Source organism: Bradyrhizobium sp. BRP19 (assembly GCF_020194195.1).
GTDB lineage: Bacteria > Pseudomonadota > Alphaproteobacteria > Rhizobiales > Xanthobacteraceae > Bradyrhizobium > Bradyrhizobium yuanmingense.
Window position 1 is genome coordinate 169262 of sequence record NZ_JADYVZ010000010.1, and the last position, 54975, is coordinate 224236.

Consider the following 54975-nt stretch of genomic DNA (forward strand, 5'->3'; position numbering starts at 1 on the left):
GGTGAACGGCCGCGATGAGTTTGCATTCCACACCCAGTTGCGACCGGCCGAGGACGAAACTGCGATCACGATCAACCAGGCCAAAGCCGCGTTCCAGCGCGCCTGCGGTGCGCCGATCGATTGCGAAGTTCTGTCCTTCCTGACCTGGACCGCCGGTCACGCATTGGTGGCAAGCGGGATGCAGCGGGGCAGGGTCTTCCTCGGCGGCGACGCGGCGCATCTGTTCACGCCGACCGGCGGGCTCGGCTACAACACCGCCATCGAGGATGCGGTCAATCTCGGCTGGAAGCTCGCAAGCGTCGTCAAGGGCGTGAGCCCGGCGGCACTGCTCAATAGTTACGAGGTCGAGCGGCGTCCGGTGGCGCTCCGCAACACCGATCATGCGCGCCGCTTCGCCGATTCGCTTGGCCTCTTCGCGCCGGCGCCGGAGATCGAGGATGCCACGGAGGCCGGCCACAAGGCGCGGCGAATCGCGGGTGCCTATCTCAATCAGCACGCCCGTGCCGAGTTCAACATCCCCGGCGTCACCTTCGGCGGACGCTACGACGGCTCCCCAATCATCGTCCCCGATGGTAGCGAGCCGCCGCCGGATGCTGCCAACGTCTACGTTCCCACCGCCTCTCCCGGTGGCCGCCCACCGCATGCGTGGCTGGAGGACGGCATGTCGCTATACGACCAGTTCGGATTCGAATGGACCTTGCTTCAGTTTGGGGACGTCATGTCGGCCCATGCGTCATTCGCTGACACCATTCGCGCGATCGGGGCCGACGTAAAGCTCGTCACGCTACCCAGATCGTTGCGCGATCTCTATGAGGCGGATCTCGCCCTGATACGTCCCGACCAGATCGTGGCTTGGCGCGGCAACGCATCGCAGGCCGGAACGATCGCACGCGTTCTTAGCCGCGTACTCGGGCGCGAAGACGCGCGGCTGCTAGCCGGCGGTGGAGGGATTGGTTCGCGCAGGTGACACGGCCGATGGAATTGCGCTCGTAAAGAGACTGGTCTTGGGCTGGACGCGCGATCCGTCGATCAGCTCGAGCCGCCCGCAGCGATTCAAGGTGTGCAGCTTCCTGCCCGGCCATGCCGGTCCGGGTTTCAGAGTGTGGCGGACGACCTGCTTGAATACCGTCGGCGACAGCTCGACCACTTCCGCCAGGGCAAGCGCTGCGCCGTATCCGTCGGTGCAATCCTGGACCGGTCGCCACAGTTTGTCATCGAGCGTGACGAAGTTTCCTGCCGGCCGCGTGCTGGCGCGGTCGATCAAGACGGGATTGCTGGCGTGGGGAAGCCAAGGCCCCAAGAGCCGATCGGCGTAATAGATCGCCAGCGAATCCGAATAGCCACCCGTTCCGTCGCGCCAGGCGCCAAACAGATAATACAGGCCGTTGTGGCGCGTGATCGTGACGTCGGCCAGCTCGAGGCCGGAAAGGAGCGTTGCGTATCGCTCCCATTTGTCCGGAAACCGAGTGCATTTGTAGAGGGCGACGTCCCCGCGGGTCGAGCTCTCCGGGATCATCCACAGCTCGCCATCGTCCTCGATCAGGAACGGATAGGAGAGGTGACAGGGCTCCTCCAGCACCGGCGTCACCTCGCCGATCGGCCCCGCGTCGTTGAACGCGATCGCGGAAATGATACCTTTTCCGACACGGTGATCGAGATCCTCGAAGAAGGCGAAGGTCCGTCCCTGCCACGTGACGGGAAAGGGATCGGCGTAGAAGTGGTTTCCAGGATCTCCCAGAACGTTCCAGCTTGGACCTGACAGGTCTCCGGTCTGCCAGACGCCCGGGCCGTCGTTGAAGCGCCATCCGATATGCCAATGCGGGGCATAGCAGCAGAGGCGATAGATCTCCTTGGCGATCGATACGGCAAGGCCGCGCGCCACGTAGCCAACGGGTCCGCGGTGCGGGACAGTTGAAGCGGGGCGCGGCAGGTGCGGCACGATGCGCGGCCTTCCCGACAGGATCGCCGCCAGCATGGTGAGGGTCCGCGCCATGATCGTTTCGAGCGCACCACTGAGGCCCGCAGCAATCTCACCGGACGGATGGCCGCGGTCGAGGACCGAACCGTCGATCTCGTTGACGATCTCGATCACGGGCAGGTCGCCGGCGAGGATGGCGGCGAGCGCGGCATTTTCGCCTGCGACGCCGTTGAACAGCGGCCGCAGATACAGCCGGGCCGGGCTCGCCGGATCGCACGGGGCATTCGTGAAATCGACGATTACGTCGGCGGTGCCGATGCTGACCCGTGCTGGTTCGGAGCTGATCGTCAGCCTGTCGGCGGCGCTGTGCTTGCCCTTGTGCAACACGATGCGTTCGAGCTCGAACAGCGCATCGAGACCCGCCGGCCGCGGCTCCGCCGTTGCCGTCCATGCAACTTGCACCGGCATGTCCCGGCCGTCGACCGACAGCGTCCTGCGGTCCATCCAGCGCCGCGCATAGTCACGTTCACAGCGAAACTCGATGATCATGTCGAGCCAATCTGTTCCGACGTATCAGGTCAAACGACCCGGTCGAGAATCCGGACGTATTCCTCGACCATGGCATCTACCGAATAGCGCAGCCGCAGGCCTTTGGCGTTTTGTCGCAGCTCGTCACGTAATTGCTTGTCGGTTACCAGCCTGGAGACCGCCGCGGAGAGCTTCGCATGATCGGAGGCATCGACGAAGAGCGCCGTCGGTCTGCCCTCGTAGGACAATACCTCGCGCAGGACGGGAAGATCGGTCACGACGGAGGGAACACCGGCGTTGGCAGCCTCGACCGCGGCCAGACCGAAGGTCTCGGCCTGGGTCGGAAAGACGAACACGTCGAGACAAGCAAGGAAGTCCGCCATCCGGCCAGGAGGAATCTCTCCCAGCAAATGCAGACGGTCCGCGACGTTCAAGTCGTTCGCGAGCTGCCTCAGCCGGGCCTCGTCGGCTCCCTGGCCGGCCAGCGCAAGATGCCAGGACGGTTGATCCGGCAGCAGACCGATCGCCAGATCGAGCCGCTTATGCGGATGCAGCCGTGCCGCGCAACCGAGCAGGACGCGGTCCGGTGGCAGGTTGAATTGACCTCGTGCCGCCTCCTTCGACAGGGTAAGGGCCTTGTCGTCGAAGCCGTGCGGCACATGCACCATGCGCGACCGGTAGGCCGCGGGGTAGCGCGAATATTCGCGCTCCATGTCCTGCGAATTGAGCGTGATGCAGTCGAAGAAGCCGAGGCTGCCCATGGCGATGTCGGCGGTGCGGACCGGCCAGCTCATCGCCAGCGCGGATGAAACCTGATTGGCGACGACGGGTGCACGGCTGACGAGGCGCGTGACGCCGGCGCCGATGACGTTGCCGAAATGCTGGAAGGTCAGGACGGCGTCGGGCCTGGTGGTTCTGATGTGGCGGCCGAGCGTCCACAGCATCCGCAGCAGCGCCAGCGGATTGCCCGGCCGGCTCGGCGCGCAGTAGAGCGTGGCGGGCGGTTCGTCAAAGGAGTCCGATTTGCGGAAGAAGAACAGATTGGTGACCCGGTGACCGCGCGCGGTCAGCCCGGCGCCGAGCAGCCGCGAGATCTCCTGTGCACCGGCGTTCTCGGCCTGGGTTTGCGCAAGAAGCACGTGGAGTTTTCGCCCACTGCCGTTCGGCCGCGCAGGTGCCGTCGCGCTCGTCTCGTCCAGGTCTTTGTTCGGCTGATAATGGAGCACGGATCCCGACCCGCTAAAGCAACGAAATCTTCACCTTCTTAACTCCGTACCTATCATGCGGGCATCCCGCGGACACCGGCTAGCAACAAACGGAGTTAATGCGGCGCGGATGGCGACGGTGTCGTTGGCGCAGCATTTCCGCTGGTTCCCGGCTGGCGCGTTAACCAATCGGTCCTGCGCGTTCACCCCGGCGGCGCGTGCTGACACCTAGTCACGCGAGTCAGCGCTGCGAACGGCATAATTGCCGCGCCTCGATGCTGGGAAGCGCAAGAGCACCAGAACGGAAGGATCCACCCCGCTGCGCCGGCGGCAGAGGACGTTCAGGGCGATGGTCGCGAGCGCGAGCGACACGGTCGTCGAAATCGCCGCGCCAAGCACGCCGAGGAAGGGGACCAGGACGAGAAATCCGACGAGCCGCAGCCCGACGTTGGCAGCGACCACCGGCACATAGATTCGTTCATGACCGGTCAGCTGCAGGATCGCAGCAGCCGGGCCGCCCGCCGCCTGGATGGCGGTTCCGATTGCAAGCACGATCAGGACCGAATGCTGCTCGGCGAAATGAGGTCCGAACAGGTTGAGGAGATAGGGGCCGCCGATCCAGATCGTGGCGAGACCGGCGACGACGCAGAGCCCAGTCACTTCCGCCATCAAGCGCGAGGTCCGCTCGAACTCCCCGTGGTTCTTGCTGAAATAGAGCGACGGGAGCCGGCGCGCACCGAACGTGTAAAGCGCCGCGGACACCATGGCGAAAATGTTGGCGAGGCGCGAGGCGGCAAAGTAGATTCCCGCGGTCGTCGGATCCAGCATCCAGTAGACCAGAATGACGTCGAGATACTGATTGGCGACTTCGAGGATCGATGCGAGCCAGAAGTGCAGGGCACTTGATCGCCAGCGTGACGTCTCCGAACGCGCCGGCGTACTGCGCAGATCCGGCAGCACGCGCGCGACGGATACGATCTGCGCAACAAGGCCAACCGACATGGCGACCGTCATCGCCGCGAACAGCTCGGCCGGATCGAGTTGGCGATGGGCGAGCAGCATGACGAGCAGGAACACGACGACGAGGGCCCGCCAAAGGAACTCGCGGTTTCCTTCGCCCATGAGAATGCTGACCAGCGAGCGCGCGATTTGGCTGCCGAGCATCAATCCGGCATTGACGGCCGTGTAGGCCGACACCGCAAGGATCAGCAGCCACCAGTCGCCTCTCATGCTCGCGACGATCGCGATCCCGCCGATCACGATCAGCATTGCGACCGAGGCGATCTTCAAGCTCGATTGCAGCACGCCTTTGGTAAGGTCCGGCCTTTCGCCGACCTGATATTCGTTCAGGAATCGCACCAGCAGGGATTCCTGGCCGACCAGTCCCACGACGGCTGCGATCTGCGCGACCGACAGCCAGGTCGCAAAGATGCCGAAGCCGTCAGGCGACATCGTCCGCGCAGCCAGCGAGAACAACGCGAACGCGAGCACGCCGCTGCCGACCTTGAGCAGGATGGTCCCGGCAACGCCGCGCGTGACGTCGCGCCGCATGAACTGGAGAATGGATGCGATCATGGAAGGGTTAAGGGAGCCGCGCTCCCCTGACGAGACATGTTCCGATACCGGCGAGAACCTAGCATGTCGAGCAATCGCGAGTGTTAATGGACGAGTTGGAGGATTTCGGCGATCGCGGTGATACGGGTTGCTTCGTTCTGGAACATCGCTGTCTCCATTGTCCAACATCTGCGAGTTTCAACTCGCGCGACGGACGGCATAACGCCGCATCGACGACTGAGAAGGCGAGATCCGGGGCTCGCGTGCAGAATGGTTTCGGGACAGCAAGACGCGTGCCGCGGCGAGTCGGCGAACTGGGCACCTGCGGTCATTAACCTCAATCTCAGGAAATGTTCGCACCCGGCCCTGCGATGCGACATCAGGCGAGAGAATTGCACTGCAGACGCTGTTAACCGTGGGAGCCGGAGCCATGACGAGAACCGTGACCGAGCCGGTCGACGGGGACGAGACCGCAACCATCGACTCGGACGTCGCCATCGTCGGTGGCGGTCTTGCGGGATCGCTTGCGGCGGCCGTGCTGGCGCGGGCAGGGCGTCGCGTCGCTCTGATCGACAAGCGGGCAGTCCATCCGGATGAGTTTCGGGTCGAGAAGATCGGCGGCCATCAGCTGGAGCTGTTCGGTAAGCTCGGCTTTCTCGATGCGCTCGAAGATGTCGCGCGCCGATATGATCAAGTGCTCAACATCCGTGAGGGCAAGGTGGTCGATGTCAGCGTCGGCAGGGCTTACGGATTTGCCTATGCCGATCTCGTCGCAATGGCGCGTCGCCAGCTTCCGGATCCTTCCAACCTGATCGTCGACGAGGTCACAGCGATTGGCAGCAGCGGCGATGTCCAGCATCTCGAGCTCGCCTCCGGACGGCGCGCGGCGGCGCGCCTCGTCGTTCTGGCCACCGGCATGGCGGGAGCCCTGGGCTACAAGCTCGGCATCAGGCGGCGCGTGCTTGCCGAGCGCCATTCGGTGTCGTTCGGTTTCACGATCGCGCGCAAGGATGGCACCCCGTTCGATTTCGAGGCGTTGACCTGTTACGGCGAACGCACCGCCGATGGCATCGACTATCTCAGCCTGTTTCCCGTCCACGCCGGAATGCGTGCCAATCTCTTCATGTTCCGCGATCCGACCGATCCTGTTATGCGCGAGTTGCGCCGCGAACCGGAGGCGACAGTTTTGCGCCTGCTGCCGGGATTGCGGAGCTACCTCGGCGATTTCCGTGTGACCGATCGCGTCCAGAACTGGGTGATGGATCTGACCGTCGTCGAGGGGCACCTCCGGCCCGGAATCGTGCTCATCGGCGATGCGTTCCAGACCAATTGTCCTGCGGCCGGAACGGGCGTCGCCCGCCTGCTCGTGGACGTCGACCGTCTCTGCACCGAATATGTGCCGCGATGGCTCACGACTGCAGGCATGGGCCTGGAGAAGATCTCGCAATTCTATGCCGATCGCGACAAGATCGCGGCGGATCAGCAATCGCTGAAGATGGCACGCTTCCGCCAGGCGCTGACCTCGCGCAACGATATCGGCTGGGACGTGCGGCGACGGTTGCACTTCCTGCGGCGCAGTCTTGCACACCGCGTCGATCAGATGCATCCGGGCTGGCTTGGCCGCGTCCGCGGCGTATTGCGCGCCTGATCTCTGCGACCCCCCGCCGGTCAGCGCGTGGGCCTCGCGGTGTGGGCGGGCTGAACCTTCAAATCGGAGAGCCGCTTGGCCGCCAGCTTGAGCCAGGGCGCCTGCTTCAGCGCGAAGAGGGCGATCGCGCCTACGGCGCTGCCGACCTGCGTGACCTCCCACATCGGTGAAGCCTGTGCGCCGAACGATTTCTTGTATGGCTCGTCGCCGATGGTGAAGTCGAGCATCTGATCTCCGCGCTCGATACAATCCCGCGCCACTTGTTCGAACATCAGCGCGCCGATGGACTGGCTCTTGTAGCCGGCGATGTCGAAGGCGCTCATGATGACGAGGAAGCTGTCGCGGTGGCACAATCCGAGCACGGCGGCGATCACTTCGCCGTCCATCTTCATGGCATAGAGGCGAACGAAGGACCCGAGGCCCCGAAGGGCGACGTCGGAATAGAAGCCGTAATATTCGGGCCGCTGCAGCAGGTCTCCGTCGCCTTGTGCGTGAAAGCGCGGGCCGCGAAACTTCCTCATCACCTCCATCGTCTCGAGCACGGCGGCGCTGTCGCTGCAGCATGAGAAGCTCAGCGCGCCCTTCTTCTGCAGCTGGCGATATTTCTTGGCGAGCTCCTTCTGGTAGGAGCGATCCATCGCACTGGCCCGCCATTGCTCGTACGGCGCGACCAGAACCGTGGCATAAGCATTGGTGTTCATCGAGACACGGCGGGACGTGGCGAGGAGGTCCTCGATCGGAAGCCGTCCGTCAGGCAGCTTGGCCATTCGCAGCAGATCGAAGGGGCGGACAAGGCGCCGAATCTGCGCGCATGCAGCCGCATCATGGAGCAATTGCGAGAACACGTCCGGGCTGCAAACCGGTGCCAGATAGTCGGAAACGCGCAAGTCGGCGAACTCGATGGTCCGTATCGGACCGCGCCGGATCCGGAGCAGCGGCAGCACCATGGCAAGGGCGCCGGTGTCGCGGTAGCGCACCACGACGACCAGAGCCGTTGCATCCGTTTCCGGCGCGAGCCTGGTGTAGAGGCTATGCAACCAGACCGGATGCTGGAAGGCAGTGGCAGCCGAACGATCGAACAGCTCTGCATATTCCGGAGACAGAAAGTCGAACGACGGCTCGATGGCGATGTCGAACGTGTTGCTGGGCTTATTCATGCGCACAAGGAAACCGGATCATCCGCGAACGTCGTTCGAACCGTAGCTGCGCTTATACCAAGGCCGTTACAGGTCAGACACTGCCGCCGCGCGATTTGCGCCAATGCGTTCAACCATGCTCGTATGGTTACCAAATTCTGAAGCCGGAGGCGGAAATGGCGCATGGAGCGCACCTTGCGCGGCGCCATCGTCTGCATGGCGCAGGCAATGATCTACGATCCTCGGCTGCAGGAAGCTATGGTTCGCAAGGTCGAGCTCGTTCCCTCCGCTCCGATCCTCGGGCCGATCGGGCTCAAGCGCGAGTGAGACTTCTTAGAGCCGCACCCCGGTGGTGGCAAACGCGTGCGCGGCGGGCTCCTGCACGCGATCGAGGATCACCATCCCACCAACCGCGATCACCACGGCCGCGACGCAGCCAAGCAAAAAAGCCTTCATCCTCCGCCTCCCTCGATTGGACCACGCCATCTATACGACAGGGCCTGCGGCGAGCAAGCTCGTCGATCGCATCAGCCATCCGCCCGCTATGGGCTTTTGAACACGGGATCGGCGGAAAGACGCATCGCCCATCGAGCTAAGGGACCGGAGCTCGGTGCTGCTGCGCTGCACGATCCGGAAGGGATGCGGGTCTTGCAAGTTTTCTGCAGGCCTGGTGAGCGCATCGGAGGCTTGGCGTGAAATTACCGAGAACGATCCTGTGCTTCGCAGCACTTTGCTTTGTCGAGGGCGCCCTGGCCCAGCCGGCGCAAACCAACTCGCCGGCGGGGCAAACGCCTCCCGAGGACAAGGGCCAGCTCCAGCCGCAAGGTTGGACGGGTCCGATCAATACCGGCTCGGGTGGTGCGCCGCCCGAAAGCCCCCAGGGCCAGAGTCCGCCCGGAATGCAGCCCGCGCCGGAGGGGTCGTCCAAGACCACGACGGCACCGGCCAAGTAGACTGTTTCAAGTAGACCGTTCCAGGATATTCATTTCCGTTGCCTCTTCTGGCAATCTCGAGCGGGTGAATGTCAGCAGGCGGCCAGGAATGAACAGATCGGCTCTGTGCACGAAGGTGGCCGCATTGCTGTGGACCATCTTTGCCGCATCGACGGTGCATGCCGACATGGTCGGACACGGCGGCCCGATACGGGCTCTCGCCATTTCGCCCGATGACGACAGCCTTCTCTCCGGCAGCTTCGACACCTCCGTCATCCGCTGGTCGCTCAGGACAGATACGGCAGAGCACGTGCTGCGGTATCATGCCGATGGCGTCAACGCCGTCGCCTTTCTCAAAGACGGCCGCATGATCACGGCCGGAGCCGATGCGCGCATTGCGGTGTGGACGGCGGGCCGGCCGGAGCCGGACCGGGTGCTGGAGGGACATGTCGCACCGATCGCGGCGCTTGCTGTGTCGTCCGATGGGACGCTTCTCGCATCGGCGTCATGGGACCAGACAGTGCGGCTCTGGTCGCTGTCGGACGGCACATCCCGCGTGCTCGAAGGGCATACGCAGAACGTCAATGGGGTCGCTTTCCTGCCGGACGGCAGGCTCGTCAGTGTCGGCTACGATCTTGCGCTGCGCATCTGGCGTTTGCCGGATGGCCAACCTGACATCGTGACTTTGCCGGCGCCGCTGAACGCGGTGGCTGTCGCGCCGGATGGTGAAATCGTCACGGGCGCGGTCGATGGCAGGCTGCGCATGCTGACAACGGACGGCAAGGTCAGCGGCGAGGTCGCGGCCAGTCCGACGCCGGTGGTGGCCTTGGCCATGTCGGCGGACGGTGCGCTGGTCGCTGCGGCCGGGATCGGCGGCACGGTGGCGATCATCGATCGCAAGTCGCGCAACCTGCTGCGCACCCTGGTTGGGCCCGGGCTGCCGGTGTGGGCGGTCGCCTTCCTTGCCGATCGCGAGACACTGATGACGGGTGGTGCGGACGGCAGGATCAGGCGCTGGAATGCCCGCACCGGCAATCCCATCGGTTCAAGCCTGGTCGGCACACCGGCCGACCCGCTTGCGGCCTATGCCGGCGATCACGGCGCCGATGTGTTTCGGGCCTGTGTTGCCTGCCACACGCTCTCGGACAAGGAGGTGCAGCGCGCGGGTCCCACACTTGCGGGACTCTACGGCCGCAAGATCGCTTCGGTGCCGGGATATCGCTTCTCTGATGCACTGAAGACGATGGACATCGTCTGGACGCCGGAAACCGTCGCACGATTGTTCGAAATCGGGCCGAATGCCTACACCCCCGGCACCAAGATGCCGGAGCAGCGCATCGGCTCGGCCGAGGACCGGCGTGCGCTGACCGAATTTCTGGCCCGCGCGACGTCGAGATGATTGCCTTGCGCCGATTCGACGGCGTCCGCTTTAGTCCTTGCCATTGCGTTCGCGGAGATAATCATCCGTTGTTCGCGGCGGCGTTCGTTCCGGAACGCCCTTGAACGGATCGAATTGCTGTTCGCTCATGACCACGACGCGGCAGTCCGCGCACATCCTGAGCGCCTCGATTCGCTTGTCGCCGGCCGGATACATCCAGTGCCGGCCTTCGAGCTTGGCGGCGATGCGGTCGATCGTGCTCTTGACGCCGAAGGGCGTGCCGCAGCGGACGCAGAGCGCGGGCTCCTCTTCCTTGATGACAACGGCGGGCGCGCGCGCCGCCCGGAAATCGATCTGCGGCTTGAGGCTGATGACCTTTTCCGGACAGGTGCTCTGGCACAGGCCGCACTGCACGCAGGCATCCTCGATGAATTTCAGCACCGGCCGCTCGGGATCGTCGCGCAATGCGCCGGTCGGGCAGGCCGAGACGCAGGACAGGCACAGCGTGCAGCCATCGGCCTCGACGCTGATTGCGCCGACCGGCGCACCTTGCGGCAGCGCGATGATGTCGACCGGCTGCGGCGCCAGCCGATGCAACTCGCTGAGGGCAAACCGCAAGAGGTCGCGCCGCTTGCCGACGGTCTTGAAAGTTGCCGGCGTCGGGACCGCGGCGAGCGTGCCGATATCAGTCAAATGCGCGCCGAGCGCGTCGGGATCGTCGGTTTCGATGGTGGCGAGGCGACGGCCCGCAAATCCAAGGCCGCCGAGGATCGCCTCAGCCATCGCGATCGTCTGCGTCAATCCGGTCACGTCGTGGCGCGGCTTGCCACGGAGCAGGAAGCGCACGGCAGAGACGCCATAGGCAAAGGCGCCGACGATCGCCTCCAGCCCAACCTGCGTGAGCTCGTTGACGGCAAAGGGAAGCACGTTCGCCGGCAGGCCGTCGCCATGCCGCGCGAGGGCGTCGATCAACGGCGTGCCGTGCGGGCTGTCGTGAAAGAGCAGCACCGCATTCGCGCCGCCGGCCTCGCGATAGGCGAGCAGCATGGCGCGAAGTTTATGGAGCTGCGTATCGGCGGGCGGCAGCGCGTAGGAGACCGCGCTGGTCGGGCAGGCCGCCGCGCATTGGCCGCAGCCCGCGCAGATATTCGGATCGATTGCGATATGATCGCCGACGGGCGTGATCGCCCCGGTCGGGCAAAGATCGAGACAGCGATGGCAGCCCGTACGCTTCGAGCGCGAATGGGCGCAAAGCGCCGGCGCAACCTCGACATATCTGGGCTTGTCGAAGCTGCCGACGAGATCGCGCGCGGTCAGCACCGCGCGCAGCACCGCGGCGGGATCTTTCGTGTCGGCGCGGAGATAGCCGTCGCGCAGGTCGTGGGCGGGAAACATTGGCAGACCGCCGGAAAGATCGAGCACGATATCGCAGCGCGAGGTGACCCCGCTTCGCGGCGAGTCGAGCACGAAGCGATCGCGCGAGGAGGGGCGGGGACGCGCATAGTCGTCGATGACAAGCTCGAACGCGCCGAAATGTCCCTTCGCGGAGCGGATCGTGCCCTTCACGATCGGGAACACCGTGGCAACCGGCGGCACCGTGTCATCGAGCTGCTTCAGCATCACGGTGACGTCGAGGTGATCGGCAAGCAGGCGGCCGGCCTCAATCGCGGCCTCATCGCGCCCGTAGATCAGGATGACGCCCTCGCTCGACAAGGTGACGAGCGGATAGTCCGGGGCGGGGATGGAGGCGGATGCGAGCAGGGCGGCCATTTTTGCGCCGGCGTGCGCGCCGTCGCGGGACCAGCCGGCCGTCTCGCGGATATTGACGAAGCCGATCGCGTCAGGCCGCTCGCCGGCCTCGTCCGAAAATTGCGCCGCCTGCTGCGTGCAGGCGACCGTCAACACGCCTTCTGTCGCGGCCATGTTGCGGAAATGATCGAGCTCCGCCCCGCAGAGGTGGCGGAAGCTCTTGACCTCGCTGTTCGGACATGCGCGCCGGATTGCAGCCACGTCGAGGCGCATCGTGTCTTCGCACGAGCAGATCAGGATGGTCTTCGACGGCTGCTCCAGGTTAACTCCTCCGCCTTTCGGACGACGACGACGGACTCGCGCCGGCCCTTCGCCTCGTATAGACATTATCCATCGGGAAGAAAAGGAAAGCGGAGGACGGTCTGCCGTCGATCCCAGTGAGCCATGTTTCCACGGCGGAACCGATCCACCTGCCGCCGCCGTTCACATTGGTGCGATTGCGCGAGAGCGGCGACGCTTTTGCCCATGCATGCCGCATCGCACCGGAGAGCGGCGCCGGAACGCTCGTCTATGTCGGCCGCTTCGACCTCGCCGAGTTCGCCGTGGTGCTCGAGCCGGCCGAGCCGTTGCGCAGCGCGCGGCGTGCGTTCTACGCAGGCATGGTCGCGCTCACCGACGCGCTTCGCGCCTATGCACCGCCGAGCAAGCCGATCACGATCGGCTGGCCGGATGCGGTCAGGATCGACGGGGGGCTGGTCGGCGGCGGACGGATGGGTTGGTGTTCCGGAGCTGACGAGGACGCGCCGCCGCCCTGGCTGGTCTTCGGCGCGATGATACGGACGGTTGCCATGAATGATGACGATCCAGGCGTCCACCCGCTGGCCTCGGCGCTTGACCAGGAAGGCTTTGGCGAGGCGGGCGCGGCGCAGATCACGGAAAGCTTCGCCCGGCATCTGATGCTGGCGCTGGACGGCTGGCGGGTCGACGGCTTCGACAGCGTCGCGCGCGACTATCTCACGCGGATGCCGCGTGAAAGGCAGACGATACAGCGCATAGATGATTGCGGCGACCTCCTGACGCGCCGCATCGGGACGGAGACGATCGAACGAAGCGACCTGGTCCGGGCGCTCGCGGTGCCGTCCTGGCTCGATCCGGCCCTCGGAGGACCGCGCCTGTGAAACTCCTGCGCACGATCGCGCTCGATCCCTCGGACACTTTCGTGTTCGACGTGGCGGCAGAGCCGGGCGAATGGGCCGTTTCCGGCGCCTTCCGCTTCTGGGATTGCGATGGCGCGAAGCTCGAGGGCAAGGCCCGCGCGGCGTTTCGCGGTGGGTTCCTCGGGGTGCAATCCTGGGGCTGGTCGACGCTGGCGCAGATCGTTCCGGCGACCGCGGACGATTACCACGGCCTGGTCGATCTGCTGGCGAGGCAATTGGTCGATCGTTTCGGCGCGCCGGATATGGCGGCGGCGAAAACGGCGGCCGAAGAGGAGGTCGCTTTTGCCCAGTCGCTCTGCAGCCATCCCATCAGCTCGCTTATTGCAGTGCACCGCACCTCGAGCGACGGGGAGGTCCGCGAGTCGTTCCGCCGGCTGCAGCTTCGGGAAGGCCAGGGGCATGGCAAGGCGTTCTCGTTCATCGAGATGGAGGACGACGTCGAGCCGGACGGCGATCTCAGGCTTGCAGATCTCGGCCGGGAGCCGACCGTCCGATGAACGATTTCTGGATCTCCTGTGGTCACCACCTGCTCGATCGCGACGAGGGCGGCGGCCTGCGTGTCACGGACGAATTTCTCAAAGCCTATTTTGCCCGTCCCGAGCTGATGCCGCCGGACGACGCGTGCCCGGTCGAACGCCGGCTGCATCGCGATCTGCTCGCCGACCCGCGCCAGGCCGTCGGCGCCGGCGAGATCGCCGCGATTGCCGATGCTGATGCCAGGGAGAATTGGCAGTTCGTGCTGGCGTTCCGCGATCTTCTGCTGCGGCATCCGACGCTCGAAGCGGCCTATCTTGCCTGGCTCCGCTCAGGGGCGAACGATCTGCCGCCGCTGTTCGTCAACCAGCTCGTGCACGTCATCCTGCGCAACGCGCTCGACGGCTGCGACGACCCGTTCGTGCTGCGCGCGGCCGAATTGTTCTTCCGGATCCAGCGCGTTCTCCCACATGAGCACGCTTTGTTGCTGGGAGACGAGGAGGTCGTCGGCGGCCGGAGCCCGACCCCGGTGCTCTCGCTGATGTCGATGCTCGGCGCCACCACCGATGCGGTGGTCGAGGTGTTGGGCGAGGAGAATGCCGAGGCCTATTGGCACCGGAGCGACCAGTTCGACATGGCCCTCGACCTGACCGCCGACGGCCGCGGACCTGTAGCGCTGGCGCAGGCGATGACGCGTTGGGTCTCCCATCTGCTCGGCATCGATGTCGTGATCGAGCCGCTACGGGCGCTGCACGAGGCGAAGCTGAGCTGGTATGTCGGGCTCGATGCCGATGCCACGAGGCTCGGCGACCGTCTGTGGCACGGCGAAGAGCTCGGCGAGCGCGACGCCGATCGCGTGCTGGCGCTGTTCCGGCTGACGTTTGCGGATTCCAGCCGTGCCCTCGACGATGTCGGGGATGAGCCGGTCTACCTGATCCTGTCGATGACGGCGGATCAGAAGCTGCGGATGAAGCCACAGAATCTGCTGACCGGATTGCCGGTGAAGCGGCTGGAGATGGCGACATGAGCCCCGCGGCATTGCCGTCCCTCTCGATTGCCGTCGGCGTCGTAGTCGAGCGGCGCAAGGCCGACTCGCCTTGGGTCGATTTCATCTGGCGCGGAATTGCTGTCCTGCCGGACGAGCCGTCGACCGAGCCATGGACCGTGCTTCGCGAGCAGGACGGCACGACCCTGTTCTATGCCGGAAGTGCGACCATCGATCTCTATCCGTCGGAGACGGCGCGCTATCGCGACAATCTCGCCTCCGGCGGTCCGAGCATCTGGGTCGTGTTGTCGCCTGCGGAAGGCGTCTGGCCCTATGCAGTCACCGCGGTGACCGCCGACCCCGCCGAGGGCGAAGGCTTTACCGAAGCCGCCGACAATCTCGTCGAGGCCGTGCCGATGCCGGAAGTGCTGCGCGAGGCGATTGAAAGCTTCGTGGCCGAGCACCATGTCGAGCGCGAATTCGTCAAACGCAAGCGGCGCCGTGCCGATCCGGAGGCGCTGGCGCGGCGCGAACATGAAGGCGGAAAGGAATGAGTGAGGAGGACTTCCTTGCGCGTTGGTCCCGCCGCAAACAGCAGTCGCGAGCGGAGCCGGCGAAACCTGCCCCGGCGCAGCCGACGCCGCCGTCCGAGGACAAAGAGGACGAGACGGAGTTCGATCTGTCGAGCCTGCCGTCGATCGACGAGATCAATGCTGCCACCGACATCACGGCCTTCCTCGGCAAGGGGATTCCTCGCGAGTTGAGCCTTGCGGCTCTTCGCCGCGCTTGGGCGACCGATCCCGCGATTCGCGACTTCGTCGGGCTCGCGGAGAATGCATGGGACTTCAACGACCCGACGGCGATGCCGGGATTTGGCCCGCTGGATTGTTCCTCGGAGGAGCTGGCCGCACTGGTCGATCGCATTGTCGGCGGCGTGCGCGAGGCGGCCAAGTCTGCGGCCCAGACTCTTGCCGAGGCGTCGATCGAAACGGCGGATTCTCCGGCGGAATCGCATCAAGCCGATGTGGCACTTGTTTCCAATGTCGTCGAGCCGCCCGATGAGACGCAGCACCTGGCAATCCCTGCTGCACTGCAACCGACAGTGGGTGAAAGACCTGCGGATTCTGCAGAGCCTGTGAGGTCCCGCACGCATGGTGGTGCACTGCCGCGCTGAACCACGACCAAAGACTATAGGTACAGGCTATGGCAGGCGATTGACCGTTGCTGGAACCCGGATTACGCTACCTACTGCTTTGTAACAAAAGCGATAATCAAGCAGACGGGACTGGGATGGGAGGTCCACGTGCGCGATGACGGACTTGATCGAGCGATCGATGCCGCAGGCGGCATCGCTCAGCTTGCACGCAAAATAGGCATCAGCCAGCCCTCCGTCTCGAATTGGACCCGTGTGCCCGCACAACGGGTGGTTGCAGTCGAAACGGCGACCGGCGTCTCCCGAAACGATCTGCGGCCCGATCTTTACGGTGAGCAAGCCGGCTCCGCCGAGCTCGTCGATCCCATCGATGCGGCGCGCGCGCAGGAATACGTCTTGCTCGCGGCGCTGCTGTCTGCGCCTCCGTCGAAGCGCCTGCTCGATCAGCTCGCCGCGCTCAGCGGAGACGCGACGCCGCTCGGTCGCGCGCATGCGGCGCTTGCCGAGGCCGCCTCGAACGCCGTCCCAGCGAAGGTCGAGCGGGAGTATTTCGATTTGTTTGTCGGGCTCGGCCGCGGTGAATTGCTGCCCTATGCTTCCTATTATCTCACGGGCTTTCTCAACGAACGGCCTTTGTCGCGCCTGCGCGGCGACCTGATGACGCTCGGCATCGAGCGTATCGCCAACGATTCCGAACCCGAAGATCACGCTGCCATCCTGTGCGAGATCATGTCGGGCCTTGCCGATGGCCGCTTCGATGCCTCACACGAGGCGCAGCGCGCCTTCTTCGAAAAGCACGTGTCGCCATGGATGGGGCGGTTGTTCGCCGACATCGAGCACGCGGGGACTGCCCGTTTCTATCGCGCAGTCGGCGCGCTCGGCCGCACTTTCATCGAAATCGAGACGGAAGCATTTACATTCGCCAGCTGACCGAGGCGCTTCGGTCCGGGAGAGATGCGATGAGTGACGAGACGAAAGCAAAGGTCGGACGCCGCGATTTCCTGCGCAAGGTCGGCTTGGGTACCGCCGGTGCCGGCGCGGCGCTTGCAACACCGTTGGTCGGGTCCGCCCAGGCCGACAGTGAAACCAACGATGAGAAGCGCAAGGCGCGCTACAAGGAATCCGATCACGTGAAGACGTTCTACCGCGTCAATCGTTATCCGGCCTGAGAGGGAGGCTGCCCGTGCTTATCAAGCGAACACACCAGCGTTCCGATCGCCGCGGTTCCGTCGCCGAATCCCTTGCGGGGCAGGGCGGGGGACTTGATCGCCGCACATTCCTGCGCAAATCCGGTCTGGCCGGCGGCGCGCTCGCCGCGCTCGGGGCCATGCCGGTCGGCAACGTGCGAAAGGCGGAGGCGGCCGCCGCCGGCCCGCTCGCGGCCGGCGCCACCGTCAAGAAGAGCATCTGCACGCATTGTGCCGTGGGCTGCACGGTGACGGCGGAAGTCCTCAACGGAGTCTGGATCGGGCAGGAACCGAGCTGGGATTCGCCGATCAACCGTGGCTCGCATTGCGCCAAGGGCGCCTCGGTGCGCGAGCTCGTGCACAGCGATCGCCGCCTGCGCTATCCGATGAAGCTGGTGAACGGGCAGTGGACGCGCGTGTCGTGGGACACGGCGGTGAACGAGATCGGCGACAAGCTGCTGCAGGTTCGCGAGAAGTCGGGCAGCGATTCGGTCTATTGGCTCGGCTCGGCCAAGATGACCAACGAAGGAGCCTACCTGTTCCGCAAGTTGGGCGCGTTCTGGGGCACCAACAACACCGATCACCAGGCGCGGATCTGCCACTCCACCACCGTCACCGGCGTCGCCAATACCTGGGGCTACGGCGCGATGACGAACAGCATCAACGACATGCGCAACTCCAAGACGATGCTGTTCATCGGCAGCAACGCGGCGGAAGCGCATCCGGTCAGCATGCAGCACCTGCTCGAATCCAAGGAGCTCAACAAGGCGAATTTCATCGTCTTCGATCCGCGCCTGACCCGCACCGCGGCACATGCCACCGAATATGTCCGCATCCGTCCCGGCACCGACATTCCCGTGCTCTACGGCATGATGTGGCACATCCTGAAGAACGGCTGGGAGGACAAGGAATTCATCGCCCAGCGCGTCTACGGCTTCGACGACCTGCGCAAGGAGGTCGAGAAATGGAATCCGCAGGAGGTCGAGCGCGTCACCGGTGTGCCCGCCGCGCAGCTCGAGCGCGTCGCCAAGACATTCGCGACGGTCAAGCCCGCGACCATCATCTGGTGCATGGGCCAGACCCAGCACACGGTCGGCACCGCCAACGTGCGGGCGAGCTGCATCGCGCTGCTGATGACGGGCAACGTCGGCAAGGCCGGGGCCGGCGCCAACATCCTGCGCGGCCATGACAACGTGCAGGGCGCGACCGATGTCGGCCTCGATATCGTGACGTTGCCGTTCTATTACGGCCTCGCGGAGGGCGCCTGGAAGCACTGGTCCCGGGTCTGGGAGGTCGACTACGACTATCTCGTCTCGCGCTTCGACGAGAAGAAGCAGATGGAGACGCCAGGCATCCCGCTGACGCGCTGGTTCGATGCGGCGCTGTTGCCGAAGGCCGACGTCGCACAGAAGGACAACGTCAAGGCCGTGTTCGTGCAAGGCCACGCCAGCAACAGCATCACGCGCATTCCCGAATCGCTGAAGGGCCTGAAGGCGCTGGAGCTGCTGGTGATCGCCGATCCGCACCCGACCACCTGGGCGTCTCTGGCGGTCGAGGCCGGACGCAAGGACGGCGTCTATATCCTGCCCGTGGCGACGCAGTTCGAATGCGCGGGATCGCGCGTCGCCTCCAACCGCTCGATGCAATGGGGCGAGCAGATCGTCAAGCCGATCTTCGAATCCAAGGACGACCTCGAGATCATCTATCTGCTGGCGAAGAAGTTCGGCTTCGCCGACAAGATGTTCAAGAACATCAAGGTCGAGAACAACCTTCCGGTCCCCGAGGACGTGCTGCGCGAGATCAACCGTGGAAGCTGGTCGACCGGTTATTGCGGCCAGTCGCCGGAGCGCATCAAGGCGCACATGAAGAACCAGCACAAGTTCGACCTGGTGACGATGCGCGCCCCCAAGGACGATCCGGAAGTCGGCGGCGATTATTATGGCCTGCCTTGGCCGTGCTGGGGCTCGCCCGAGGTGAAGCATCCCGGCTCGCCGCTGCTCTACAACAACAATCTGCACGTCATGGACGGCGGCGGCGCATTCCGTCCGCGCTTCGGCATCGAGCGCGAGGAGAAGCTGCCCGACGGCACGACGCGCAAGGTCAGCCTGCTCGCCGACAAGTCCTTCTCCAAGGGCTCGGAGATCGAGGACGGCTATCCCGAGTTCACGCTGGCGAGCCTGAAGAAGCTCGGTTGGGACAAGGATCTCACCGAGGCCGAGATGGCGACGATCCAGCGGGTCAACCCGGCCAATCCGGATGCGGTGTCCTGGGCGCTCGACCTCTCCGGCGGCATCCAGCGCGTCGCGCTGAAGCATGGCTGCGTGCCCTTCGGCAACGGCAAGGCGCGCATGAATGCGTTCGGTCTACCGGATCCAATCCCGGTGCACCGCGAGCCGATCTACACGCCGCGCGTCGACCTCGTCGAGAAGTATCCGACGTTGCCCGATGCCAAGCAGTTCCGTCTGCCCAACATCGGCTTCTCGGTGCAGAAGGCGGCGGTGGAGAAGGGGATCGCCAAGCAGTTCCCGCTGATCCTCTCCTCCGGACGTCTCGTCGAATACGAAGGCGGCGGCGAGGAAACCCGCACCAATCCGTGGCTCGCCGAATTGCAACAGGACATGTTCATCGAGATCAGCCCGGCTGATGCCGCCGATCGCGGCATCAAGGACGGCGGCTGGGTCTGGGTGAGCGGCGCTGAGAACAACTCGCGGGCCAAGATGAAGGCGATGGTGACCGAACGCGTCGGCAAGGGCGTCGCCTGGATGCCGTTCCATTTCGGCGGCTGGCTCGGCGGTAACGACCTGCGCAAGAACTATCCTGCCGGCACCGATCCGATCGTGCTGGGCGAGAGCGCCAACACGATCACGAGCTATGGCTACGATCCTGCAACCGGCATGCAGGAGCCGAAGGTCACGCTTTGTCAGATCGTCGCAGCCTGAGAGGAGCACGCACATGGCTCGGATGAAATTTCTCTGCGACGCTGATCGCTGCATCGAGTGCAACGCCTGCGTCACCGCCTGCAAGAACGAGCACGAGGTGCCCTGGGGCATCAACCGGCGGCGTGTCGTCACCATCAACGACGGCAAGCCGGGTGAGCGCTCGATCTCGATGGCCTGCATGCACTGCACGGACGCGCCCTGCGCGGCGGTCTGTCCGGTGAACTGCTTCTACACCACGGCCGATGCCGTGGTGCTGCACTCCAAGGACCTCTGCATCGGCTGCGGCTATTGCTTCTACGCCTGTCCGTTCGGCGCGCCGCAATATCCAAAGGTCGGAAACTTCGGCTCCCGGGGCAAGATGGACAAGTGCACCTATTGCGCCGGCGGCCCTGAGGCCGACGGCAGCAAGGAGGAATATGCGAAGTACGGTGCGAACCGGCTGGCCGAAGGCAAGCTGCCGCTGTGCGCTGAGATGTGCTCGACCAAGTCGTTGCTTGCGGGCGACGGTGAGATCATCGCACAGATCTACAAGGAGCGCGTCACGAAGCGCGGCTATGGCTCGGGTGCATGGGGCTGGAAGACCGCTTATCGCGAGGCGATCGAGTCCTGAGGTGGCAACAGAAGGGCGCGCAAATACCGGGGAGGACGTGATGGCGTCATTTGGAAGGTTCATTCGCCTGGCGTTCGGCGTTTGCACGCTGCTTCTCTTGGCGATGGCGGCGCCTGCGAGTGCTCAGCAGGTCAATCCGACTGCAAGCTCGGTCAAGGAGCAGCAGCTTCTGCAGGAGCTGAACCGGATTCAAGGGCGTGTCAGCATTCCGGATCAGCGGTCCGGCGTTCTCGAGCAGCCGCAGGGGCGGGAATGGCGGGAATTCCGCATGGTGACGCTGCCCTGGATCGGCGGCGTTGCCATCATCGGCATGATCGCCCTGATCATGATCTTCTATCTCACCCGCGGCATGGTTCGGCTGGAAAGCGGCCGCTCGGGCCGCACCATCGTGCGCTTCAACGGTTTCGAACGTTTCGTGCACTGGATGACGGCAACCTGTTTCATCATCCTGGCGATCTCCGGCCTCAACGTCACCTTTGGCCGGCAACTGCTTTTGCCGCTGATCGGTTTCGAGGCCTTTTCCGAATGGTCGCAATGGGCCAAATACGCCCACAATTATCTGAGCTTCCCGTTCACGCTGGGGGTCGTGCTGATCTTCCTGATGTGGATCGGCGGCAATATCCCCAATAAGGTGGATATCGAATGGGCCAAGCGGGGTGGCGGCCTGATCGGGCATGACCATCCACCGGCCAATCGCTTCAATGGCGGCCAGAAGATGATCTACTGGATAGTCGTGATCGGTGGTGGGCTCGTCGCGGCGAGCGGCTATGCGCTGATGTTCCCGTTCTACGGCACGGGTATCGAAAGCATGCAGATGGCCCAGATCGTCCACTCCATTGTGGCGGTCCTGTTCGTCGCGGCGATGATCGGGCACATCTATATCGGCACTATCGGCATGGAAGGTGCGTTCGCGGCCATGGGCTCGGGCGAAGTCGACGTCAACTGGGCGCGCGAGCACCACAGCCTCTGGCTCGACGAGCAGATGGCGCGAACGGGACCGAACGACGGGCAGCGGCAACCTGCGACCGCAGCGGCCGAATAAAGCGAGCCTGCCGGCCTACCGCAGCTCTTTCGCAAACAAGACGGAGCGGTCCTGCAGCTCCTGCTCGGGAAGCTTGTCGGCCCGTCCCGTCTGCATATCTTGAATGGACGCCATGCCGGGCTGACCGAAATGAGGCACTGGATGCGGCCTGAACACGCTATTGGCCGCACCGGCGAGAAGCATGGCTGCGATTAGCGAGAGCATGAGGAGTTTCATGCGCGTCTCCGTCTGCCATCTCCACCCGGCACGATGAATACATCGGGATCGTCGAATCGGATGTGAGCGGCTTCACAGCAACGGGTTCCAGTTGCGTGGGTCGAGCTCCCCCTGACGACCGTCAACTTCGGCGTCAAACTGGATATCTGCTTGCCAATGCGAGCGCCCATCCCGCATCGGCGCGGTGATCCCGCTGACGCGGAATTCCTCCATCAGGCCCGCCATTTGGCTCGCATTCCGTCGGCTCGTCAGGGGGCAGACCGAAACTGGTCCGGCTCTTGCTCTTGCCAGTATGAGAAATTTTGATAAACGTCATACTGTAAGGGCGAGCGAATGGAACGAGCAGCGATGCGGACTTTGCGGGCGGTCGAGCCCGGAACGGTGGCGCTGCTTGGCGGGCTCGTCGCCGCCAACATCGCCGCATGGGCCTGGGCCTTCACGCTGTTCGGCGACCGGCCGACGGTGATGGCGACGGCCTTGCTGGCCTGGGTGTTCGGCCTGCGTCATGCCGTCGATGCCGATCACATTGCCGCGATCGACAACGTCGTGCGCAAGCTGATGCACGGCGCCGAGACGCCGCGCAGCGTCGGCCTCTATTTCGCGCTCGGCCATTCCACCGTCGTCGTGGTGGCGACCATGCTGCTGGCACTGGGCGTCGTGAGCCTCGGCGGCGACAGCCTGCTCAAGGAGATCGGCGGTCTCATCGGCACCTCAGTCTCGGCCCTGTTCCTGCTTGCGGTTGCCGCGATCAACCTCGTCATTTTCGTCGGCCTGTGGCGGACGTTTCGCGCGGCGCGGGAGCAGGGCGTTCACGATGCTGCGCAACTCGATGCGCTGCTTGCCAGCCGCGGTATTCTGGCCCGGCTGCTCGGCCCGATGTTCCGCCTGGTGACGAAGCCCTGGCACATGTACCCGCTCGGCTTCCTGTTCGGCCTCGGCTTCGACACCGCGACGGAGATCAGCCTGCTCAGCATCTCCGCCAGCGAAGCCGCGCGCGGCGCCTCGCTCGCCGATGTGCTGGTTTTCCCCGCGCTGTTCGCCGCAGGCATGGCGCTGGTCGACACTGCCGATTCCGCGCTGATGGTGAGCGCCTATCGCTGGGCCTTCGTCGATCCCTTGCGCAAGCTCTGGTACAATCTCACGATCACCGGCGCCTCCGTCGCGGTTGCACTGTTCATCGGCGGGATCGAAGCGCTCGGCCTGATCGGCGAGCGGCTCGGTCTCTCCGGCGGCGCATGGGTGCTGGTCGAGGACCTCAACGAGTCGCTTGCCAATGTCGGCTTTGTCGTGATCGCGCTGTTTGCGGTCGCATGGCTCGTCTCGGTCGTGCTCTATCGCCGCATGTTCGGGAACGAGCCTCGCCGCGCCGGCACGAAAGTTTTGGAATGCACCGATGCGACCGAGGCGGCCTGAGCACGGTCGTCGCGGCGGCGCTTTGACGGCACTCTCGGTCCTGGCGCTGCTCGCGGATGACGGCCGCGCCCTCGCACAGAGCAATGACACCTCACGCGAACTGCCGCCGGTCGAGGTCAGTGGCGGCGCCACGCCCGGGCGCAAGATGACGGCCGCATCGCGCCGTGCCGCCAGATCGCCCGCGGCCGGCCGCCGGATCTTCGTGTCTTCCGCGACGGCGCAGGCGTCGGATCCGCGCAGTGCCGGCTCGGGTGCAAGGGCCGCAGCCGGCATGGCCAGCGAGATCACTGTCTCCGGCGACGAGATCAACGCGCGCCCTTTCACACGGCCGGGCGAGGCGCTCGAAGCCGTGCCCGGTCTGATCGTGACGCAGCATTCCGGCGAGGGCAAAGCCAACCAGTATTTCCTGCGCGGGTACAATCTCGACCACGGCACCGATCTGGCGATCATCGTCGACGGCGTCCCCGTCAACATGCGCACCCACGCGCATGGTCAGGGCTATGCCGATCTCAACTGGCTGATCCCGGAAACCATCGCCGCAATGGACGTGCGCAAGGGACCTTACTTCGCCGACGAAGGCGACTTCGCCTCGGTCGGAAGCGTTCACATCGGCCTGATCGACAGCACAAGGCGGCTGGCGCAGGTGAGCGCCGGCAGCTTCGGTTACCGCCGTCTGCTCGGCATGGATTCCGCGAAAGTTGGCGACGGTTCGCTGCTGGTGGCTGGCGAGATCGGTACCTACGACGGCCCGTGGGACAATCCGGACAAATTGCGAAAGCTCAATGGCCTCGTGCGCTACAGCCAGGGCACCGCGACCGACGGCATGTCGCTCACCGGCATGGCCTACGTCAACAAATGGAATGCGACCGACCAGGTGCCGCAGCGCGCCATCACCAGCGGCCTGCTCGGCCGTTATGGTTCGGAAGATCCGAGCGACGGTGGTCATGCCAACCGCTTTGCGCTGTCCGGGCGCATCGCGCAGACCGACGACATCGGTTCATGGAAGGCCAACGCCTATCTGGTGAAGAGCCAGCTCGACCTCTTCAATAATTTCACTTACTTCCTTGACGATCCCGTGCTCGGCGACCAGTTCCACCAGCACGACGACCGCTTGATGGCGGGCGCCAATGTCTCGCGCACGCTGGACGGCTCCTTTGCCGGCCTGCCGATGCAGACCACCTTCGGTCTGCAATCGCGCTATGATGCGATCGACCTCGCGCTCACCAATACGTTCCGGCGCGGCTTCATCGGCAATATCCGCAGCGACAAGGTCGGCGAGGGCAGCGTCGGGGTCTATGCCGAGAACACGGTGCGCTGGACCGACTGGCTCAGGACGACGTTGGGCTGGCGGGGCGATTATTACGCCGCCGACGTCACCTCTCTGTTCAACGCCGCAAATTCCGGTCGCGCCGATGCCGCGCTCGGCAGCCCGAAATTCAGGATGGTGCTTGGGCCGTTCAATCATACGGAATTCTTCCTCGGCGCCGGCTACGGCATGCACTCGAACGATGCCCGCGGTGCGACCACGACGGAGGATCCCACCGATCCCGCGACAAGGCTCACGCCGTCGCCGCTCCTGGTGCGCACCAGAGGCGCGGAGGTCGGGGTTCGTAGCAGGATCGTTCCCGGCCTCGAGAGCTCTCTCAGCCTCTTCATCCTGGACCAGGATTCCGAGATCCTGTTCTCCGGCGATGCCGGCGATACCTCGGCAACCCGCGCCAGCCGCCGCTACGGCTTCGAGTGGACCAACCATTACCGGCCGCGGTCCTGGATCGACATCGATGTGGATCTTGCAATGACGCATGCGCGCTTCCGCGGCCATGACGGCGAGCAGGCCGCGGTCTATGCCTCGCTCGCCGGCTATCCCGAGGCGCAAATCGGCAATGCGCCCGGCAACTACATTCCCAATGCCCCGGCGATGGTGGCATCGGCCGGAATAACGCTCGGCGAGAAGACCGGCTGGTTCGGCAGCGCGCGCTGGCGCTATATCGGCGCGAGCCCGTTGACCGAGAACAATGCGTTCCGCTCGCGGCCGACCGGCCTCGCCAACGCGCGGCTCGGCTACCGCAGCGAGAACGGCTGGCGCATCCAGTTCGACGTGCTCAACCTGTTCAACAGCAAGGCGAACCAGATCACCTATGCCTATGGCTCGCTGTTGAAGACCGATACGCTCTACAATCTCTGCGCCGCCAATGCCGCACCGGCCGCAGTCTGCGGGAACGGCGTGATGGACTATGTGCTGCACCCGGTCGAGCCGATGGCGTTTCGGGTCACTGTGGCCGGAATGTTTTAGGCCTGTTGCGCGAGCACACTGGGCTAGCCTGTCAAAGGATTTGCCTTCACGGTTGCTCGGACATCGTCAGGCGGCCGCGTGCTGGAGGGCGCGTCCTGCGCGCGGCGATGGCCGGCACGAGCGTGGGCGATTCCCCGGCGAGACGGAGCGCAAAATAGGCGATGGTCGCTTGAAGGCCGTCCTTCAATGCCACCCTCGGACGCCATCCCAGGATCTTCTCGGCGGCGTCGATCACAGGCTTGCGCCGCCTGGGATCGTCCTTCGGCAGGGGCTCGAAGCGCAGCGGGGACGCAGATTCGGTGCACGCCAGCACCTCACGGGCGATGGCCTCGATCGTGACCTCGTGCGGATTGCCGAGATTGCACGGACCGCTGACCGAGGCGGGGCTCTCCATCAGGAGCTGAAGCCCCCGCACGAGATCGTCGACGAAGCAGAAGCTGCGCGTCTGCGTACCCTTGCCGTAGATCGTGATCGGCTCTCCGCGCAGCGCCTGCACGATGAAATTTGAGACCACGCGGCCGTCGTTCTCGAGCATGCGCGGGCCGTAGGTGTTGAAGATGCGCGCGACCTTGATCTCCGTTCCGTGCATCCGCCGGTAGTCGAACATCAGCGTCTCCGCGGCGCGCTTGCCTTCGTCGTAGCAGGCCCGCGGCCCGACCGGATTGACGTTGCCGAGATAGGATTCCGGCTGCGGGTGCACCTCCGGGTCGCCGTAGACCTCGCTGGTGGAGGCCTGAAGAATCCGGGAGCCCTTCTGCCGCGCCAGTTCGAGCAGGTTGATCGAGCCCAGCACGCAGGTCTTCATCGTTCCGACCGGATCGACTTGATAATGGCGGGGCGAGGCCGGGCAGGCGAGGCTGTAGATCCGGTCGATCTCGCCCTCGATCTCGATGGCATCGCGTACGTCATGCTCGACGAAGCGGAAGTTCGGATGGTTGAGCAGGGGCCGGATGTTGTCGGTGGTTCCCGTGAACAAATTGTCCAGGCAGATCACCATGCTGCCGCGTTGCAGGAGCGCGTCGCACAGATGTGATCCGATGAAGCCGGCGCCGCCGGCGACCAGGACCGTCGGCGAGCGGCGGGACGCGTGGATGCGGGTCTGGAGCGTCATGACATGGCCTTTCAGAGTTGGGCGACCTGCATGGGGCGAACGACGGGGAGTGGCGCCGTCTTGCGGCGGCGCCGCGCGGCTGCCTCGGCGTAATAGGTCTCCAGCTGCCGTGCGCGATGGTCGGGCGTGTGATCGGCGAGAACCCGCCGCCGCGCGTTGTGGGCGATCGTGCGCCGTTGCTCTTCCGGCATGTCGCGCAGGATCTCGACGACCTCGCGCGGGCTGGCTGCCAGCAGGATTTCGTTCGAGGGCGCGAAGATCGTCTCGATCCCCTGCCAGCGGTCCGAGATCACGGGCGTGCCGCAGGCGGCGGCCTCGAACAGCCGGACGCTCGGGGAGAAGCCCAGCGCCTTCATGTCGGCGCGGGTGGCGTTCAGCGTGAAACGCTGCGCCGCGTAGAACTCCGGGTGCTGCTTCGGCGAGAGGTGCTCGATCCGCGTAACGTTGGCGGGCCAGGCGATATTGTCCGGATATTGCGCGCCGGCGACGACGAATTGATCCGACGGCAGCGTGCGCGCCGGTGCCAGCAGCAGCTCCTCGAGAACGGGCTGCCGGTCCTCGCTGTAGGTCCCGAGATAGCCGAGCGCCCATTTCGGCGGCGCCTGCTTCGGCGCGTAGATCTCCGCGTCTGCGCTGCAGTAAAGCACACGCGCGAGCGGACTGCCGTAGCTCTGCTCGATCATGCCGGGCACCGGTCCGCCGGTGAACGACAGATAGAGATCGAAGCGCGGGATCATTGCCGCCGAGAGATAGTCGAGGCCTTGCTCGAGCCGCGCCAGAGTGACTGGCGTGTCGATGTCGTAGAACGCGGTGATGCCCCTCGCGTGCGTCGTGGTCCATTCGGCGAGCGCGATCCCGTCAGGAACATAAGAGCCGATGATCACCAGATCGGCATCGCGGATCAGCTTGCCGAACTGGCGCGGAACATCTTTCGAAGAATGGTACAATTCGACAGTCCAGGCAGAGGGCTTGGTCAGGTCGCGGTGATCCCGATACCAGGGCACGTCCCGCTCCAGGAACGTGACGCGGTGACCTCGTCGCGCCAGCGCTTCGATCAGGGCGCGGTAGGTCGTGGCATGACCGTTGCCCCAGGACGAAGTGACCGAAAGACCGATGACGACGATGGAGAGGTTCATTCTGCTGCCTCGATTCGGGAGCTGTGGGCGACGAAGAGATCGTTGAACTGGCGGGCGCGCTGCCGGTAAGTGTGCTGGCTGAGGATGCGTGCGCGGGCGCGGCGGGCGATCGACCGGGCCCGCTCGGGATCGAGCGCGGTGAGGTGCTCGGCCACCTCGGCTCCGTCGGCGGCCACCAGCACCTCGCGGCCGGGTTCGAGGAAATGATCGATGCCGGCCCACTCGTCAGTGATCAGGCACGCGCCGGCGCCGATCGCTTCGAACACCCGCGTCGGCGGTGAGAAGCCATAGCGCGCCATGCTGTCGCGATTGACGTTGAGCGTGGCGAGCGCGGAGCCGAAGAACGCGTTGTGATCGGCGGTGCCGACATGGCCGACCTTGCGCAGATTGGCGGAGGCGTCCTTGTCGTCCCAGCCGGAGCCGCCGAGCACGAAGGACTTTTCGGGCAGATGGCGTGCAACGTCGAGGAAGAAATGCTCAACGCGCGTCTCGCGGTCGGGCAGGCGGTTCGCCAGCAAGCTGAGATCGCAGGCAAAGCGCGGATTGGGCGGTGACGGAAAATGCGTGGAGGGATCGAGTGCGTTGTAGATCGGCACGCAGTCCCGCGCGCCCACCGATCGATACGCGGAGACGACGGGTTCGCCGCCGCCATAGGTCAGGACCATGTCGTAGTATGGGATCGCGCGACGCAGATGATGCTGCGGATCGCTTTCCATCGCCTCGAGCGTGGCGGGAGCATCGACGTCCCAATAGATCCGCGTCAGCCGCGAGGGCAGCGCGGCGACGGCGTTCTCCAGCTCGAGATCAAAGACGCCGACGCCGCTGGCCTTGACCAGCATGTCGGCCGATTGTGCGGCGGTGTCGAGCGCGCGGCGCCAGCCGTCGGCGGTCGCGGGATAGACCACCACCCTGGCCCAATCCGGCTCGTCGATGTCGCGATGCGACTGGCGGTCGAAGGCGTCGGGTTCGTAGAAGGTGACCTCGTGGCCGAGCGCCGCGATCTCCTTCAGCATGCCACGGTAGTAGGTGGCAGCGCCGTTCCAGTAGGACGAGACGAGGCTGGATCCGAAGAAGCAGATCTTCATGCAACGGCTCCGATGTCGTGCTGAGGCCGTGCCGAACGGCTGGAATCCCTGAGGTTGGTGACGATGTCGATGAGCTGCTCGGCGCGGTGGCGGCAGGTATGACGATCCCTGATGACCTTCAGGCCGGTTGCCACCATCGCGGCAGAGAATTCCGGATCGTCGATGACGGCGCGAAGCGCCTGCTTCGTCTGCGCGCCGTCGGCAACGCTGAGATAGGCGCCTTCGGGGAATAATCCTTCCGCATCCGACCAGGGTGCAGAGACCAGGGGAATGCCGCAGGCCAGCGCCTCGAACACGCGGATGGTCGGGATGCCCGGAAGCAGGGCGACGTAAGGCCCGCGCGGCACGTGAATGGTTGCGCGCGCGCCCGCGAAGGCGACGGGGGCCCAGTGCGCCGGCAGCCAGCCGCCATAGCGGATGCCTGCGCTCCTGATGGTGCGGAGCGCATCATCCGAATAGCGCACGCCATGGACGCTGGCGCGGAGCTTCATCTCCGCCACGGGCTCGACCAGGAACTCGTTCAGCTCGGCGCTGCGCTCGCCGTCGCCCCAATTGCCGATCCAGACCAGATCGCCGGTCCGCTCGACCTGGGGCAACGGGTGATACAGCGCAACGTCCGCTGCCTCGTGCCATGTGAAGACCCGGTCTGCCCAGCCGAGCTTCAGATAGATCTGCCGAAGCACCTCGCCGAAGGCGAGCACGCCGTCGAATCCGTCGAGATCGAATTGCGCAAGCTCGTCGGGCGCGCTGACCGCACGGTGATGGGTATCGTGAAAGAGCAGGGTGAAGGACCCGCCTTGCACCCGCCTGCGCCCGATCTGCGCGATGAGATCGGGCGAATTCCATTCATGCACGATGACGAGATCCGCGCCATCAAGCGCCCGCTCGAGATCGAGGCTGGTGTCGTAGCGGCGGATGTCGATGCCGGGGAAGAGGGCGGGAATGTCCTCCATCGCATGACTCCCTCCTTCGCGGATGGCGTTCAGGCGGCTCCAGCCGTCGATGGGCTCGAACACGACGACCTCGTGCCCGAGCGCATGGAGCTCGCGCGCATAGCCCCGCAGGAAATGCGCGTTGCCGTTGTTCCAGCAGGAGGTGAAGGCATGATAGAACAGGACGCATTTCATGCGCGCACCTCGATTTGGCTGGCCGCGGCGCTCGTCCGGCGCGATGCGATCAGGTCCCGGTAGAGACCAAGATAGGCGCTCGTCATGCGCGTCAGCGAATAGGTCAGGGATTGCTCATAGGCGGCCCGCTGCAGCTTTGCGCGGCCCATCTCGTCAGCGCAAAGATCTGCCAGAGCCCGGTGCAGCGCCTCGCTGTCGGCGGGATCGACGAACAAGGCGGCGCCGCGCCACAATTCCCTGAAGGTCGGCATGTCAGAGAGGACCAGCGCGCAGCCGGCGGCGGCGGCTTCCAGCACCGAGAGACCGAACGGTTCATAGAGTGCGGGGCTGACGAAGATCGCTGCATGCTGCAAACGCGTCTCCAGCGCCGCGTGCGGCAGCTCTCCGAGCCAACTGACACCCGCGGGCTGACGTGCGTTGATAGGACCGGCCACCTCGACCGGCCAATCCAGCCCGGGCGCGGCGGCGGCGAGTGCTTCGATGTTCTTGGCACGGTCCCACAGCCGTCCTGCCGCGAAAATCACATCCTGCTTTCGCCCAGACGGGGCGCGCGGCGAAATTCCGTTCCAGATCACCGCGCCGCGCGATCGCGGCTGGTAGATCGCCGTGATGTCGTCGTGGAAGGCCCGGCTCGGACAGACCCAGGCCTGCGCCGTGTCGAGCGCTGCGGCCACCCGCTCGCTATAGTGGCGCCATTTGGGCTCACCAAGCCAGGCGGTATCGCGACAGGCGAGCGCCCAGGAGTTCACGCAGGAATGCGCGACCAGCACGGTCGGGGCCGCCCAGGCAAAGGACGCCTCGCGAAAGCTGTTCAGATGCACGACGTCGGGCGACAACCTGGCTTCGAGCTTCGCAAGCACGCGCCTTGCGTCGGAAACGTTTTGGCCCTCCGGGTCCTGCCATTCGAGTGCGAGGTCCGTCTCGATCAGGTGAACGCTGGTCTCGTGCAGCATCTGACGCTGATCGACGCGCGCCCGCGGGCCCAGCGTCACCAGCGTGACGTCGGCCCCGGACGCAGCGAGACTTGTGGCGAGGGCGCAGGAATAGGTCCACACGCCGCCAACCGTGTCAGTCGTCATCATGATCCTGATGTCGGCGCCACGGTTCATGAGGCCACCTGGAGTTCGAGGCTGTCGAGCGGCACCGGGCGATCGTTCTGCACGTCGCTGAACTGGTCGAACATCGCGAGATAGTGCCGGTGTGCGCGCTCCCAGGCGACGTCGTCGGGCTCGCCCCAGAGCCTGCGGTAGTCGGGAGAGCCGGGATAGGGATAGAGCGGCACCGGATCGTTGGCCCAGACGCCGGCATCCTGCATGGTGCGGCGCCAGCGCTGCACCACGGGATCGTCGTCCTCGGGCACCTCGATCAGGTTGGCCTGCACGAAGGGGACGTGGCGGCGGGCTTCGACCAGCCGGTCGGCGAGCTGATCCGTCGTCATCTTGCAATTCTTGGCGAGGGCCGCGCGCCCTTCCAAGGTGAGGCTCTCGATGCCGGCTTCGATCGAGACGCAGCCGGCGCGCCCGAGCAGGGCGAGCATGTCGGGCTTCCAGAGGTCGATCCGCGTCTGCACGCCGAACTTCAGCCCGCGCGTCGTCAAGCCTTCCAGCAGCTCGCGATTAGGAAGGAAGATCTCGTCGATGAAGTAAACGTACTCGATGCCATGACGGTGCAGACGATCGATCTCTCCGAGAATGACGGCGGGTGGCCGCTTGCGATAGGCGTTGCGGAAATTCTCCTTGGCGCAGAACGTGCAGTTGTAGGGGCAGCCGCGCGAGGCCTCCACCTCGGCGCCCGGTGCGGTCGGCGCGGCCTCGAAGCGGTGATGATGGTGATGGTGACGCCGGATCATATCCTCCGGCCAGTCGAGCGCGGGCTGATCGCTGAACGCGACCGCCTGGGGCCCGCCATTGACCCGGAGCGAAGCACCGTCGGCGAAACACAGGCCGGGGAAGTCCCGTTCGCCATTGGCGAGACGCAGCAGGGACGCCTCGCACTCGCCCATCACGACGATATCGACGCCGAGCTTCTTCAGCGCGGTCTTCGGCGTGGTCGAACCATGCGGGCCGACCGCGATCAGGGTCGGCGCAAGATCCCGCACCGCGATGGCGAGCTGCTGCGGTACGCGCAGCTCGGGCGGCGCGCAGCGCCAGAACAGATAGGTCGGTGCGGTGGTGAAGACGATCTGGCCGGGACGAAAGGCGCGCAGCTCGGCCTCGATGTCGCGGAGAGAGAGATCGAACATATGCGCATCGAGCAGCAACGTGTCGTGGCCGGCCGCCTTTAGATAGTGCTGGGAGATGCCGAGCTCGAGCGGCAGGTGAGGCGAGCGGCAGCCGAAATAGATGCTGCCCGAAAAATCCCAGTTCGGATTGATGAGGGCGACCCGCGTCATGCCAGGGCCTCGCTTCTGTCCTGTGATCCGAAGCGGCTGTCGAGCCAGGTGTGGAGCGAGCGCAGGCCATCGGCGAGAGGCATTTGCGGCGTCCAGCCGAGCGCGGTGGCGAGGGCCCGCGTGTCGGTCACGTACCAGGGCTGATCGCCCGGTCGCCAGTCCGCAAAGCGATAGCTGAGCTTGCGGCCCGTCAGCTCTGTGATGCGGTCGATCAACTCGAGCAGGCTGATCGCATTCGCAGGACCGCCGCCGAGATTGAAGACGCGCCCGCGCGCCAGCGCGATGTGGTCGAGCGCCGCGAGCCAGGCGCTCACAGCGTCCGACACGTGCAGCGCGTCGCGGACCTGCTTGCCATCGCCATAGATCGTCAGCGGATTGCCGCTTATGGCGCTGAGCAGGAAGTGTGCGATCCAGCCCTGGTCCTCGGTGCCGAACTGCCGCGGCCCGTAGATGCAGCTCATGCGCATCACCACGGTCTGCAGCCCGAACACCCGGGCATAGTCGTGGACGTATTGATCGGCGGTGCCCTTTGAGCATCCATAGGGACTGTAGAAGTCCAACGGCGCGTTCTCCGAAATGCCGCCGGCGAGCAGATCGTTGACCGGCGTGTAGCGACGGCCGGTGAGCGCGATCTCGCTGTCCTCGATCAGGCGCCCGTAGACCTTGTTGGTCGAGGCGAAGATCACCGGGGCCGAGGCGTTGTGCAGGCGGACGGCTTCGAGCACGTTCAGCGTGCCACGGGCGTTGATCTCGAAATCGGCCGAGGGATCGCTGACGCTGTCGGTGACGGCGACCTGGGCCGCGAGGTGCAGCACGGCGCGTGCCTCGCGCACGGCGTCGATCACCGGAATGGGGTCGCGGATATCGGCCACCGTGATCGCGACGCGGTCGCCATGCCGGGATTTCAGCCATTGCGCGTTCTCGCGCACGCCGGCGCGGGCGAGATTGTCCAGCACCAGCACACGGTCGCCGCGCTCGGCCAGACGGTCGGCGAGATTGCAGCCGATGAAGCCGCAGCCGCCGGTGACCAGGACAGGTCTGTTGTCTTGTTCACTCATCACGCGACCAACCCTCGTTGCAGCAGCTCACGGGTCGCCCGCTCCGCCTGATCATCGGCGATCTGGTCGGCGAGGTACCCGGCGAGCTCTTCGAGCCCGTCCTTGAACGCGACATGCGGCTCGAAGCCGAGCAGGTCGCGTGATTTGCCGATGTCGGCGAAGCAGTGCCGGATGTCGCCAGCACGGTATTTCCGTGTGATCTCGGCAGCGATCTCACACCGTCCCATCACCTGGGCAAGATCCTCGGCTACCGACAGAATGGTGCGGCTCTGGCCCGAGCCGACGTTGAAGACGTCCTGGGCGTGGTCGGATTCGAGCGCCATGCGGCAGGCGCGGGCGACATCGTGCACGTGGACGAAGTCGCGCCGCTGCAGGCCGTCTTCGAAGACGAGCGGCGGCCGGCCATTGAGCAGCCGCGCGGCGAAGATGGCCAGCACCCCGGTATAGGGATTCGACAGCGCTTGCCGCGGACCGAACACGTTGAAGAAGCGCAAGCCGACCGTCGGAATGCCGTAGGCCTTGCCCGTGATCAGGCACATCCGCTCCTGCGCATATTTGTTCAGCGCGTAGATCGAGCTCAAAGACGGCTGCTTGGTCTCAGGCGTAGGCACGGGATCGAGCGCATGGCCTGCATGATCCCGCAGTTCCCACTCTCCTTGGCGAAGCTGCCCGATCGGTCGTTCGTCGCAAGCCACGACGTTGCCGACGGCATCACGATACAGGCCCTCGCCGTAGATGCTCATCGAGGACGCCACCACCAGCCGTGCGACCGGTCGCTTCGCCAGCGCCTGCAGCAGCACGGCGGTGCCGAGCTCGTTCGTCCTGACATAGGGCTCGATGTCGTACATGCTCTGGCCGACGCCGACGGCGGAGGCGAGATGCAGGACCATGTCGGCGCCGCGCAAGGCCTGTTCGACGGCGACGCTGTCCGTGACGTCGCCGACCACGAGCTCGGCATCGTCCGCGAGATAAGCGGGCCGCTGACGGTTGCCGCCATGGACCTGCGGAGAGAGATTGTCGAGAAGGCGGACCTCATAGCCAGCCGCAAGCAGCACGTCGGCCGTATGCGAACCGATGAATCCCGCGCCTCCGGTAATCAATACTCGCGTCATTCACCGCTCCGTGCCGCATGGGACCGATCCGTTCGGGACCAGCCGATGATGAGAGTTGAAGCGCGCCTTTGCTTGGTCGGGCGACCTGCGCGCCAGTCACGTCTGGGAGTTAGAAGCGGTGCAAGGAATGTTCGTTCCTGCGAAACCTACAAACGAAAGTTTCTCTAACCTGGATCAATAACCCAAGTGAATCCCAGCTAGAATCCCGGCTAGAAATGCGCGCCATGAAGTGGCGCCGGCAGGTCGAGATGTCTTGCAACCGTCGCGCCGATGTCGGCAAAGCCGGCGCGTCGGCCGATCGGAGCCGTTGACTGCGCGGTCCACGCCAGGATCGGGACCTGCTCGCGCGTATGATCGGTGCCGCTCCAGGTCGGATCGCAGCCATGATCGGCGGTGATGATGAGGAGATCGTCGCTTCGCAGCCGGCTCAGCAGCTCGGGGAGGCGGGCGTCGAAAGCTTCGAGCGCCGCTGCGTAGCCGGCGACGTCGCGGCGGTGGCCGTAGAGCGTGTCGAAATCGATGAAGTTGGCGAACAAAAGCCCGCCTTCTGCAAGGCCTCCAAGCCCATCGAGCGTGGCATCGAACAGCGCTGCATTGCCGTCGCCGCGCAGGTTTCTCCCGGTGCCGCGATGAGCGAAGATGTCGTCGATCTTGCCGACCGTGACGATGTCGCGGCCGGCAGTTTCTGCAAGGTCGAGGATGGTTCGCTCGGGCGGCGGAACCGAGAAATCGCGCCGGTGCGAGCTGCGCTTGAAATTGCCTGCGTCCGTTCCGACGAACGGACGCGCGATGACGCGGCCGATGTTCAGGGGATCGACCAGCCGTCTCGCGATCGTGCAAACGTCGTAAAGCCGCTCAAGCCCGAACGTCTCCTCGTGCGCCGCGATCTGGAACACGCTGTCGGCCGAGGTGTAGCAGATCGGCTCGCCGCTGCGCATGTGGCGCTCGCCGAATTCGGCGATGATGTCGGTGCCGGAGGCGTGGCAGTTGCCGAGGATGCCGGGCAGTCCGGCTTGTTCGCACAGCTTTGTTACGAGATCGCGCGGGAAGCAGGGCTGGATCTTTGGAAAATAGCCCCAGTCGAACGCGACAGGCACGCCGGCGATCTCCCAATGGCCGGATGGCGTGTCCTTGCCCCTCGATATCTCGCTGGCGCATCCATGGCGCGCACCCTGAACCCGGCCGTCGAGCCCGGGCGGGACGCGCCCCGTCGCAAGGCGGCAGGCCTCGCCGAGGCCGAGCACCACGAGATTTGGCAGGCACAGCGGCCCCTCCCGCTGCGGACTATTGGCACGCCCGGCCATGCATGCATCCGCAATGTGGCCGATGGTGTCGGCACCTTCGTCGCCGTAATTGGCGGCGTCGGGCGCGGCGCCGATTCCGACGGAATCCATCACCAGGATCAGGGCACGCATGTCGGCTCCCTGATCGGCGGGGAGATGCCACTAGAGGAGGCGAGACCGGTCTTCGTGCAGTAGCGCTCGACCATCTGCGCGCAGAAATCGGCGAACTCGTTCACGTCGAGCGGCGGGCTGGTATGATGCGGTTCGAGACCGCGGTGTTCCGGCGTGAAGCAGAACGTCACGGTGACATCGAACTCGGCCAGTGCATCCATCTGGCGGTCGAACCAGTCCAGCGCGTTGGGACGGAAGCTGTCGGCCCATGACAGGCCGGTCCGCAAGTGCCTCACGCCGAAGCGGCGCATCCAGCGCACGGCGTCATCAAGACGATGGTCCTCGAAATGAAACCACTGGCAGAGGCCCATGTCGGCGGCGTATTGGCCGAACAGCTCCGCTGCGGCTTTCGGCGTTCCATCCTCGCGCAGCAGGCCCATGTGGAAATGCCGGTAATAGGAGGACCCCTCGGCCTCCTTGTGCCGCGTGGTCGCCTCCCAGGCCGAAGGGAGATCATAGAGGCTGTACCAGTGGATGCGCGGCGCGCGGCCGATCAGAAGGTCGGCGGTGCGCGACAGGCCCCAGGCTTGCACCTCCTCGGCGCCGAACGAGGAGACGCCGACCTCGGTCACCCAGACCGGGAGCGAGGTAACAGCCTTGATCTCCTCGATCTTGGCCGGCCATTCTCCGATCTGCCATAAATTCCAGTCGAGCGGAAAGCCGTGCACGGCGACGGCGTCGACGTGATCGAGCACGCCACGCGCCTGCATGCTGCGCATGAAGGACGGGTCGATCGGCGAAATGCCGCCGAGCACGCGCGGCAAGGTCGGATGCGCGCCGCGGATGGCCTTGCCGGCCGCGAGCGCCAGGTTGGCAAACATCGCCCAGTCCGGGTCGATCAGGAGGTCCCAATGCGACTTGTTGTTGGGCTCGTTCCAGATCTTGGCCGCCTCGATCATCGGCTCGCCTCCCGTGACGGATAAACCGGCCCGTCGACCTGCGGCCGCGTCGTGCGCTTGCACAGATAGACCTCCTCTTCCGGATGGGCCGCGATGGCAAAGCCGGCGCTGCGCAGCATGGCCTCGACGCAGGCGCGATTGGGCACCCACCAATTGGTGGGGTCGTCGGCATATTTGTGCTCGATGAAGTGCAGCTTCGGGTAGCCGGAGGAATCGAACTGATCGGTAGTCCAGAAGTCGTAATTCTTCTCGATCGCATCGACCCGGCTGTCGCCGCGCAGCATCGACTGAAACAGGAGGAGATCGCCGGCGACGTGCTCATGGATCAGGTCCAGCGCCAGCAGCGGGTGTCGCAGATGGTAGAGCACGCCCATGAAGATCACGAGGTCGAACTTTTCGCGCAGCTGCCCGACATCATAGGCCGACATCTTGCGGAATTCGATCCTGAGCCCGTTCACCTCGGCCGCGAAGCGGGCCTGGGCCAGATATTCTTCGTCGGTGTCGAGGCCGAGCACGCGTTCGGCGCCGCGCCGCTTCATCTCCATGGCGTAAAAGCCGGCATTGCAGCCGATATCGAGAACGGTCTTGCCTTCGAGCCGGTCCGGAATGATGCCGGAGAAGCGCTGCCACTTCACATTGGGGTAGTCGCCGAGAAAGTGCGACGGCGCTGTCGGCACGCCCTTGAGGTCGAGATTGTGAAACCATGGCCCCAGCGCATCGACGCGCTGGCGGATTTCCTCGCGGGAGAGGGCGCCTCTGGTCATGCAATCGCTCCGTTATTCATTGAGACCGGCCGGGCCCCGTCCGATGAGGCGCGGGTCCGCGACTTGGAACGGCCCTCGACGCCCTCGGCGAGCAGGGCCATTGCCGTGCGATAGCCGTCGATGGTGCCGACATCGACGTAGGATTCGCCGGCCTTGACCCCGATGCCGTTGCCGCCGGCCGAAAGGTAGGCATTGACCAGCGTCCCGAAATATTCGTCGCGGCGTTCGCGTGCGTGCCACAGCGCCTGGAGCTGGCGGAAGCCGTGGGCCGACATCTTGAAAGCACCCCAGATCCAGCGCGAGGCTGCATTCGGCTGCTTGACCTGGATCTCCGTCACCTGCTCGCCGTCCAGCACCACCGCATCGAAGAATTCGGGGTGCTCGACCGGGAACAGCAGGAACGAGAGGTCTGCCTCGGGCAGGGATTGCAGGGCCGCCTTGGGAAACCACACCGTGTCGGGCAAGCCGACCATGACGTCTTCGTGCCGCCCGACGACGGTGCTTGCCCTGAACACCGCGTCGCACAGGCCGGAGGCTTCGGGCTGCACCACATAGGCGAGCTCGGCGCTGCCGTAATGGTCGCCGAAATATTCGAGGATGTCGGACTTGCCGGGCGAGATCACGAAGCAGATCTTGTCGGCGCCGCCGAGGATGAGGCGCTCCAGCAGATATTCGGAGACGGCGCAGGGACGATCGGTACCGTCGTCGCGCCGGCTGCCGACCGGCAGCAATTCCTTCGAGAAGGCGAGCGGCTGAATACGGCTGCCGCGGCCCGCGGCCGGAACGATGCCCCACATGATCAGGCCTCCTCGATTTGTTGCCGGCTGACCCGGCTCGACGCAATCTGCTCGAGCATCGAGATCAGTTCACGCGCCCGCTTGTCGGATGTGTGCTGGTCCATGGTGCGCTCATAGGCGCGCAGGGCCATGCGCCTGAGCTCGGCATCCGGCATCGCGAGTGCGGCAAGCGCGTCGTGCTCGTCGCGTGCGATCAGGATCTCTTCTCCGGGCGCGAAGAAGTCCGCTATTCCGGGCCAGTCGTCGCTCAGCAGCGGGGCACCGCAGGCCGCGGCCTCGAACAGCCGGCCGGACGGGCACCAGCCCATCTCCGCCATGGCCCGGCGGGTGACGTTGAGGGTCAGCCGCGATGAGGCAAAGAACGGCGCGTGCTCGGACGGCGGCAGGTGCCGCACGAAATAAATGTTGGGCGACCATGGGAAATCGTCCGGGTACTGCGCGCCGCCGATCAGGAAGCGGAGATCCTGGCGCGCCCGCGCGGGCGCGACGAAAAGCGCCTCGAGCGTGCGCTGGCGGTCTTCGGAGTAGGTGCCGAGATAGGACAAATCGGCGCGATAATGCGGCTGCGGCGTAACCGGATGGTGGATGTCTGTGTCGACATGCCCATAAAGCGGCAGGGTGTCGCGCGCGCCGAGCCTGGTGCGGAATTCGTCCGCAACGTGAGGCCCTCCGGTGAAGCTGAGCACCAGCGCGAAGTCCCGCAGGCCGCGCGGGCCGATATAGGGGACAGCCTCGCCGGCGATGAGCCTTGCCAGCGTAACCGGAGTATCGAGGTCGTAGAACACGGGAACGGCACGATCCTCAGCGAGAATCAGCTCGGTCGCGGCGATCGCATCGGGGCAATAGGAGGTCACGATCGCGACGTCGGCATCACGGATTTCGGCGCTTGCCGCCTGCCGCACGTCGTCCCAGTTCGCGAACAGCCGGAGCGCGCCACCCGGCAGCTCGTAGAGATCCCGGGCACCGGCATAATAGGGCACGTCGCGCTCGAAGAAGACGACGCTGTGTCCCGAACGCGCGAGATGCTTGCAGAGGCCGCGCCACAGGGTGGCGTGACCGTTGCCCCAGGAAGACGAGATTGTCAGGCCGAAGACGATGATCTTCACGCCGTCACCCGTTGGTTGATCCTGGTGATCTTCATGCCGCTTCTGTCGGCGCGGAGCGTGCTGATGCTGGCCGGATCGATCTCGATCGAAAGAAACTGGTCGAGCGGCGTGCGCGAATAGTGCAGCAGCGCGGCGCGGATCGGCTCGGCGTGGCTGACGAGGACGACGGCGTCGAGATTGCGGTCGCCGCGCAGCTGCTCCAGATGAGCGACCATGCGGTTCTGAAGCGACCGCATGCTCTCGCCGCCGGGCGGGCGGCTGGTGCCGCGTCGCCCATTCCAGCGCGACCATCGGGGATCCGGCGCCAGCTCGTCGAACGATCGCCCGGTCCATTCGCCATAATCGAGTTCGTCGAGGGCAGGAACGATCTCGACCGGCAGCCTGAAATGCGCCGCGAGGATGCATGCCGACTGCATACAGCGCCGTTGCGGGCTGGACTGAATGAGCGATGGCCGCGGCGCGATGGTGCCGGCACAGCGCGCCATTTCCTCACAGCCGAGATCGTCGAGCGCGACGCCTTTCATCCGGCCGCACAGGATGCGGCCGAGCAGGGCGTGATGACCGTGCCGGACGAGATGGATGATCCCAGCCATCACGCAAACGCCTTGTCGTCGATGAAGGCGCGTGTCCGCCGTCCGGCCTCCTCGTCGGTGAACTGCTGCGGCGGCGATTTCATGAAATAGCTCGAAGGGCCGGTCAGCGCTCCGGCCTGGCCGCGGTCCATGGCGAGCTTGGCACAGCGCACCGCGTCGATCACGACGCCCGCCGAATTCGGGGAGTCCCAGACCTCGAGCTTGACCTCGGCGCTCAGGGGAACGCCGCCAAAGGTCGTTCCCTCCAGGCGGATGAAGGCGAGCTTGCGATCGGTGAGCCACGGCACGTGGTCGCTCGGTCCGACATGGATGTTGTCGGGGTCCATGGGGACGTCGAACTGGCTGGTCACGGCCTGGGTCTTGGAGATCTTCTTCGAGGCCAGCCGCTCCCGTTCGAGCATGTTCTTGAAATCGGTATTGCCGCCGACATTGAGCTGGTAGGTGCGGTCGAGCCGCACGCCGCGCTCGCGGAACAGGTTGGCGAGCACGCGATGCAGGATGGTGGCACCAACCTGGCTCTTGATGTCGTCGCCGACGATCGGCAGGCCCGCTTCCTCGAAGCGGCGCTGCCACTCCGGATTGGAGGCGATGAAGACCGGAATGCAATTGACGTAGCCGCAGCCGGCCTCGATGGCGCGCGCCGCATACCATTCGCTGGCGCGCTGCGAGCCGACCGGAAGATAGGAGACCAGAACGTCGGTGCGGGACATCGCCAGCACTTCGGACACGTCGGCCTCCGGCACGTTCGCAATTGGAACGTCGTCGGTGAGATAATGCCCGATGCCGTCCAGGACCGGTCCGCGTTGCACGATGACGCCTGTCGGCGCGACGTCGGAGAAACGGTGCGTGTTGTTGGGCGAGGCGAAGATCGCATCGGCGACGTCGCGGCCGACCTTGTTGGCGTTGACGTCGAACGCCGAAGCGATCTGGATATCGCTGATATGGTAACCGCCGAGGTCTGCATTCATCAGTCCCGGGACCGGCTCGTTCGACTTGGCGTTCCGGTAGTAGGTGAGGCCCTGGACGAAGGAGCTCGCGCAATTGCCGACGCCGACGAGTCCGACGCGCACGCGGCGCCTGTGTTGGAGACGAGAATGCATGGAATGAAGCCCTCCGGAAGCATGCGGCGTCGGTGCAAGAGTCGGTGTAAGTACGTCGGCGAACGTGTGGAAGGTATGTTCGTTCCTGGGAAGGAGATGCGAGCGGCACGCCGTGGGCCGATTCATCGCGACAAAATGCGACGCGCTTAACATGGGATAAAGTCCCGTACCGCCAGCTCGGAACGAACGACTTTCATGATGAAGATGAAGAAGATGATGCTCGCCTCACGCGGACCGTTTCGTATCTGCCGCGAAGAACCAATCACTGCGGCCCGCGTTTGTCGGCCAATGGTTCGATGCGGTGCGGGCGTTCATCGCCCGCCTAGTGAACGAGGTGTGACATGACATCCAAGGCACAGAACAGCGAAGCCCACGAGACCACCGATCACAACGTCATCCAGAAATGGGCCGAAGAACGCGGCGGGAAGCCGGCGACCGTGAAGGCGACGGAGGAGGGTGGCCACGCCGGAATCCTGCGTATTGATTTCGATCCGCCGGATGAAGCGTTGGATCGCATCAGCTGGGACGCGTTCTTCGAGAAGTTCGATGAAGCCGGCATCGCGTTCCTGCATCAGGATCGAACCAAGGACGGCAAGCTCAGTCGATTCCACAAGTTCGTGCGACATTAGCGACCGCGCGACATGGCGGGCGGCTGGGCGGAAGCGATCAGGGCGGGCGATTTTGGGCGCGCCTGGCGGATCAACGATCGAGATTTGCTGGAGATCGCGCATCCGCCGAAGCACACTGGCCCGCGTCACCTCCAGCGGATCTGGCGCGGCGAGGAGCTGAGGGATAAGCACGTGCTGGTGCGCTGCTATCACGGACTCGGCGACACCATCCAGTTCCTGCGCTTCATGAAGCCGCTTCGCGCGATTGCGCGCAGCGTCACCCTGTGGTGTCAACCCGAGCTGCTGCCGATGGTCGAGGGCGCAGCGGGCGTCGATCGCGCCATTCCGCTGCATGATGGTGCGCCCGAGAGCGCTTTCGAGGTCGACATCGAGATCATGGAGGTGCCGCACGCTATCAGAGCGCGCCGCGATCAGGTCGAGATGCGCGTTCCCTACCTGACGCTCCCTCCTGTTGCCGTACAACCGCTTCGGCTGCAAAGTCTGGCCGTCGGCCTGGTCTGGAAAGTCGGTGAGTGGGACAAGCGGCGGGAGGTTCCGGCCGTCTTGCTGCGCAATCTCGCTGGATCCGGCGTGACGCTCCATTCGCTTCAGCGCGGGACGAGCACCGAAGAGCTCGCGACGATCGGGGCACGGGACATCAGCACGTCTGATATCGTCGCTCTCGGCCATCGCCTGCGGCAGCTCGATCTCGTCGTATGTGTCGACACCATGGTGGCACACCTTGCGGGCGCGCTGGGATGCGAGGCCTGGGTCTTGCTGCATGCCGATTGCGACTGGCGCTGGCCCCAATCCGGTGCGCGTTCGTTCTGGTACCCGAGCCTGCGGCTGTTTCATCAAACACGGCCGGGCGATTGGGTCGATGTCATCGCCGACGCCCGCAACGCGCTACGGGTGCGGCTCGAAGGAGGTCGAACGACCGCGGCGATGTGATTTCCAGACGTTCTTTCCAAGACATTGATGAGGAACGAGCGCCGCCCACGCGCTTTGGTGCAACGCCCTCGCAATGGAAAGACGCTCATGCAAAGTTCCGACGCCGGTGTGTCGACTGCCAGCCTGTCGCAGGTGACCGACGATATCTGGATCGTGAACGACAAGCCGATCAACGCCGCCGGCCTGCAACTGCCCGTACGGATGACTGTCATCCGCCTGTCGAACGGCGACCTCGTGCTGCATTCGCCGGTGAGATATTCGCCGGCTTTGCGCCAAGAGCTGGAGCGGCTGGGCACGATCAGATACCTGCTGGCGCCGAATATTGCGCACTGGATGTTCCTGCCAGAATGGCAAAGGCAGCTGCCGCAGGCCGCGATCTTTGCTGCGCGCGGCCTTGCGGCGCGCAGGCAGGTGCGGGCGGCCGGCCTCCGCGTCGATCGCGAGCTTGGAGACACGACGCCGGAGGAATGGGCCGCCGACCTCGAAACGGTGTCGGTGAATGCTCCGATGTTCTCGGAGGTCGAGCTGTTCGACAGGCGGAGCCGGACGCTGGTTCTGACGGATATCGTGCAGAACCTCGATCCCCACCACCTCAGCGCCTCGAATACAGCCGCGGCGAGCCTGCTCGGCATTGCCAAGCCGGACGGGAAGGCCCCGGTCTATCTGCGGCTGCTGCTCCGCCTCGGCGGCCGTTCGGCGCGGGCTGCGGGCGAGCGGCTCGTGAAGCTGGCTCCGGAGCGGGTGATCTTTGCGCATGGCGACTGGTTCGAAACACAGGGAACGGCACGCCTGCGGCGATCCCTGCGCTGGCTGCTTCCCGCGGACGTCTCGGGACGCGAGCACGGGCAGATGGTCGGCACGCGCGTCGTCATCACCGGCGCCTCCAGTGGAATCGGCCGCGCCGCGGCGCTGGCCTTTGCCCGCGAGGGCGCAAGCGTGGTCCTCGCCGCACGCCGCGGCGAGGTCTTGATGCGGCTTGCTGCGGATTGTGAGGCGCTCGGAGGCCGGGCCCTGCCCGTGCCGACCGACGTCACTGACGCGGAGGCGGTGCAGCGTCTGGCCGGTGAGGCGGATGAGGCCTTCGGCGGCATCGACGTCTGGATCAACAACGCCGGCACGGGCGTGTTCGGGGCCTATCAGGATGCAGACATCGCGCTTCATCGCCGGACCATCGAGGTCAATCTGCTCGGCACCATGCATGGCGCGTTCGCGGTGCTTCCGATCTTCCTTCGCCAGAACCGCGGTGTCCTGATCAACAACATTTCGCTTGGCGGCTGGGCGCCGACGCCCTTTGCCGCAGCCTATACCGCCAGCAAGTTCGGCCTTCGCGGCTTCACCGCAAGCTTGCGTCAGGAGCTCCGGGCTCATCCCGGCATTCACGTCTGTGGCGTTTTTCCGTCCATGGTCGATACGCCGGGCTTCGTCCACGGCGCCAACGTCTCCGGACGAAGGCTCGATCCTGGTCCGCTGCTTTATCAATCCGAAGATGTAGCCCAGACCCTCCTGCGCCTCGTCCGCGCGCCGCGTGACGAGATGGCCGTGGGGTGGCCGGCGCGCGCCGGGCAACTGGCCTATGCGGTTGCTCCTGAGATCACCGAGAATGTCATCGGAGCCGCATTCCGCTGGCTGCTGTCGCGCGCGCGTCCAGCAGCAAGGAACGAAGGCACCTTGCTCGAAGCGGGTCCGCAGGGCACGTCCGTCGACGGCGGCTGGCTGGTGCGGAAGCAGGTTCCGCCGGCCGCTGTGCTCAGCAAGGGGCTCGTGGTGCTCGGGATCGCTGCCGGCCTGGCATTCGCGGCATCGAGGGCGGGCCGTTCCAGACCCCGCGCGAGGACGCGGCGGCGCCGCGCGTGATCTCGCGCCGAGGACCGACGGCGATGCCCGCCCGCCGGACCGCAGATGGCTCCGGCGCCGGAACGAAGCCCTGAGACCGCGCGTTCCTGCGGGAACACCCGAGGACCAGACGTTGCCGCGCTATCATTTTGATTTGGTGGATTCTGAAACCGTAGCCGACGAGGGAGGTGCCGATTTGCCGGACGACATCAAGGCTCTGGATGTCGCCGAAGAGATTGCGCGGCGCCTGCTCGAGGAGCGTCCCGAGCTTAAGGGCCGCCACCTCTCGATCCTCGTCACGAACGAGGATGGTGAGGAAATCGGCCGGATGCCGCTGGATGTAGTGCACTGAAGCGGTGATCTGACATGACGTTCATGATTGGGGTGATCGCCGACACGCATGGACTGCTGAGGCCCGAGGCGGAGCGCTGCCTCGCCGGCGTCTCGCACATCATCCACGCCGGCGACATCGGCGCCCAGGCGGTGATGGACGGGCTTTGCCGCATCGCACCCGTCACCGCGATCAGGGGAAATGTCGACCGGGGCACGTGGGCTGAACGCTTTCCCGAAACACAAACGCTGCGCCTCGGCGGCCGCAGCTTCCACGTCCTGCACGACCTCAACGAGCTGACGATCGATCCTGCCGAGCTCGGGATCGATGTCGTGGTCTCAGGGCATTCCCACCGCGCGCGGATCGACACCGTCAACGGCGTGCTTTATCTGAATCCAGGCAGCGCAGGGAAGCGACGCTTCAAGCTGCCGATTACGCTGGCAACGCTGGAGCTCGATTCCGGCAGGCCGCTGCGGCCCGTCATTCATGATCTCGACAGGGTCTGACGCTAGGCCGGCGACCGCCGCCTAGTGCGTCTTCGATTTCTGCCACCGCTCCAGATCCAGCGGCGGCCGTTCCGGATCGATCTGTTCCTTCTCGGGATTGCCTTGCCAAGGCTTATCCGTCTGCCGGTGCGTCGGCATATCGGTCTTCCGGCGCGGATCGTCGAGCGGTGTCTCTCGCGGATCGGTTTCAGGTTCAGTCGCCTTTGGCATGTGTTTCCCCGTCGAGAGTTTCCCTGTCGAGCTCGCAGGATGGGCTGCGGCAGCACCCTCTGATCAACCCGGCACGTGGCGCGGTGTTCCCTGTCTCGCGCTGCGGCGATCGGCGCAGGAACGACCCCTGCGACAACTCATTGTTCTATTTCGACATTGCGAACCATCGACACAGGAGCAGCACATGTCAAAGATGCCTCCAGTTCCCGAAGAACAGCGGAGCAACAAGGGACCTGGTTCCGATCCGGCCGTCGAGCCGACAGAACGGGAGCCGGGCCGCGAGAATTTCGATACCCAGGGCCGCCACGGCAACATCAAGCAGAACACGACCAACCAGGGTTACCAGCAGGATCGATGATGCTCGACCTCAACAGATGCACCAAGAGACAGTCGATGAGCAGGACAGGTCTGGTGCTGCTCGCCGTGCTGGCGACCGCCTCCGCCGGAGCGGCATTCGGGCAGGGAGGTGGTGGCGGCGGGGGAGGAAGCGCCGGTGGCGGGGCGGCCGGGAGCACGTCGTCGGCGCCCGGGACCAACTCGGCCGGGACAGCGCAATCGAGCGGCGGCTCCGGCCCACGGGGATCGACGACCGTCGGCCGACCCGGCAATCCTGCAGGCGGCACCAATATCGGACGCATCGATGGGACCGTCACGCCCGGACCCTCGCTGCAGGGCGACGACCAGATTCGTTCGGAGACCTCCCGCGATTCCGAGGCGGATCGAAAGATCAAAGGCATCTGCAGGGGATGCTGAGTCCATGATGCTGACCCCTTGATCAGCAGGGCTATCGCATTTGAGTTTTTCCCTGCGGCCATCCTTCGAGACGCCCGCTTGAGGCGGGCTCCTCAGGATGAGGTCGGAGTGCGCGGCAGCAGTTTCAACGGGCACTGACACCGATTAGCCTCATCCTGAGGAGGCGCGTCAGCGCCGTCTCGAAGGACGAGGCGTGCGCGCAGACCGCCGCCACAAGTCATATGCGATTGCGCTGCCCCTGATCAGGACGCCGGCTTGACCGGCGTCCAGTCCAGGTCCGCATCATCGCAAGGCTCGGGGTCGGCCGGGCAAGGCCTGATCTTCAACTCGTCCTCGAGCACCGCCTCGCCCTCGGCATGCTCGACCAACCCCGCCTCATCGGCTCTCTCCAGCGCTTCCTCCTTGGTCGGAAACGTGCGGCTCATCTTCTCTCCGTCCTTGAACAGGGCGTATGCCATGATCGCCTCTCTGGCTTCCGTCGCTACGCGCTATGCGATTTCCCTGAGGTTACTCAGGGTCGACAATCCGAGGCCACCCAAAGCAAGCAAGAACGATCTTCTCGGCATGTGCATCTCCAACATGTGAGCGACAGACGCAGCGTGATATCGAACGTTCCTATCGGGAATGAAGCCGATGACCAATCGCGCACGCGTGCCGACGAACGTCTCGCTCGCCTTAACGCATGTTAGTCTCGATCAATTGGCACGATTGATCGCAAGCTCGATCCCAGTGAGATGCTGATCGCCATAGGAACGTGTCCGTCTAGCATGGCTTAATTCCGCATCGGAAGTGCCGAGCCGCGCACGAGTTCACCACATGCAAGACAGACAAAGCAATTTCCCGACGTCCGCAGGCGTCCTTCTCGGACTTGGCCTCGGCGCATTCTTCGACGGCATCGTCTTTCATCAGCTGCTGCAATGGCATCATATGTTAAGCGGCTGGTATCCGCTCGATTCCATCGAGAACATCACCCTCAATACGACTTGGGACGGCATCTTTCACAGTACCGCCTATGTCCTCGTGCTCGCTGGGCTTTATCTGTTATGGCAGCGGGCACGCCGAGGCGCGCCGCGGTGGTCCCGCTCGCAGTGTCTCGGGACGATCCTGATCGGGTGGGGCATCTTCAATCTCGTCGAAGGCGTGATCGATCACCAGATCCTGAGATTGCATCATGTGAACGAGACCGTGCCCGACGGCCAGCGCATTTTCTGGGATATCGGCTTCCTGCTGTGGGGAGCTGCGATGATCGTCATGGGCGTTGCCATGGCACGCGCGGGCGCGCAGGAGGGAGTGCATGCGAAAGGCAGCTTACAGGCTCGTTAGAAACACGCCGCCGGCTCTGGTCTACGTGATGTTTCTGCTGCTGCTCGTGCTCGCGACGGCGCCGGCGTTTCGGCCAGTGCTGTTCGGCCTCTCCGTCGACGATCTCTTGCAGTTGCGCTGTTTTTCGCCGGTCTGAGCGCGGAGGTGACCATGGTGGAGTTCAGGCTTCCAAGAAACTCCCGCATCGAGCAGGGGGTGGTCTGGCCAAAGCCGGCCGGCAAGAGCTTGCGGGAATTTCAGGTCTATCGCTGGAATCCGGACGATGGCCGCAATCCCAGGCTCGACACCTATTTCGTCGATCAGACGGATTGCGGGCCGATGGTGCTGGACGGGCTGATCTGGATCAAGAACAACATCGACTCGACCCTGACCTTCAGGCGATCCTGCCGAGAGGGCGTTTGCGGCTCCTGCTCGATGAACATCGCCGGCCAGAACACGCTGGCATGCACGAGATCGATGAACGAGGATGTTGCGGAAGGCGAGCCGCTCCGCGTGCTTCCCCTGCCGCATCAGCCGGTGGTGAAGGACCTGGTGCCGGATCTGACCAACTTCTACGCGCAGCTCGCACTCATCGAGCCGTGGCTGCAGACCACGTCCCCCACGCCGCAGAAGGAATGGCGGCAAAGCCACGAGGATCGGGCGAAACTCGACGGATTGTACGAGTGTATTCTCTGCGCGTGCTGCTCGACCTCATGCCCGAGCTATTGGTGGAATTCCGAGCGTTTTCTCGGGCCGGCAGCCCTGATCCAGGCGGCGCGCTGGATCAATGACAGCCGGGACGAAGCCACCGGCGAACGCCTCGACATGCTCGAGGATCCCTTCAGGATTTATCGCTGCCACACCATTCTGAATTGCGCGAAAGCATGCCCAAAGGGCCTCAATCCCGGAGAAGCCATTTCGGCTCTGCGGCTCAAGATGGTCGAGCGGAAGTTCTGATCGCGAGCGAGACGCCACTGCGCAAAACAGGAACCATGGCTGCGGCGCTCGCTTATCAGACGCGAGTTGGAGGCGCCTGATGGGAAAGAAGCAATTTGCCGCTCTGCCGTTTCGGCTGGACAAGTCCGAGCTGCGGGTGATGCTGATCACGACCAGGCGCAAGCGCAGGTGGAGCGTCCCAAAGGGATCGCCGATGCGCAACAAGGAGCCGCACCTGACGGCTGCGCTCGAAGCCTATGAGGAGGCGGGCCTGGTCGGTGTCGTGGCCACGCGCGCACTGGGCAGCTTCAAGCATCGCAAGCGAAAAGGTGATCGCAAGCGGACCATGAACGTTGCCGTCTTCCCCATGAAGGTGCACGGGCGGGAGCGCTGGTGGCCCGAGAAGGGCGAGCGGGAGGCGATCTGGGTCTCGCCGAAGACGGCGGCGCGCCTGGTGCACAAGGCGCAGCTCCGGCGCCTGATCGCCCGGTTCGCGGCGCAGACGGCGCGCGAGACATCCTCGCCGCTCGGCCGCTGAGGGGTGGTCCGGGATTAGGAACGCGTCGCGCGCCCAATCATTCAAGGTTGATGGACCAACAAACCACGGGGCTCATATCGGAGGAGCGGCCGCCTCACGACATCCTGGCAGCGGCGATCGAGCGACGCCGCGCTGTCCTGTTTGTGGGCGCCGGGGTCTCGATGGCCGTCGGCCTACCGTCCTGGCAGTCCCTGATCGATCATCTCCTTGACGATCTCGGCCTCGATCGCAACCTCATCGATGGAATGCATGGCGGCTATCAGATGCTCGCGGAATATTATCGGATCAAGCGCGGCGGGATCGGCCCGCTGCGCAGCTGGCTCGACCGCAATTGGCGTGTCGACCCCGAGAAGATCGCCGCTTCAGAGCTGCACCGGATGATCGTCGAGCTGGATTTTCCGGTCATCTACACCACCAATTACGATCGCAACCTCGAAACCGCGTTCGACGTGCTGAACAAGCCCTTTGCGAAGATCAGCAACGCGAAGGAGATCGCGAGCGCTCGCGCCGGCGTCACCCACATCATCAAATTCCACGGCGACTTCGATGACGATGCTTCGCTGGTTCTGACCGAGACCGACTTTCTGAACCGGCTCGCCTTCAATTCCCCGCTCGATATCCGCTTTCGCGCGGATGCGCTGGGAAGCACGCTGCTCTTCGTCGGATACAGCATGTCCGATCCGAACATCCGGCTGCTGCTGCACCGGATCTGGCAGATCTGGGACGAGTCCGGGCACAGCCAGGACCGGCCGCGATCCTTCGTATTCGTCGCGCAGCGCAATCCGGTGCAGGAGGCGGTGCTCGCCAACTGGGGCATCACCACCATCGCCCCGCCCGAGGGTATGGCTGCCGATGACGGTCTCAGGCGGCTGCTGCGCGACATTCGCGAGCGGCTTGACGGCAGGACAGCGCCTAGCTCCGGTCCCGACACCGAGAGACATCGCTAGGGCCGCCGCACGCTGCAGATCTCGTTCGGGGCTAGAGTGAGGCTTGCGGCATATTGCATATCCAGAAAGCCGGCGCGCCAGCGCTGCGCCATGGCCGTCTCCGACAGATCAAAGGACTTTTCCGGCCCGGCCTCCTCGCGGCCCGGCCGGTAGCTCAGGAGATAGACCTCGTCCTTGTAGTGGAGGTCCTGAAGCTCGGCGCGGAGCTGACGGGCCTCCAGAGCGTAGCCGAGGCGCTGGAAGGTCTGGTTGCCGAAGGTCAGGTCGCTCTTGCGCTCGGAGGCGGCCTCGAGCCCATCGGGGACTTTGCCGTCGCGCGGAAACAGATCGATCACATAGAGGCGGAGCGGGCCTGCAGTCTCCAGGATCGGATCGAACGGCGCGTTCAGCGAGAACCCGCCGTCGACGAGCCAGCGGCCGGCGATCTGCACCGGAGCGAATTCGGGGAGAAAGCCGCAGCTGGCCAGGATATGGTCCATTTCGATCCGCTCCGACGCGGAGTCGAACAGCACGGCATCGCCGCTCTCGACGTCCGTGGCGCAGATCGTGATCCGCAGATCGCCGCCGTTCAGACGTCCGAAATCGATCAAGCGCTGCAGGCGTTGCCGGGTCGGGCCGAGATCGTAGAGGCCCCCGTAGTGAGAAGCCGGAATGGGGAGGCGGGGATGGAAGTAGCCCGAATGACCCAGCACGCGCGTACTGATCGAGCTCAGCCACGCAAACGCGTGGCGGCCCGCGTTCGGCACGTCGGCTGGACTGCTTAGTGCATGCCAATAGCTGCGCAGAGTCTGCAGCCGGTCGTCGCGCGCGCTCCCCGCGATCAGCGCGGCCGTGATGGCCCCGGCCGACGAACCCGTCACCCAGTCGATCGGCAGCCGAAGCGAACTGAGGGCTTCAAACACACCGCCATGATAGGCGCCGAGGCCGAGCCCGCCGGAGAACGTGATGGCGGTGAGAGGACGCTCGGCTGTGCCGCCAGGCTCAGCTGCACGGTCGGTCAAGACGGGCGCCAATTGCCGGTCGGGTGGTCGCGCCGATCACCGGTATCTCCCGCAATAGCGAAGATTGATCGCGAGAGCGGCGGCGAGCAATCGACATTCATCTCAAAGCTCCAATGTCGACAATTGAACGCTGCTCTTGATGCCGTGTTCCAAAGGCTCAAACGGCACGCATGGCCGCCCTTTGCGGCGAGCCGTTAACCTGTGTGAAGCCGGTCGCTGCAGATCGCGGCTAAGGTGACGGCTGCGACAGCTCCGACCGGAAGCGGGATGCCAGAACAATCTCCGAGCCTCAGAAACTTCACCATCAACTTCGGTCCTCAACATCCCGCCGCGCACGGGGTGTTGCGGCTGGTGCTCGAGCTGGACGGCGAAGTCGTCGAGCGCGTCGATCCGCATATCGGCCTTCTGCACCGCGGCACCGAAAAGCTGATCGAGGCCAAGACCTATCTCCAGGCCATTCCCTATTTCGACCGGCTCGACTACGTCGCTCCGCTGACCCAGGAACATGCCTTCTGCCTCGCCATCGAACGGCTGATCGGCATTGAGGTGCCGCGCCGCGGCCAGCTCATCAGGGTGCTCTATCACGAGATCAGCCGCATCCTCTCGCACCTTCTGAACGTCACCACCCAGGCCATGGACGTCGGCGCCTTGACCCCGCCGCTGTGGGGCTTCGAAGAGCGCGAGAAGCTCATGGTGTTCTACGAGCGCGCCTCCGGCAGCCGGATGCATGCCAATTATTTCCGGCCGGGCGGCGTGCACCAGGATCTGCCGCCCAAGCTGATCGACGACATCGAGGCCTGGTGTGATCCGTTTCTGAAAGTCGTGGATGATCTCGACCGCTTGCTAACGCTCAACCGGATCTTCAGGGCGCGCAACGTGGATATCGGCAGGGTGACGCTGGAGCAGGCCTGGGCGTGGGGATTTTCGGGCGTGATGGTGCGCGGCTCGGGCGCCGCCTGGGATTTGCGCAAGGCGCAGCCTTACGACTGCTATGCGGAGATGGATTTCGACGTCCCCATCGGCAAGAACGGCGACTGCTACGACCGTTATCTCATTCGCATGGAGGAGATGAGGCAGTCCGTCCGCATCATGAAGCAGTGCATCGAGAAGCTGAAGTCGCCGGACGGCGGCGGCCCGGTGATCGTGCAGGACAACAAGGTCGCGCCGCCCCGGCGCGGTGAGATGAAGCGGTCGATGGAGGCGCTGATCCATCACTTCAAGCTCTACACCGAGGGCTTCCATGTTCCCCCCGGCGAAATCTACGTCGCCGTCGAGGCGCCCAAGGGCGAATTCGGCGTGTTTCTCGTCGCGGATGGGACCAACACCGCCTACAAGTGCAAGATTAGGTCGCCCGGCTTCGCCCATCTGCAAGCGATGGATTTCCTCTGCAAAGGGCATTTGCTGGCGGACGTCTCGGCGATCCTGGGCTCGCTGGACATCGTGTTCGGCGAAGTCGATCGCTGATCGTGAACGGCCGGCACGCACCTACTCGGGCAGAGGCGTGTCGGCGATGTCCAGCAGCGCGCCGAGGCCTTGGCGGAGGCGCCGCGTCGCGATGCTGTCGTTGGCAAGGCCGAACACCACGAGCGAGCGCGCGGTCACCGCGTAAGCATGCCCGAACTCGAACTCGGCCATCGGCGCGTCGGGCCGATTGGTGTCGATCAGGCCGAGCCAGCTGCGTCCGTCGGTGACCTCCGGCAGGGTGAAATTCACGACGTCGTGGTGCGCGTTGTAGACCAGCAGCATGGTCGCATCCGAGCCGCGGCGCTTGATCCCGGTCTCCTGCGCGCGGCCGTCGAGCAGCATGCCGAAGCACTTCGCATTGCCGTCCTGCCATTGCTCCGTCGTCATCTCCTCGCCGGACGGCGAGAGCCAGGTGACGTCCTTGACGTCGAGCTCCTCGTTGTGCGAGCCGACCAGGAAGCGGCTGCGGTAGAGGATCGGAAACGCCTTGCGGGTGGCGATCAGCTTGCGCACGAACTCGCGCAGGCTGCGGCCGTTCGCGGTGATGCCCATCCAATTGAGCCAGGTGGTCTCGTTGTCTTGGGCGTAAGCATTGTTATTGCCGTTCTGGGTGTGCCCGAACTCGTCGCCCGCGAGCAGCATCGGCGTACCGTGGGACAGCAGCATCGTTGCCAGCAGATTCCGCTTCTGGCGCTCGCGCAAGGCGGTGATCTCGGCGTCGTTGGTCGGCCCTTCGACGCCGCAATTCCAGGAATGGTTGTTGTCGTGACCGTCGCGATTGTCCTCGCCATTCGCCTCGTTGTGCTTGTCGTTGTAGGAGACGAGATCGTTGAGGTTGAAGCCGTCATGCGCGGTGACGAAATTGACGCTGGCCCAGGGCCGGCGTCCGCGCTTGTTGAAGAGGTCGCCGGAGCCCGAAACGCGCTTGGCGACCTCGGCCAGCGTGCCCGGATCGCCCTTCCAGAAGGCGCGCACCGTGTCCCTGAACTTGTCGTTCCACTCGGCCCAGCCCGGCGGAAACTGACCGACCTGATAGCCACCGGGCCCGATATCCCAGGGTTCCGCGATCAGCTTGACGCTGGAGAGCACGGGATCTTGGCGGCAGGCGTCGAGAAAGCCGCCGCCTTCATCGAAGCCATAGGGCTCGCGCGCCAGGATGGTGGCGAGATCGAAACGGAAGCCGTCGACCCGCATCTCTGTCGCCCAGTAGCGCAAGGAATCAGCGACGAGTTGCAGCACACGCTGATGCGAGAGATTGACGGTGTTTCCGGTGCCGGTGTCGTTGATGTAGTAGCGCTTCTCGTCCGGCAGCAGGCGGTAATAGCTGGCATTGTCGATGCCTTTGAACGACAGGGTCGGGCCGAGCTCGTTGCCTTCGGCGGTGTGATTGTAGACGACGTCGAGAATGACCTCGATGCCATGGGCGTGAAACTGGTTGACCATGGCCTTGAATTCGTTGGCCGACGTCGCCTTCAGGTAACGCGGCTCCGGCGCGAAGAAGGCAATGGAGTTGTAGCCCCAGTAATTGCGCAGGCCTTTCTCGACCAGATAGCTGTCGTCGACGAAGGCATGGATCGGCAATAGCTCGGCGCTGGTGATGCCGAGCGAGCGCAAGTAGGCCGGGATTTCCGAATGTGCGAGGCCCGAGAACGTGCCGCGATCGGCTTCCGGCACCAGCGGATGCAGCTGGGTGAAGCCCTTGACGTGCATCTCGTAGACGATCGTGCGCTCCCACGGCACTTCCGGCTTGCGCGCCACGCCCCAGGTAAAGGCGGGATCGATGACGCGGCATTTCTGCATCAAGGGCGCGCTGTCGCGTTCATCATAGGACAGGTCCTTGTCGGCGTGATCCAGCCGGTAGCCGAACAGCTCCGGCCCCCAGCGGAGCTGGCCGACCAGCTGCCTGGCGTAGGGATCGAGCACGAGCTTGTTGGGATTGAAGCGGTGGCCGGCGTCGGGTTGGTAAGGACCATGGACGCGATAGCCGTAGACGGTCCCGGGACGGGCGGAGGGCAGATAGCCGTGCCAGACCTCGTCGGTATATTCGGGCAGCTCGATGCGCTCGAGCTCGCCTTCGCCGGTATCGTCGAACAGGCAGAGCTCGACCTTGGTGGCGTGGGCGGAGAACAGCGCGAAATTGACGCCGAGGCCATCCCAGGTGGCGCCGAGCGGGAAAGGTCTGCCTTCGGTGATCCGGGTGCGGCGCAGGCGTGAGGCCGTCCGCGTCAGGGCCTCGTCTGAATGTGCTGGCTGGTCCATCTCCGCCCCCGGGTTGCCCGTCAGG

The 54975-nt window shown here is 64.8% G+C and carries 58 protein-coding genes (2 of these 58 only partly in view); 30 read left to right on the forward strand and 28 right to left on the reverse strand.

All coding sequences use genetic code 11. From position 1 onward, the window contains the following. Nucleotides 1-967, forward strand: partial view of an FAD-dependent oxidoreductase gene (locus tag I6F36_RS26615; RefSeq protein ID WP_225172488.1) — the 3' portion only. 740 nt of this gene lie to the left of the window's left edge; the window shows 967 of its 1707 coding nt (coding positions 741-1707); the start codon falls outside the window, past its left edge; it ends in the stop codon at nt 965-967. On the opposite strand, the gene I6F36_RS26620 is transcribed toward I6F36_RS26615, so the two are convergent. From I6F36_RS26620 to I6F36_RS26630, 3 genes are all read right to left on the reverse strand, one after another. Beyond that, entirely contained in the window at nt 932-2467 is a 1536-nt protein-coding gene (locus I6F36_RS26620) for a hypothetical protein (protein WP_225172489.1), read from the reverse strand. The two genes, I6F36_RS26615 and I6F36_RS26620, sit on opposite strands and share 36 nt — an antisense overlap. 29 nt (nt 2468-2496) lie before the next feature. Beyond that, nucleotides 2497-3672 (reverse strand): glycosyltransferase family 4 protein, encoded by a 1176-nt coding sequence (locus tag I6F36_RS26625; protein ID WP_109144259.1) that lies wholly within the window; start codon nt 3670-3672, stop codon nt 2497-2499. A 207-nt stretch (nt 3673-3879) separates the two neighbouring features. Further along, on the reverse strand, nt 3880-5226 hold the full coding sequence (locus tag I6F36_RS26630; RefSeq protein WP_225141429.1) for a lipopolysaccharide biosynthesis protein: 1347 nt from the start codon (nt 5224-5226) through the stop codon (nt 3880-3882). A 409-nt stretch (nt 5227-5635) separates the two neighbouring features. Between I6F36_RS26630 and I6F36_RS26635 the strand changes: the two genes are divergently transcribed. Then, complete coding sequence (locus I6F36_RS26635) at nt 5636-6853, forward strand: NAD(P)/FAD-dependent oxidoreductase (RefSeq protein WP_225172490.1); 1218 nt, start codon at nt 5636-5638, stop codon at nt 6851-6853. A gap of 20 nt (nt 6854-6873) precedes the next feature. Here the strand turns inward: I6F36_RS26635 and I6F36_RS26640 are convergent, their stop codons facing one another. Then, on the reverse strand, nt 6874-8010 hold the full coding sequence (locus I6F36_RS26640) for a GNAT family N-acetyltransferase (RefSeq protein ID WP_109144256.1): 1137 nt from the start codon (nt 8008-8010) through the stop codon (nt 6874-6876). Between the two features lie 162 nt (nt 8011-8172). Here I6F36_RS26640 and I6F36_RS26645 point away from each other — a divergent pair, with 162 nt between their 5' ends. Next, nucleotides 8173-8316 carry a hypothetical protein gene (locus tag I6F36_RS26645; protein ID WP_157785990.1) on the forward strand — a complete coding sequence of 48 codons (144 nt, stop codon included), beginning with the start codon at nt 8173-8175 and terminating at the stop codon, nt 8314-8316. A gap of 6 nt (nt 8317-8322) precedes the next feature. Here the strand turns inward: I6F36_RS26645 and I6F36_RS39735 are convergent, their stop codons facing one another. Beyond that, the gene (locus I6F36_RS39735; RefSeq protein ID WP_260346694.1) at nt 8323-8445 is read right to left on the reverse strand and encodes a hypothetical protein; all 123 of its coding nucleotides are present in this window, start codon (nt 8443-8445) and stop codon (nt 8323-8325) included. Between the two features lie 236 nt (nt 8446-8681). Between I6F36_RS39735 and I6F36_RS26650 the strand changes: the two genes are divergently transcribed. Both I6F36_RS26650 and I6F36_RS26655 read left to right on the forward strand, forming a co-directional pair. Then, a complete protein-coding gene (locus tag I6F36_RS26650; protein WP_225172491.1) occupies nt 8682-8942 on the forward strand; it encodes a hypothetical protein in 261 nt (86 codons plus the stop codon). 88 nt (nt 8943-9030) lie between these two features. Further along, nucleotides 9031-10320: a c-type cytochrome gene (locus I6F36_RS26655; RefSeq protein WP_225172492.1), complete on the forward strand. Its 1290-nt coding sequence runs from the start codon at nt 9031-9033 to the stop codon at nt 10318-10320. 30 nt (nt 10321-10350) lie between these two features. On the opposite strand, the gene I6F36_RS26660 is transcribed toward I6F36_RS26655, so the two are convergent. Further along, a complete protein-coding gene (locus tag I6F36_RS26660; protein ID WP_225172493.1) occupies nt 10351-12321 on the reverse strand; it encodes a 4Fe-4S binding protein in 1971 nt (656 codons plus the stop codon). Between the two features lie 164 nt (nt 12322-12485). Here I6F36_RS26660 and I6F36_RS26665 point away from each other — a divergent pair, with 164 nt between their 5' ends. From I6F36_RS26665 to I6F36_RS26710, 10 genes are all read left to right on the forward strand, one after another. Next, a complete protein-coding gene (locus I6F36_RS26665; protein WP_225133610.1) occupies nt 12486-13226 on the forward strand; it encodes a biotin/lipoate--protein ligase family protein in 741 nt (246 codons plus the stop codon). Continuing rightward, nucleotides 13223-13762 (forward strand): DUF6505 family protein, encoded by a 540-nt coding sequence (locus I6F36_RS26670; RefSeq protein WP_036005125.1) that lies wholly within the window; start codon nt 13223-13225, stop codon nt 13760-13762. The genes I6F36_RS26665 and I6F36_RS26670 overlap by 4 nt, the downstream gene beginning before the upstream one ends. Next, a complete protein-coding gene (locus tag I6F36_RS26675) occupies nt 13759-14766 on the forward strand; it encodes a DUF6352 family protein (RefSeq protein WP_036005122.1) in 1008 nt (335 codons plus the stop codon). The genes I6F36_RS26670 and I6F36_RS26675 overlap by 4 nt, the downstream gene beginning before the upstream one ends. Then, complete coding sequence (locus tag I6F36_RS26680) at nt 14763-15278, forward strand: DUF3305 domain-containing protein (RefSeq protein WP_036005120.1); 516 nt, start codon at nt 14763-14765, stop codon at nt 15276-15278. Before I6F36_RS26675 ends, I6F36_RS26680 begins: the two co-directional genes overlap by 4 nt. Further along, nucleotides 15275-15898 carry a DUF3306 domain-containing protein gene (locus I6F36_RS26685; RefSeq protein WP_225172494.1) on the forward strand — a complete coding sequence of 208 codons (624 nt, stop codon included), beginning with the start codon at nt 15275-15277 and terminating at the stop codon, nt 15896-15898. The genes I6F36_RS26680 and I6F36_RS26685 overlap by 4 nt, the downstream gene beginning before the upstream one ends. A gap of 129 nt (nt 15899-16027) precedes the next feature. Next, nucleotides 16028-16807, forward strand: a complete 780-nt coding sequence (locus I6F36_RS26690) for a molecular chaperone TorD family protein (RefSeq protein ID WP_225172495.1) — start codon at nt 16028-16030, stop codon at nt 16805-16807. A 29-nt stretch (nt 16808-16836) separates the two neighbouring features. After that, nucleotides 16837-17046: a twin-arginine translocation signal domain-containing protein gene (locus I6F36_RS26695; protein WP_036005112.1), complete on the forward strand. Its 210-nt coding sequence runs from the start codon at nt 16837-16839 to the stop codon at nt 17044-17046. Between the two features lie 14 nt (nt 17047-17060). Continuing rightward, entirely contained in the window at nt 17061-20003 is a 2943-nt protein-coding gene (locus tag I6F36_RS26700; protein ID WP_158284415.1) for a formate dehydrogenase subunit alpha, read from the forward strand. Nucleotides 20004-20016: 13 nt separating this feature from the next. Continuing rightward, complete coding sequence (gene fdh3B / locus I6F36_RS26705) at nt 20017-20613, forward strand: formate dehydrogenase FDH3 subunit beta (RefSeq protein ID WP_225172496.1); 597 nt, start codon at nt 20017-20019, stop codon at nt 20611-20613. A 40-nt stretch (nt 20614-20653) separates the two neighbouring features. Next, nucleotides 20654-21655, forward strand: a complete 1002-nt coding sequence (locus tag I6F36_RS26710; RefSeq protein WP_036034896.1) for a formate dehydrogenase subunit gamma — start codon at nt 20654-20656, stop codon at nt 21653-21655. Nucleotides 21656-21670: 15 nt separating this feature from the next. Here I6F36_RS26710 and I6F36_RS26715 read toward each other — a convergent pair whose 3' ends face one another. After that, complete coding sequence (locus I6F36_RS26715) at nt 21671-21871, reverse strand: hypothetical protein (protein ID WP_036023649.1); 201 nt, start codon at nt 21869-21871, stop codon at nt 21671-21673. Between the two features lie 72 nt (nt 21872-21943). After that, nucleotides 21944-22096, reverse strand: coding sequence for a hypothetical protein (locus I6F36_RS26720; RefSeq protein ID WP_156447252.1), 153 nt, complete (start codon nt 22094-22096; stop codon nt 21944-21946). A gap of 108 nt (nt 22097-22204) precedes the next feature. Here I6F36_RS26720 and I6F36_RS26725 point away from each other — a divergent pair, with 108 nt between their 5' ends. Together I6F36_RS26725 and I6F36_RS26730 are read left to right on the forward strand one after the other, a co-directional pair. After that, entirely contained in the window at nt 22205-23284 is a 1080-nt protein-coding gene (locus I6F36_RS26725; RefSeq protein WP_225128978.1) for a HoxN/HupN/NixA family nickel/cobalt transporter, read from the forward strand. Further along, the gene (locus I6F36_RS26730; RefSeq protein ID WP_225128979.1) at nt 23265-25577 is read left to right on the forward strand and encodes a TonB-dependent receptor; all 2313 of its coding nucleotides are present in this window, start codon (nt 23265-23267) and stop codon (nt 25575-25577) included. Before I6F36_RS26725 ends, I6F36_RS26730 begins: the two co-directional genes overlap by 20 nt. Before the next feature lie 46 nt (nt 25578-25623). Here the strand turns inward: I6F36_RS26730 and I6F36_RS26735 are convergent, their stop codons facing one another. The 15 genes from I6F36_RS26735 to I6F36_RS26805 form a co-directional block, all read right to left on the reverse strand. Then, nucleotides 25624-26688, reverse strand: a complete 1065-nt coding sequence (locus tag I6F36_RS26735) for a UDP-glucuronic acid decarboxylase family protein (protein ID WP_225172497.1) — start codon at nt 26686-26688, stop codon at nt 25624-25626. A gap of 11 nt (nt 26689-26699) precedes the next feature. Further along, nucleotides 26700-27824, reverse strand: a complete 1125-nt coding sequence (locus I6F36_RS26740; RefSeq protein ID WP_225172498.1) for a glycosyltransferase — start codon at nt 27822-27824, stop codon at nt 26700-26702. Continuing rightward, nucleotides 27821-28909: a glycosyltransferase gene (locus I6F36_RS26745; protein WP_036023658.1), complete on the reverse strand. Its 1089-nt coding sequence runs from the start codon at nt 28907-28909 to the stop codon at nt 27821-27823. The genes I6F36_RS26740 and I6F36_RS26745 overlap by 4 nt, the downstream gene beginning before the upstream one ends. Then, on the reverse strand, nt 28906-30036 hold the full coding sequence (locus tag I6F36_RS26750) for a glycosyltransferase (protein WP_225172499.1): 1131 nt from the start codon (nt 30034-30036) through the stop codon (nt 28906-28908). Before I6F36_RS26750 ends, I6F36_RS26745 begins: the two co-directional genes overlap by 4 nt. Next, nucleotides 30033-31145: a glycosyltransferase family 4 protein gene (locus I6F36_RS26755; RefSeq protein ID WP_225172500.1), complete on the reverse strand. Its 1113-nt coding sequence runs from the start codon at nt 31143-31145 to the stop codon at nt 30033-30035. Before I6F36_RS26755 ends, I6F36_RS26750 begins: the two co-directional genes overlap by 4 nt. Further along, the gene (locus I6F36_RS26760) at nt 31142-32428 is read right to left on the reverse strand and encodes a TIGR04295 family B12-binding domain-containing radical SAM protein (RefSeq protein ID WP_225172501.1); all 1287 of its coding nucleotides are present in this window, start codon (nt 32426-32428) and stop codon (nt 31142-31144) included. Before I6F36_RS26760 ends, I6F36_RS26755 begins: the two co-directional genes overlap by 4 nt. Next, complete coding sequence (locus I6F36_RS26765) at nt 32425-33486, reverse strand: SDR family NAD(P)-dependent oxidoreductase (RefSeq protein ID WP_225172502.1); 1062 nt, start codon at nt 33484-33486, stop codon at nt 32425-32427. The genes I6F36_RS26760 and I6F36_RS26765 overlap by 4 nt, the downstream gene beginning before the upstream one ends. Beyond that, nucleotides 33486-34598, reverse strand: coding sequence for an NAD-dependent epimerase/dehydratase family protein (locus I6F36_RS26770; protein ID WP_036023669.1), 1113 nt, complete (start codon nt 34596-34598; stop codon nt 33486-33488). The genes I6F36_RS26765 and I6F36_RS26770 overlap by 1 nt, the downstream gene beginning before the upstream one ends. Nucleotides 34599-34807: 209 nt before the next feature. Beyond that, nucleotides 34808-36013 carry a phosphopentomutase gene (locus I6F36_RS26775; protein WP_225172503.1) on the reverse strand — a complete coding sequence of 402 codons (1206 nt, stop codon included), beginning with the start codon at nt 36011-36013 and terminating at the stop codon, nt 34808-34810. Further along, complete coding sequence (locus I6F36_RS26780; protein WP_225172504.1) at nt 36001-36951, reverse strand: beta-xylosidase; 951 nt, start codon at nt 36949-36951, stop codon at nt 36001-36003. Before I6F36_RS26780 ends, I6F36_RS26775 begins: the two co-directional genes overlap by 13 nt. Next, a complete protein-coding gene (locus tag I6F36_RS26785) occupies nt 36948-37715 on the reverse strand; it encodes a TIGR04290 family methyltransferase (RefSeq protein WP_074448197.1) in 768 nt (255 codons plus the stop codon). The genes I6F36_RS26780 and I6F36_RS26785 overlap by 4 nt, the downstream gene beginning before the upstream one ends. Beyond that, a complete protein-coding gene (locus tag I6F36_RS26790) occupies nt 37712-38512 on the reverse strand; it encodes a nucleotidyltransferase family protein (RefSeq protein ID WP_109144243.1) in 801 nt (266 codons plus the stop codon). The genes I6F36_RS26785 and I6F36_RS26790 overlap by 4 nt, the downstream gene beginning before the upstream one ends. Nucleotides 38513-38514: 2 nt before the next feature. Next, on the reverse strand, nt 38515-39618 hold the full coding sequence (locus I6F36_RS26795) for a glycosyltransferase (protein WP_225172505.1): 1104 nt from the start codon (nt 39616-39618) through the stop codon (nt 38515-38517). Continuing rightward, nucleotides 39615-40211: a histidine phosphatase family protein gene (locus tag I6F36_RS26800; RefSeq protein WP_109144241.1), complete on the reverse strand. Its 597-nt coding sequence runs from the start codon at nt 40209-40211 to the stop codon at nt 39615-39617. The genes I6F36_RS26795 and I6F36_RS26800 overlap by 4 nt, the downstream gene beginning before the upstream one ends. Continuing rightward, on the reverse strand, nt 40211-41311 hold the full coding sequence (locus tag I6F36_RS26805) for an inositol-3-phosphate synthase (RefSeq protein WP_225128995.1): 1101 nt from the start codon (nt 41309-41311) through the stop codon (nt 40211-40213). Before I6F36_RS26805 ends, I6F36_RS26800 begins: the two co-directional genes overlap by 1 nt. Before the next feature lie 341 nt (nt 41312-41652). Here I6F36_RS26805 and I6F36_RS26810 point away from each other — a divergent pair, with 341 nt between their 5' ends. The 5 genes from I6F36_RS26810 to I6F36_RS26830 all read left to right on the forward strand — a co-directional run bounded on the left by I6F36_RS26810 (nt 41653) and on the right by I6F36_RS26830 (nt 45540). Continuing rightward, nucleotides 41653-41940: a hypothetical protein gene (locus I6F36_RS26810; protein ID WP_057029924.1), complete on the forward strand. Its 288-nt coding sequence runs from the start codon at nt 41653-41655 to the stop codon at nt 41938-41940. Nucleotides 41941-41952: 12 nt separating this feature from the next. Further along, the gene (locus I6F36_RS26815; RefSeq protein ID WP_225172506.1) at nt 41953-42870 is read left to right on the forward strand and encodes a hypothetical protein; all 918 of its coding nucleotides are present in this window, start codon (nt 41953-41955) and stop codon (nt 42868-42870) included. Nucleotides 42871-42957: 87 nt separating this feature from the next. Then, nucleotides 42958-44724, forward strand: a complete 1767-nt coding sequence (locus I6F36_RS26820) for an SDR family oxidoreductase (RefSeq protein WP_225172507.1) — start codon at nt 42958-42960, stop codon at nt 44722-44724. A 112-nt stretch (nt 44725-44836) separates the two neighbouring features. Beyond that, a complete protein-coding gene (locus I6F36_RS26825; protein ID WP_036005044.1) occupies nt 44837-45055 on the forward strand; it encodes a hypothetical protein in 219 nt (72 codons plus the stop codon). Nucleotides 45056-45069: 14 nt separating this feature from the next. Then, a complete protein-coding gene (locus I6F36_RS26830; RefSeq protein WP_225155723.1) occupies nt 45070-45540 on the forward strand; it encodes a metallophosphoesterase family protein in 471 nt (156 codons plus the stop codon). Between the two features lie 21 nt (nt 45541-45561). Here the strand turns inward: I6F36_RS26830 and I6F36_RS26835 are convergent, their stop codons facing one another. Continuing rightward, nucleotides 45562-45750 carry a hypothetical protein gene (locus I6F36_RS26835; RefSeq protein ID WP_036005037.1) on the reverse strand — a complete coding sequence of 63 codons (189 nt, stop codon included), beginning with the start codon at nt 45748-45750 and terminating at the stop codon, nt 45562-45564. A gap of 184 nt (nt 45751-45934) precedes the next feature. Between I6F36_RS26835 and I6F36_RS26840 the strand changes: the two genes are divergently transcribed. Next, nucleotides 45935-46108 (forward strand): hypothetical protein, encoded by a 174-nt coding sequence (locus tag I6F36_RS26840; protein WP_192893250.1) that lies wholly within the window; start codon nt 45935-45937, stop codon nt 46106-46108. 35 nt (nt 46109-46143) lie between these two features. Next, nucleotides 46144-46503, forward strand: coding sequence for a hypothetical protein (locus I6F36_RS26845; protein ID WP_082641518.1), 360 nt, complete (start codon nt 46144-46146; stop codon nt 46501-46503). 242 nt (nt 46504-46745) lie between these two features. Here the strand turns inward: I6F36_RS26845 and I6F36_RS26850 are convergent, their stop codons facing one another. Continuing rightward, nucleotides 46746-46961 carry a hypothetical protein gene (locus I6F36_RS26850; protein ID WP_225145867.1) on the reverse strand — a complete coding sequence of 72 codons (216 nt, stop codon included), beginning with the start codon at nt 46959-46961 and terminating at the stop codon, nt 46746-46748. Nucleotides 46962-47319: 358 nt separating this feature from the next. Between I6F36_RS26850 and I6F36_RS26855 the strand changes: the two genes are divergently transcribed. The 5 genes from I6F36_RS26855 (at nt 47320) to I6F36_RS26875 (ending at nt 50226) form a co-directional block, all read left to right on the forward strand. Beyond that, nucleotides 47320-47826: a DUF2243 domain-containing protein gene (locus I6F36_RS26855; protein WP_225172508.1), complete on the forward strand. Its 507-nt coding sequence runs from the start codon at nt 47320-47322 to the stop codon at nt 47824-47826. Beyond that, on the forward strand, nt 47798-47962 hold the full coding sequence (locus I6F36_RS26860; protein WP_156447251.1) for a hypothetical protein: 165 nt from the start codon (nt 47798-47800) through the stop codon (nt 47960-47962). The genes I6F36_RS26855 and I6F36_RS26860 overlap by 29 nt, the downstream gene beginning before the upstream one ends. A 14-nt stretch (nt 47963-47976) precedes the next feature. Then, entirely contained in the window at nt 47977-48762 is a 786-nt protein-coding gene (locus tag I6F36_RS26865; RefSeq protein ID WP_036005027.1) for a succinate dehydrogenase iron-sulfur subunit, read from the forward strand. A 79-nt stretch (nt 48763-48841) separates the two neighbouring features. Continuing rightward, nucleotides 48842-49279, forward strand: a complete 438-nt coding sequence (locus I6F36_RS26870) for an NUDIX hydrolase (protein ID WP_109144235.1) — start codon at nt 48842-48844, stop codon at nt 49277-49279. Between the two features lie 50 nt (nt 49280-49329). Then, a complete protein-coding gene (locus tag I6F36_RS26875; RefSeq protein ID WP_225145654.1) occupies nt 49330-50226 on the forward strand; it encodes an SIR2 family protein in 897 nt (298 codons plus the stop codon). Here I6F36_RS26875 and I6F36_RS26880 read toward each other — a convergent pair. Continuing rightward, a complete protein-coding gene (locus I6F36_RS26880) occupies nt 50223-51227 on the reverse strand; it encodes a patatin-like phospholipase family protein (protein ID WP_225172509.1) in 1005 nt (334 codons plus the stop codon). The genes I6F36_RS26875 and I6F36_RS26880 overlap by 4 nt on opposite strands. Before the next feature lie 267 nt (nt 51228-51494). Here I6F36_RS26880 and I6F36_RS26885 point away from each other — a divergent pair, with 267 nt between their 5' ends. Next, nucleotides 51495-52691, forward strand: a complete 1197-nt coding sequence (locus I6F36_RS26885) for an NADH-quinone oxidoreductase subunit D (protein ID WP_225172510.1) — start codon at nt 51495-51497, stop codon at nt 52689-52691. Between the two features lie 21 nt (nt 52692-52712). Here the strand turns inward: I6F36_RS26885 and glgX are convergent, their stop codons facing one another. Continuing rightward, entirely contained in the window at nt 52713-54950 is a 2238-nt protein-coding gene (glgX, locus tag I6F36_RS26890; RefSeq protein ID WP_225172511.1) for a glycogen debranching protein GlgX, read from the reverse strand. A gap of 20 nt (nt 54951-54970) precedes the next feature. Further along, nucleotides 54971-54975 carry the final stretch of a DUF3606 domain-containing protein gene (locus tag I6F36_RS26895; RefSeq protein WP_036005232.1) on the reverse strand. It continues 229 nt past the right edge of the window, so the window shows 5 of its 234 coding nt (coding positions 230-234); the start codon falls outside the window, past its right edge; it ends in the stop codon at nt 54971-54973.

Excerpts from the sequence above, each read along its gene's own strand:
- I6F36_RS26875 (WP_225145654.1), top strand. The coding sequence starts at position 49,330 with ATGGACCAACAAACCACGGGGCTCATATCGGAGGAGCGGCCGCCTCAC.
- I6F36_RS26805 (WP_225128995.1), bottom strand. The coding sequence starts at position 41,311 with ATGCATTCTCGTCTCCAACACAGGCGCCGCGTGCGCGTCGGACTCGTC.
- I6F36_RS26745 (WP_036023658.1), bottom strand. The coding sequence starts at position 28,909 with ATGAAGATCTGCTTCTTCGGATCCAGCCTCGTCTCGTCCTACTGGAAC.
- I6F36_RS26640 (WP_109144256.1), bottom strand. The coding sequence starts at position 8,010 with ATGAATAAGCCCAGCAACACGTTCGACATCGCCATCGAGCCGTCGTTC.
- I6F36_RS26870 (WP_109144235.1), top strand. The coding sequence starts at position 48,842 with ATGGGAAAGAAGCAATTTGCCGCTCTGCCGTTTCGGCTGGACAAGTCC.
- I6F36_RS26710 (WP_036034896.1), top strand. The coding sequence starts at position 20,654 with ATGGCGTCATTTGGAAGGTTCATTCGCCTGGCGTTCGGCGTTTGCACG.
- I6F36_RS26865 (WP_036005027.1), top strand. The coding sequence starts at position 47,977 with ATGGTGGAGTTCAGGCTTCCAAGAAACTCCCGCATCGAGCAGGGGGTG.
- I6F36_RS26885 (WP_225172510.1), top strand. The coding sequence starts at position 51,495 with ATGCCAGAACAATCTCCGAGCCTCAGAAACTTCACCATCAACTTCGGT.
- I6F36_RS26815 (WP_225172506.1), top strand. The coding sequence starts at position 41,953 with ATGGCGGGCGGCTGGGCGGAAGCGATCAGGGCGGGCGATTTTGGGCGC.
- I6F36_RS26790 (WP_109144243.1), bottom strand. The coding sequence starts at position 38,512 with ATGTGGGGCATCGTTCCGGCCGCGGGCCGCGGCAGCCGTATTCAGCCG.
- I6F36_RS26860 (WP_156447251.1), top strand. The coding sequence starts at position 47,798 with ATGCGAAAGGCAGCTTACAGGCTCGTTAGAAACACGCCGCCGGCTCTG.
- I6F36_RS26680 (WP_036005120.1), top strand. The coding sequence starts at position 14,763 with ATGAGCCCCGCGGCATTGCCGTCCCTCTCGATTGCCGTCGGCGTCGTA.
- I6F36_RS26620 (WP_225172489.1), bottom strand. The coding sequence starts at position 2,467 with ATGATCATCGAGTTTCGCTGTGAACGTGACTATGCGCGGCGCTGGATG.
- I6F36_RS26855 (WP_225172508.1), top strand. The coding sequence starts at position 47,320 with ATGCAAGACAGACAAAGCAATTTCCCGACGTCCGCAGGCGTCCTTCTC.
- I6F36_RS26730 (WP_225128979.1), top strand. The coding sequence starts at position 23,265 with ATGCGACCGAGGCGGCCTGAGCACGGTCGTCGCGGCGGCGCTTTGACG.
- I6F36_RS26800 (WP_109144241.1), bottom strand. The coding sequence starts at position 40,211 with ATGGCTGGGATCATCCATCTCGTCCGGCACGGTCATCACGCCCTGCTC.
- I6F36_RS26785 (WP_074448197.1), bottom strand. The coding sequence starts at position 37,715 with ATGACCAGAGGCGCCCTCTCCCGCGAGGAAATCCGCCAGCGCGTCGAT.
- I6F36_RS26830 (WP_225155723.1), top strand. The coding sequence starts at position 45,070 with ATGACGTTCATGATTGGGGTGATCGCCGACACGCATGGACTGCTGAGG.
- I6F36_RS26760 (WP_225172501.1), bottom strand. The coding sequence starts at position 32,428 with ATGACGCGGGTCGCCCTCATCAATCCGAACTGGGATTTTTCGGGCAGC.
- I6F36_RS26850 (WP_225145867.1), bottom strand. The coding sequence starts at position 46,961 with ATGGCATACGCCCTGTTCAAGGACGGAGAGAAGATGAGCCGCACGTTT.
- I6F36_RS26660 (WP_225172493.1), bottom strand. The coding sequence starts at position 12,321 with ATGCGCCTCGACGTGGCTGCAATCCGGCGCGCATGTCCGAACAGCGAG.
- I6F36_RS26695 (WP_036005112.1), top strand. The coding sequence starts at position 16,837 with ATGAGTGACGAGACGAAAGCAAAGGTCGGACGCCGCGATTTCCTGCGC.
- I6F36_RS26840 (WP_192893250.1), top strand. The coding sequence starts at position 45,935 with ATGTCAAAGATGCCTCCAGTTCCCGAAGAACAGCGGAGCAACAAGGGA.
- I6F36_RS26675 (WP_036005122.1), top strand. The coding sequence starts at position 13,759 with ATGAACGATTTCTGGATCTCCTGTGGTCACCACCTGCTCGATCGCGAC.
- I6F36_RS26685 (WP_225172494.1), top strand. The coding sequence starts at position 15,275 with ATGAGTGAGGAGGACTTCCTTGCGCGTTGGTCCCGCCGCAAACAGCAG.
- I6F36_RS26750 (WP_225172499.1), bottom strand. The coding sequence starts at position 30,036 with ATGAAATGCGTCCTGTTCTATCATGCCTTCACCTCCTGCTGGAACAAC.
- I6F36_RS26835 (WP_036005037.1), bottom strand. The coding sequence starts at position 45,750 with ATGCCAAAGGCGACTGAACCTGAAACCGATCCGCGAGAGACACCGCTC.
- I6F36_RS26845 (WP_082641518.1), top strand. The coding sequence starts at position 46,144 with ATGAGCAGGACAGGTCTGGTGCTGCTCGCCGTGCTGGCGACCGCCTCC.
- I6F36_RS26655 (WP_225172492.1), top strand. The coding sequence starts at position 9,031 with ATGAACAGATCGGCTCTGTGCACGAAGGTGGCCGCATTGCTGTGGACC.
- I6F36_RS26780 (WP_225172504.1), bottom strand. The coding sequence starts at position 36,951 with ATGATCGAGGCGGCCAAGATCTGGAACGAGCCCAACAACAAGTCGCAT.
- I6F36_RS26810 (WP_057029924.1), top strand. The coding sequence starts at position 41,653 with ATGACATCCAAGGCACAGAACAGCGAAGCCCACGAGACCACCGATCAC.
- I6F36_RS26740 (WP_225172498.1), bottom strand. The coding sequence starts at position 27,824 with ATGAACCTCTCCATCGTCGTCATCGGTCTTTCGGTCACTTCGTCCTGG.
- I6F36_RS26715 (WP_036023649.1), bottom strand. The coding sequence starts at position 21,871 with ATGAAACTCCTCATGCTCTCGCTAATCGCAGCCATGCTTCTCGCCGGT.
- I6F36_RS26770 (WP_036023669.1), bottom strand. The coding sequence starts at position 34,598 with ATGACGCGAGTATTGATTACCGGAGGCGCGGGATTCATCGGTTCGCAT.
- I6F36_RS26725 (WP_225128978.1), top strand. The coding sequence starts at position 22,205 with ATGGAACGAGCAGCGATGCGGACTTTGCGGGCGGTCGAGCCCGGAACG.
- I6F36_RS26820 (WP_225172507.1), top strand. The coding sequence starts at position 42,958 with ATGCAAAGTTCCGACGCCGGTGTGTCGACTGCCAGCCTGTCGCAGGTG.
- I6F36_RS26775 (WP_225172503.1), bottom strand. The coding sequence starts at position 36,013 with ATGCGTGCCCTGATCCTGGTGATGGATTCCGTCGGAATCGGCGCCGCG.
- I6F36_RS26630 (WP_225141429.1), bottom strand. The coding sequence starts at position 5,226 with ATGATCGCATCCATTCTCCAGTTCATGCGGCGCGACGTCACGCGCGGC.
- fdh3B (WP_225172496.1), top strand. The coding sequence starts at position 20,017 with ATGGCTCGGATGAAATTTCTCTGCGACGCTGATCGCTGCATCGAGTGC.
- I6F36_RS26720 (WP_156447252.1), bottom strand. The coding sequence starts at position 22,096 with ATGGCGGGCCTGATGGAGGAATTCCGCGTCAGCGGGATCACCGCGCCG.
- I6F36_RS26735 (WP_225172497.1), bottom strand. The coding sequence starts at position 26,688 with ATGACGCTCCAGACCCGCATCCACGCGTCCCGCCGCTCGCCGACGGTC.
- I6F36_RS26755 (WP_225172500.1), bottom strand. The coding sequence starts at position 31,145 with ATGAACCGTGGCGCCGACATCAGGATCATGATGACGACTGACACGGTT.
- glgX (WP_225172511.1), bottom strand. The coding sequence starts at position 54,950 with ATGGACCAGCCAGCACATTCAGACGAGGCCCTGACGCGGACGGCCTCA.
- I6F36_RS39735 (WP_260346694.1), bottom strand. The coding sequence starts at position 8,445 with ATGAAGGCTTTTTTGCTTGGCTGCGTCGCGGCCGTGGTGATCGCGGTT.
- I6F36_RS26765 (WP_225172502.1), bottom strand. The coding sequence starts at position 33,486 with ATGAGTGAACAAGACAACAGACCTGTCCTGGTCACCGGCGGCTGCGGC.
- I6F36_RS26635 (WP_225172490.1), top strand. The coding sequence starts at position 5,636 with ATGACGAGAACCGTGACCGAGCCGGTCGACGGGGACGAGACCGCAACC.
- I6F36_RS26645 (WP_157785990.1), top strand. The coding sequence starts at position 8,173 with ATGGAGCGCACCTTGCGCGGCGCCATCGTCTGCATGGCGCAGGCAATG.